Below are 57,064 nucleotides of genomic sequence, written 5' to 3' on the forward strand. Positions count from 1 at the left end.
CGCGCCGATGCTGGAACTGGTGCGGCAGACCGACCTCGCCGCCGTGATCGGCGAAAGCGCCGACTCCGGCAACGAGCGCCTGCGCTTCATCCCGCTGGAAAGCCCCACGCCGCACCGCACGCCGGGCCTGCTGTGGAAGCGCGGCGCGCAGCGCGCCACGCCGGTGCGGTTCTTCGCCACCGCGGTGCGGCGCGCGGTGGCGCGGCTGGAGGGCGAGCGGGGCTGACGGCGCAGCCCCGGCCCGCACCCGGTCTCAGTCGATCTTCGCCCCACTCTGCGCGATCAGCTCGACGTCGAGCTTGCCTTCGTGCGCGGCGAACGCCTTGAACTCGGCCGGGGAGCGCGAGGGCGCGGCTTCCTCGCCGCGGCCGGCCAGCTGCTTTTGCAGCGCGGGCTCGATCAGCACCCTGGCCGAGGCGGCGAACAGGCGGTCCACGACGGCCTGCGGCGTGCCGGCCGGCGCGAACAGGCCGTACCAGTTGGAGAGGCTGTAGCCGGGCACGCCGGCTTCGGCGATGGTCGGGTAGCTCGGCATCACGGCCGAGCGCTTCGCCGAGGTGACGGCGAGCGGCACCACCTTGCCGGCATCGATCATCGGCTGCACCGAGGCCGGCGTGGCGAAGCTGACCTGCGCGTCGCCGGCGGCCACCGCCTGCGCGGACTGCGCGCCGCCCTTGTACGGGACGTGGGTCATGGTGACGCCGGCGAGCCGGGTGAAGTGCACGCCGGCGAGGTGCGTGATGACGCCGTTGCCGGACGACGAGTAGTTCAGCGAGCCCGGCTGCTGCTTCGCCTTCTGCACGAGCTCGGCGACGTTGCGGATGCCCGCGGTCTTGCCCGCCACCAGCAGCAGCGGCGCGGTGGTCAGCTGCGTGACCGGGATGAAGTCCGCCGGCGTGTAGCGCAGCTTCTTGTACAGCGCGTTGTCGCCGCCCATCAGGCTGGCGCCGCCGATGTACAGCGTGTAGCCGTCGGGCGGCGACTTGGCGGCGAAGTCGGCGGCGATGGTGGTGCCGGCGCCCGGGCGGTTGTCGATCAGCACGGGCTGCTTCAGCTCCTTGGCGAGCGCGTCGCCGTAGATGCGCGCGATGGTGTCGGCCGCGCCGCCGGGCGGAAAGCCGATGACGATGCGCAGCGGCCGGGACGGATAGGCGTCCTGGGCCGCCGCGGTGCCGGCGACGCCGGCGATGCTGAATGCGGCGGCGGCAAGCAGCCGGCTTGTGTGGCAAAGCATGATGTCTCCTCTTGGTTTTTTATGTCTTGCGATGCGCCGCCTCGGGCAGCGCGTACCGCGAACGCGCGGGCGGCTCGTGCCCGCGCGCGTCACCGCATGTCACCGCGCGCCGCCACGCGGGCGAACGCGCGGGCGGCACGTCTAGCGCCCGCGGAACGCGGGCCGCCGCTTCTCGGCAAAGGCCTGCCGCCCTTGCGCGTAGTCCTCGCTCGCCGCGGCGCCGTCGACCAGCGCCTGCACGGCGGCGTCCGTCATCGGGCCGTCGCCCGAGGCCAGGCTGTTGAGGATCGCCTTGGCGCCGCTGATCGACAGCGGCGCGTTGTCGGCCAGCACCGCGGCGGCCTGCCGGGTGCTGGCGAGGGCGTCTCCGGCGATGGCGTCGACGAGGCCGATGCGGTAGGCGTCGGCGGCGTCGAGCCGCTCGCCCGAGAACAGGATGTGCTTGGCGTTGGCCAGCCCGACCAGATGGAACAGGCGGCGCGTGCCCTTGATGCCGTAGACGATGGACAGGCGCGCCGCGGGAATCGCGAACTGCGCGGCGGGCACCGCGTGGCGGAAATCGCACGCCATCGCCACGTTGACCGCGCCGCCCATGCAGAAGCCGTTGATGGCGGCGATGGTCGGCTTCGATACCGCCTCGATGGCGTCGCAGCAGCCGTCCACGGCCTGCTCGTAGTCGGCCACCTGATGCTCGTTGGCGCGCACGGTGGCGAACTCGGCGATGTCGGCGCCGGCGCAGAAGCTGGCGCCGGTGCCGGTCAGCGCGATCACGCGCACGTCGTCGCGCGCGTCGAGTCCGGTCATGGCGCGGCCGAGCGCGCGCCACATCGCCAGCGTGAGCGAGTTGCGCTTCTCGGCGCGGTCGATGGCGACGATGGCGAGGCCGTCCTCGATCGTCAGCCGGAGGTGCGGATGGGGCCGCGGCAGCTCGGCGGCGCGCGGCGCGGCAGTTGCGGTTGCGGTTGCGGTGTGCATGCTGGTCTCCGTCGTCGTCAAAGGGCTGCCGCCTCGGCCGGCGAGGGCGCGCCGGCGGGAGCGGGCTCGCTTGCCTGGAACACCGCGCCGCTGGCCACCAGCCGCGCGATCTCCGCGTCGGAGAAATGGAAGTCGCGCAGCACCGCCGCGGTGTCCTGGCCCACGCGCGGCGGCGCGCCGGCGGCGATGTTCGTAGTGCCGTTGAACAGGATCGGCAGGCCGAGCGCGCGCGTGGTGCCGCCATCGGGCGCGTCCACGTCCACCACCATGCGCACCGCGCGCGACTGCTCGTGCTCGAGCGCCTGCCCGACGTCCTGCACCGGGCCGGCGGGAATGGCGGCGGCGTCGAAGCGCTCGAGCCAGGTGGCGAGCGTCCCGGTGGCGAGCACGGCCTCGATCAGCGTGGCGAGCGTCTTGCGGTTGGCCAGGCGCAGGTCGGGCGTGTCGAAGCGCGCGTCGTCCTTCCATTCGGGGTGGCCGAGGATGTCGGCGATGCGCTCCCAGTTGGCCTGGTTGGCGCCGCCGATGGCCACGCGCCCGTCCTGGCAGCGGTAGACCTGGTACGGCGCGATCAGCGGATGCGCGGTGCCCGACGGCTTGGGGACGATGCCGCGCGAGAAATAGCCGGCGGCGTACCAGTAGAGCTGCTGCATCGACGCCTGCAGCAGCGAGGTGTCCACGCGCTGGCCCTTGCCGGTGCGCAGGCGGTGGATGTAGGCGGCGAGGATGCCGACCGCCGCCAGCACGCCGGCGTTGACGTCGGCGATGGAGACGCCGGGCTTGACCGGCTCGCCGCCGTCCTCGCCGGTGACGCTGATGAGGCCGCTGAACGCCTGCAGGATCAGGTCGAAGCCGCCCTTCTTGGCGAGCGGGCCCTCGCGGCCGTATCCGGTGATGGAGCAGTAGATCAGCGCCGGATTCACTTCGCGCAGCACCTCGTAGCCGAGCCCGAGGCGCTCCATCACGCCCAGCCGGAAGTTCTCGGTGAGCACGTCGGCCTGCGCCACCATGCGCAGCAGCGCGGCCTTGCCTTGCTCGGACTTGACGTTGATGCCGATCGAGCGCTTGCCGCGGTTGAGCATCATGAACGAGGGCGGCAGGCCGCTGTCGCCTTCGCGGCGGTAGTTGCGCGCGTCGTCGCCGCCCGGGAATTTCTCGACCTTGTAGACCTCGGCGCCCATGTCCGCCAGCATCAGCCCGCAGGTCGGCCCCGCCATGATCTGGGACAGCTCAAGGACCTTGACGCCCCGCAGCGGCTGCTCGAATGCCTCGCCGGCGTGGTCCGCCGCGTGCGCGTGGTTCGCTTCGTTCATCTCCACCTTCCTCGTTCATTTGCGATGGCCGGCTCGGGCACGGATGCCGGCGGCCTCTGGTACGCACCAGTATAAGAACGCCGTCGCTCGCAAAAAAATATGGAATGTGGATGGGTCAATAGGAAATTACGATGGATGCGCCGACGGCGAATCCGCTGCCGGCGCATCCGCCGCCGATGAGCGCGGTGCCGGCGGACGCGCCGTCAGCGGCGAGCCCGGCAGCGCCTGCGTGCCCTTCCACGCGCCCGAGGCCAGCAGCCGGCCCACGATGGCGATCACGGTGGCGCGCACCACCTCGGCCGCGCGGCTCAGCGGCAGCACGTCCGACACGCACAGCGAGATCTCGCGGTCCAGCCGGTAGCCGGAGATCGGCAGCGTGGCGATGCGCGTCTGGCGCGACACCTCGTCCGACAGCGCCGACCACGGCAGCACGGTCCAGCCCAGGTCCGCCGCGACCAGGCGGATCAGCATGTCGGTGGCGCTGATCTCGCTGACCAGGCGGTACTTCAGGCGCTTCTGCAGCAGCGCGGCGTCCACGCGCTGGCGGATCGTGCTCGGCGCGCTCGGCAGGATCAGCGGGCTGTCGGCGAGCTCCCGGAGCTTGAGCGCCTGCCGCTCGCCGGCGGCGGCCTGCGGCAGCACGGCGTAGAGCGCCTCGGTGAACAGCGGCGTGATCTGCGCGCCGCGCCGGGGCTGGGCGTCCACGGTGACGGCGATGTCCAGCTTGCCGGCGGCGACGAGGTCGACCAGCTCCGCGCTGGGCCGCTCCACGATCTCCAGCAGGATCGCGCCGTTGGCGAGGATCTCGCGCAGCAGCGGCTCGGCCAGCATCTTGCCGGTGCTGCCGGGAATGCCGATGGCGGTGCGGCCGGTCGGATGCAGCGCCTCCTGCGACACCGCCTGGCGCACGTCTTCCTGCTGCCGCAGCAGCGACTTGGCGTAGCCGTACAGCACTTCGCCGGGGCTGGTCAGGCGCGCGCCGTAGACGCCGCGGTCGAGCAGCCGCGTGCCGAACTCCGCCTCCAGGTTGGCGATCTGCTGGCTCAGCGCGGGCTGGGCGATGCACAGCACCTCGGAGGCGCGCGTCATGTTGCCCAGCTCGGCGATCTTGACGAAGTATTTCAACTGCTTGAATTCCATCCCGCGCTTGCCCTCCCGATCCGCCGCCGCGCCCGCCGGCGGCGGGGCATTCGATAAGAATAAGCGATGGAGCAATACCGATTCAATATTTTTACTCGATTGAAGTCCTCCCTATACTTGATGCCACAAAAAGGGAGCCTTGCCAAAGAGGCGACGCCCGGCGCGAGCGCGCGGCCGGCCGATATTCGACGGAGACAAACGATGACTGCAAGACTGGATAGCGCCCTCGCCGCGGCGCCGCCCCTGCTCGCCCCGGGAGGCTCGCAGCGGCGCGTGATCCTGGCCTCGTCCCTCGGGACCATGTTCGAGTGGTACGACTTCTTCCTGGCCGGCTCCCTCGCGGTGCAGATCTCTGCCAACATCTTTTCCGGCGTCAACCCGACCGCGGCGTTCATCTTCACGCTGCTGAGCTTCGCCGCGGGCTTCGCGGTGCGCCCGTTCGGCGCGCTGGTGTTCGGGCGCGTCGGCGACCTCGTCGGGCGCAAGTACACCTTCATGATGACCATCGCGCTGATGGGCGTGGCCACCTTCGCCATCGGGCTGCTGCCGGGCTACGGCAGCATCGGCATCGCCGCGCCGATCCTGTTCGTCGCCATGCGCATGCTGCAGGGCCTGGCGCTCGGCGGCGAGTACGGCGGCGCCGTGGTGTACGTGGCCGAGCACGCGGGCAACCACGAGCGCGGCGGCAAGACCGCGTGGATCCAGGCCACCGCCGCGCTGGGCCTGCTGCTGTCGCTGGCCGTCATCCTGCCCACGCGCTATTTCCTCGGCGAGGAAAGCTTCACGGCGTGGGGCTGGCGCGTGCCGTTCCTGGTCTCGCTGCTGCTGTTGCTGGTGTCGCTGCGCATCCGCATGAAGCTGCACGAGTCGCCGGAGTTCGAGCACATGAAGCGCGAAGGCACCACCTCCAAGGCGCCGATCTCCGAGGCGTTCGGGCAGTGGCGCAACCTGCGACTGGTGCTGCTGGCGCTGTTCGGCATCGTCATGGGGCAGGCGGTGGTCTGGTACGCCAGCCAGTTCTACACCATGTTCTTCCTCACCCAGACGCTGAAGGTGGACGGCGGCACCGCCAACCTGCTCATCATCGTCGCCACCATCGTGACCACGCCGTTCTACGTGATCTTCGGCAAGCTGTCGGACCACATCGGGCGCAAGCCGGTGTTCCTGGCCGGCTGCCTGCTGGCGGCGCTGTTCTTCTTCCCGCTGTTCAAGGCGCTGACCCACTACGCCAACCCGGCGCTGGAGCGCTCGCAGCAGTCGGCGCCGATCGCGGTGCAGGCCGACCCGGCGCAATGCAGCTTCCAGTTCAACCCGGCCGGCACCTCGGAGTTCAAGAGCTCGTGCGACATCGCCCGCGCCGCCATCGCCAAGGCCGGGCTCAACTACATGTCCGAGACGCTGCCGGCCGGGCAGCCCGCGCGCATCGTGGTGGGCCGCACCACCATCGAGAGCTTCGAGGGCGGCGGCCCGGACGCCGCGGCCCGCACCAAGGCGCTCAACGCCGCGGTCGGCGCGGCGCTCAGCGCGAACGGCTACCACGTCGGCCCGGCCGACCCGGCCCAGATCAACAAGCCGATGACGGTGCTGGTGCTGATCACGCTGATGCTGTTCGGCACCATGACCTACGGGCCGATCGCGGCGATGCTGGTGGAGCTGTTCCCGTCGCGCATCCGCTACACCGCGATGTCGCTGCCGTACCACATCGGCATCGGCTGGTTCGGCGGCTTCCTGCCGGCCACCACCTTCGCGATTTCCGCCGCGGTCGGCGACATCTACGCGGGCCTCTGGTACCCGGTTGCGCTGGCCGTGGCATGCTTCGTCATCTGCGCGGTGTTCGTGCGGGAAAGCAAGGGTGTCAACATCTATTCGGCGGGCGAGCAGCGCGCGGCGCGCTGACGCCGGCCCTTACATCGAGGCCATCATGCAGTTTGCACAATCCAGCGGCGCCAGGCTCTACGTCGAGTCCACCGGCACCGGCACGCCGATCGTGTTCGTCCACGAATTCGCCGGCGACTACCGCAACTGGGACGACCAGGTCCGCTTCTTCGGCCGGCACTTCCGCTGCGTCACGTTCAACGCGCGCGGCTATCCGCCGTCCGAGGTGCCCGGTGACGTGGCGCAATACAGCCAGGCGCTCGCGGTCGAGGACATCGCCAGCGTGCTGCGCTGGGCCGGCGTGGAGAACGCGCACATCGTCGGCGTGTCGATGGGCGGCTACGCGACGCTCAATTTCGGCCTGACCCATCCCGGCATGGCGCGCTCGCTCACCATCGTCGGCGCCGGCCACGGCTCCGATCCCGAGCGCCACGCGCAGTTCCTGCGCGACAGCGGCGAGCTGGCCGAGCGGCTGGTCGGCCTGGGCATGGAAGAAGGCATCGTGCACTACGCCAACAGCACCATCCGGCGCCGCTTCAAGGAGAAGGACCCGCGCGGCTTCGCCAGCTTCAACCGCCAGTTCGCCGAGCATTCGGCGCTGGGCTCGTCGCTGACCACGCGCGGCTGCCAGATGCGCCGGCCCACCATCTACGAGCTCGGCGAGCGCATGGCGCAGCTCGACGTCCCCACGCTGATCGTCACCGGCGACGACGACGAGCCGTGCATCGCGCCGTCCCTGTTCATGAAGCGCACGATTCCCGACGCGCGCCTGTGGATCGTGCCGCGCACCACGCACGCGGTCAATCTCGAGGAGCCCGAGGCCTTCAACCGGGTGGTGTTCGACTTCATCGCGGCGGTCGACCGCGAGCGCCAGGAGTAACGGAAATGGACCTGCATCTCAACGGAAAATCGGTGCTCGTCACCGGCGGCACGCGCGGCATCGGGCTGGCCTGCGCCAGGGCCTTCGCCGGCGAAGGCGCGCACGTCACCATCGCGGGCAGCACGCAGGCCTCCGCCGACAAGGCGCAGCGCTTGCTGCGCGGCGAGGGCATCGAAGTGCAGGCGGTGTGCGCCGACCTGTCGCGCGCGCACGAGCGCCAGGCGCTGGCCGAACGGCTGCGCGGCCTGGACATCCTCGTCAACAACGCCGGCGCCATTCCCGGCGGCGGGCTGACCGCGCTGAGCGACGAGCAGTGGCGCAGCGCGTGGGACCTCAAGGTGCACGGCTACATCGACACCACGCGCCTGGCGCTGCCGGAAATGATGGCGCGCGGCGCGGGCGTCATCGTCAACGTGATCGGCATCGCGGCGGAAATGCCGCGCTACGACTACCTGTGCGGCGCGGCCGGCAATGCCGCGCTGTCCACCTTCACGCGCGCGGTCGGCGCGCACGCCACCACGCGCGGCGTGCGCGTGCTCGGCGTCAACCCGGGGCCCACCGAGACCGACCGGCTGGTCAAGCTCTACAAGGCGCGCGCGCTGCAGAAGTTCGGCGACGAATCGCGCTGGGAGGAAATGCTGGGGCACCTGCCGTTCGGGCGCGCCGCGCGGCCCGAGGAGATCGCCGACCTGGTGATCTACCTGGCCTCGGACCGCGCCTCCTACCTGAGCGGCGTCGTCATCGATGCCGACGGCGGCGCGCAGTACATGAGCGCCTGAACGGGCAGCCGAGCCGCCACGCCACGCAATCCCGCATCCGGAGTCGACCCATGAGCAGTTTTGTCTTCCAGACCGCGCCGCAGATCGTCTGCGCGCAGGGCGCGGCCCTGCGCCTGCACGAGCTCGCGCAATCGTTCGGCGCGCAGCACGTCTTCTTCGTCACCGACCGCGGCGTGCTCGACGCCGGCATCGCAACCGGGCCGCTCGCCGCGTTGCGGCGCGCCGACATCCAGGCCACGGTCTTCTCCGACGTGCAGGCCGACCCGCCCGAGGCCGTCGTGCTGCAGGCGGCCGAGGCCGCGCGCGCCGCCGGCGCCGACATGGTGATCGGCTTCGGCGGCGGCAGCTCGATGGACACCGCCAAGCTGGTGGCGCTGCTGGCGCGCACGCCGCAGCAGCTCGGCGCGATCTACGGCATCGGCCTCGCCGCCGGGCCGCGCCTGCCGCTGATCCAGGTGCCGACCACGGCCGGCACCGGCTCCGAAGTCACGCCGATCTCGATCGTCACCACGCCCACCTCGGAAAAGAAAGGCGTGGTCACGCCGCTGCTGCTGCCCGACGCCGCGGTGCTCGACAGCCTGCTCACGCTCGGCGTGCCGCCTGCGGTCACGGCCATGACCGGCGTCGACGCGATGGTGCACGCGATCGAAGCGTTCACCAGCCGCCACAAGAAGAACGCCATCTCCGACGCGCTCGCGGTCAAGGCGCTGCAGCTGCTGTACGGCAACCTGCGCGAGGTGGCAGGCGAGGCCGCCGGCGCGGACGCGCGCGAACGCATGCTGCTGGGCTCCATGCTCGCCGGCATGGCCTTCGCCAACGCGCCGGTGGCCGCCGTGCACGCGCTGGCCTATCCGCTCGGCGGCCACTATCACCTGCCGCACGGCCTGAGCAATTCGCTGATGCTCACCGCCGTCCTGCGCTTCAACCTCTCCCACGCCACCGCCGAGTACGCCGCGCTGGGCCGCGCCATCCTGCCGGCGCTGGCCACCGCGCCCGACGCCGAAGCCGCCGAACGCTTCGTGCAGGCCATCACCGACATCACCGCCGGGATGCCCTACGCGCAGTCGCTGCGCGCCGCCGGCATCCCCCGGGACGCCCTGCCCCGACTCGCCGGCGACGCGATGAAGCAGCAGCGCCTGCTGGTCAACAACCCGCGCGACGTCACGCACGACGACGCGCTGCGCCTGTACGAAGCCGCCTTCTGAAGAGACCGCCATGCGCGACGAAGTCCGGGAGAATTTCCCGCGCCTCACCCCCGTCACCACCCGCTGGATGGACAACGACGCCTACGGCCACGTCAACAACGTGACCTACTACAGCTACTTCGACACGGCGGTCAACAAGTACCTGATCGACGGCGGCGCGCTCGACATCCACGCGGACAAGATCGTCGGCCTGGTGGCCGAGACCGGCTGCGCGTACTTCCGCTCGATCGCGTTTCCGGACGCGCTGGAAGTGGGGATCCGGGTCAGCCGCATCGGCACGTCGAGCGTGCGCTACGAGGTCGCCATCTTCCGCGAGGGGGACGAGCGCGTCTGCGCGGCGGGGCATTTCGTCCACGTCTACGTGGATCGCGCAACGGGCCGGCCGGTGGCGGTGCCCGAGCAAACGCGGGCGCTGCTCGACGCGCTGCGGTGGCCGCGCTGAAAGCGGGGAAAGCGGAAAGCGCGCCCGGCCGCGCCGGCCGCCGGTGTCATTCCCGCCGCGGGCTCAACGATTGAACCGCGCGAGGAATTTCTGCGCGCGCTCGGTTTTCGGATGCCCGAAGAAATCCTCGGGGCGCCCGGTCTCCACCAGCTTGCCGCCGTCGAGAAAGATCACCTCGTTGGCCACGTCGCGCGCGAATCCCATTTCGTGCGTGACCACCAGCATGGTCAGCCCCCGGGCGGCGAGGTCGCGCATGACGCCGAGCACCTCGCCGACCATTTCGGGATCGAGCGCGCTGGTGGGCTCGTCGAACAGCAGCACCTCGGGGCGGATGGCCAGCGCGCGGGCAATCGCGACGCGCTGCTTCTGCCCGCCCGACAGTTGATGCGGATAAGCCTCCGCCTTGCTGGCCAGGCCGACCGTCTCCAGCAGGGCCAGCGCCTCGGCCCGCACCTCGGCGCGCGGCCGGCCGTGCACGTGGACCGGGGCCTCCATCACGTTGCCGAGCACGGTCATGTGCGGCCACAGCGCGAAGTTCTGGAACACGGTGCCGATGCGGCCGCGGGCGGCAGCCAGTTCCTTGCGGGACAGCGGCCGCGACGCCGCCCCCTCGCCGGTGCGCCCCATCGGCGCGCCGCCCACGCGGATCGTGCCGCGCCCCGGCACTTCGAGCCAGTTGACGCAACGCAGCAGCGTGGACTTGCCCGAGCCGCTCGGGCCCAGCAGGCAGGTCGTCGTGCCCTTGGGCACATCGAAACTGATGTCGCGCAGGATCTCGACCCCGTCGTAGTCCTTGCACAATCCTCGCACCGCGATGGCCGCGGGTACGCTGTCTTCCATGAATCACCTCATACGGAGTTTGCCCAGCCGGCCCACCAGCCGGTCGGTCAGCAGCGACATCAGCCAGTACAGCAGCATCGCGAACAGGAACGGGGCGAAGGGCGAGAAATAGTTGGCGCTGACGAAGTTGGCCGCGAAGGTGATTTCCTGCACCGTGATGATCATCAGCAGCGCGCTGTCCTTGATGACCATCACCGACTGGTTGACCAGGACCGGCGCGGCGATCGCGAACAGTTGCGGAAAGACGATGCGCGTGTAGCGCTTGTAGCGCGGGAAGCCGAACGCGTCCGCCGCGACCAGCGTGTCCTGTGGAACGCAGAGCGCGGCCGAGCGCAGGATCTCGATGAAGTAGGCGGTGTGGTAGACCACCAGCGAAGACAGCCCCGCCCAGAATGCTTCCGGGCGGATTCCGACCGCGGGCAGCCCGTAATAGACCACGTAGGCAAGCAGCAGGAACGGCACGCACCGCATGATGTCGAGCAGCAGCCGCGCGGCGCGCGCGAAGCCGGCCGCGCTCTCCTGCAGCGCGACGTGCGCCAGCGTGGCCAGCGGCAGGCTGATGGCCAGGCACAGCCCCACGAGCAGCAGCGATACGCCGGCTCCCGACAGGAAGACGTCGCGCGTCTCCCAGATGGCGTTCAGGCTATTCATGAGCCGGCATATCCGTAACGTTGGTCCACGCGGCGCTCCAGCACGCGCTGCAGTTGCACCAGGAGCGCGATGATCACGGTGTAGAGCACGGTGGCCGCCAGGAACGGCGGCAGCGGATCGTAGGTCTGGGCGCCGATGCGGCTGGCCGCGCGCGTGATGTCCACGATGCCGATGACGGACACGGCCGGCGTGATCTTCAGCAGCAGGGTCATCTCGCTCACCAGCGGCCCCAGGCTCACGCGCCACAGCTGCGGCAGCACGATGCGCCTGAAGCTCTGCCCGCGCGAGAAGCCGAAGGCCGCCGCCGCCTCGAGCTGGTCACGGGGAATCGTGGCCAGCGCCGCGCGCCAGATCTCGCAGTTGAACGCGGTGGTGTTCAGGCCCAATGTCAGCGCCGCCGCGGCCATCGGCGGCAGCTCCAGCCCGACCGCGGGAAGCAGGAAGAACACCAGCAGGCAGAGCGTCACCACCGGCGTGGGACGCATCAGGCTGACGTAGCCGGCAATCAGCCCGTCGATGACGGGCAGCCGGCGCCACCGCAGCAGCGCCAGCATCAGTCCCAGCGGGATGCCGGCGGCGATTGCGATGAGCGCCAGCAGCAGCGTGGTGCCGGCGCCCTGCAGCAAGGTGAGTAGGGATGTCGTCGTCATGGCGTCCTCGGCATGCCCGGGCGGCGCGGCCGGCGGCCGCGCGAGTCACCGGCATGCCATTCGCATGCCGCCCGCACGTCGCCCGCATGTCGCGTTATTGCCCGGCCAGCGGCGAGACCGGCAGCGACTCGAAGGTCATGCCGAGCCATTTGCGCTGCAGCGCGTACAGGGAGCCGTCCGCGCGCGCCTTGGCGAGGAACTGGTTGAGATAGTTCAGCAGCGTGGTGTTGCCCTTGGTGACCGCCCATGCGGCGTAGGTGGGCGTGCCCACCGCGGAGCCCAGCTTGAAGCGGTCCGGATGCTCCTTGATCAGGCTGGCCAGGTTCGGCGCGCCGTTGATGACGTAGTCGACCCGGCCATTGGCCAGGTCCTGGTAGGCCTCGGGGAACGAGGCGTACTGCACGACCTTGCCGAGGCTGCCGCCGCTGGCCGCCAGCAGCTTGCGCAGATTGTCGAGCGCGGCGAACGAGCCGCCGCCGGCCTGCACGCCCACGGTCTTGCCGGCCAGGTCGGCCACGGACTTGATGCGGGTTTCCTGCGCGCGCACCACGTAGTACTGCGTCGCCTCGGCGATCGGCATGGCGAAGTCGAGGCTCTTGGCGCGCTCCGGGGTGACGACGACCGCGGTCAGCGCGACGTCGTACTTGCCGGTCGTCACGCCGGGGAGCAGACCCGACCACGGCATGATGTTCTGCTCGATCTTGAATCCCGCGGACTTGCGCAGTTGTTCGAGCAGCGCGTGATCGAGCCCGAGCGGCTTGCCGTCCTCCACGTACTCGAAAGGCCGGTAGTCGTCTTCGGTGGCGACGGTCATCACGCCCTTCGCCTGGATCTGCTCCAGCGTGGCCGCGTGCGCGGCGCCGGTTCCGACAGTCAGTGCGGCGCACGCCGTGGCAGCCGCTGCGAGCCAATGTTTGAACGTCATGGTCTTTCCTTGCAATCAGAGTTGAACAGCCATCAGGGATCAGGGATCGGGGATCGGGGATCGGGGTCAAAGCGCCGCCGCCGGGCGGCGGCAGACGAAATCGATTTCCACCAGGGCGTCGTATGCGAGCCCGGTCACGCCGACACAGGTGCGCGCGGGCAGGCGCCCCGGTTCGAAGAAGGTCCGGTAGGTCTCGTTGAAGGCCGCGTAGTCCTCCTTGAAGCGCGTCAGGTAGGCGCGCGCCACGAGCACGTCCGCGAAGGTCAGCCCCAGCCCGGCCAGCACCACGCGCAGGTTGGCCATGACGTTGCGCGTCTGCGCCTCGATGCCTTCGGGCAGGACGCCCGGCGCGCCCGGCCGGTCGGGCATCTGGCCCGTCACGAAGACCAGGCCGTCGCTCTCGGTGGCGTGGCTGAAGGGGGCGACCGGCGTCGGCCCGCCGGCGATCATGTGACAGGTAATTCGGCTATCGGACATCGGCATGCTTCGTGATTGGAAACGACAGCCTGTATCGCAACGCGTGTGCCAGCCGAGGATCAGTACAATTTGTATTAAAATCGCAGCTTGATGCCGTACAAATTGTGTGTGACACAAAAAATGTGCGCACATTATCAGTGCGATTTGTGCTGATTTTTTGGGAGAATTAGCATGGATCAGAACAATGATTGGTACAATTCGAAGCCGGCTCCCGGACACCGGCCGCCGTGGATGGTGGCCATCGGCATCGCGCGCGGCCCGCGCTACCTCGCGATCGCGCAAGGCGTGCGCAATGCCCTGACGACGGGCGCCCTCAAGGCCGGCGACCGCCTGCCGCCGCAGCGCGAATTCGCGCGGCTGCTCGGACTGAACCTCGGCACCGTGACGCGCGCCTTCGACGAGCTGCGCAGCATGGGATTCATCAAGGGCGAAGTCGGGCGCGGCACCTATCTCACGCTGCCCTCCTCCACCGACGCGCCCGCGTCGCTGTGGGATCATTCACAGCCGCACGGCTTCATCGATCTCTCGCACAACTTCCCCGAGCACGCGCCCGGCATGGCCGGCGCGCATGCGGTGCTGTCGACGCTGCTGCCGCACGATGCGCAGCGCATGCTGGCCACGCAGGTCGACGCGGGTTACGCGCAGCATCGGACGGCCGCCGCCGCGTGGCTCGACAGGCGCGGCGTCTTCGCGACCGCGGACAACGTCATCGTCACGTGCGGCGCGCAGCACGGACTGCTGCTCTCGCTGGGCGCGCTCACGCGCCCCGGCGACATCGTGCTCACCGAGGAACTGACCTACTACGGGCTGAAGTCCGCGGCGACGATGCTGGGGCGCTCGCTCGTCGGCGTGCGCATGGATGCCGAAGGGCTGCTGCCCGACGCGCTCGACACCGCCATCCAGCGCTCCGGCGCCAGGGTCCTGTTCTGCTGCCCGACGCTGCACAACCCCACCACCGCCACCATGAGCGCGGCGCGCCGCCGGGACATCGCCGAGGTCTGCCGCCGGCGCGATATCGTCATCGTCGAGGACGACGTCTATGGCTGGATGCCCAACGACCCCGAGCTGCCGCTGGCCAGCTACGCGCCCGAGCGCACGGTGTACGTCACCGGCCTGTCCAAGCTGGTCGGCCCCGGCCTGCGCATCGGCTTCGTGGCGGCGCCCGCCGAGCACGTGCGGGCGCTTGGCGTCGCGCTGCGCGCCACGACGCTCATGGCATCGCCGCTGAACGCCGCCGTGGCGATGAACGTCCTTGCCACCGACAACATGGATCGCATCGTCGACGAGATCCGGCGCGAAACCCACGCCCGGCAGGCCATCGTCGCGTCATGCCTACCCGCCTCCGCGGTAGTGACCCGGCCGGGCGCGTTCTACTTCGGGCTGCGCGTCGGCACGCACTGGACCGGCCAGACCTTCGCGCGGGCGGCCGAAAGCGCGGGCATCGGCGTGACCCCGTATGACGTCTTCGAAGGCACACCGATGACGGGCGGCGCGCTGGTGCGGGTGTGCCACAACGCGGCGCCGGATCAGGAAACGCTGCGGCGGGCGCTGATGGGGTTGTCTGGGTTGTTGTAGCGCGGGGGGGCGCCGGGAACCTCGTCGAAAGGCGGAGTCTTGACCTCACGCCGGGGGAAGCCCAGTCCGGGCACGGTACGGTTCGCCCCCCGGGTGCCCGGGAAGGCATGCAGCCGGCCCGGGGCGCCGCTACGGGAATCGGCCGGCAGGAACGCGGCCAGTCAGCCTCGCGGCAGCATCCGATGGGACTTCGCGTAGGCGCGCAGCGCATCGTTGATGCGCGTCTGCCAGCCGTCGCCGGTCGCCTTGAAGGCTTCCACCACATCGCGGTCGGCCCGCATGTTGAGCGTCACTTTGCGCTGGTCCGCAGGCAATGCCGGCCGGCCGCGTGGCTTGAGCAGCGCCTTGGCCGCCGTCTCGCCGACCAGCTCGGGCAGCGCCTCGCGCGCCGGGCGCATCCGCGCCAGTTGCGCATCCGTGAGCGGCGGGTTGTCCCGGTCCGACTCCGCGGCCCGGGTCAGGGCGCGGTCTTCGTCATCGGCGGGGATGTGGATCTTACGCTTCGTCGACATATTTCAGTACCTCGCGGCGGTTGGCTTTGCGCAGGCTGATGACGCGCATCGCCTCGCCCCGCATCGTGAACACCAGCACATGAACACGTTCGCCAATCAGGCCGGTGGCGATAAAGCGCGCCTCGCCGTAGGGGAAGCGATCATCGTCCTGCACCGTGGCCGTGTCCATCTCGAATGATTCGGCCTCCGCCAGCGACATGCCGTGCTTGGCCCGGTTGATCTCGTCTTTGGCGGAGTCGAATTCAATTCGCATGCAATTATTGTAGTGGCATCAAATCCAGCACGCGAGGATTTTTTGCCTATGCAAAATATCGCTGATGCCGGGCATGTCGGCCGGTCCTGCGGCGGTTTCACCCCGCTGCGCGCGAAGACCTCCACCGCCTTCGCCGCATCGCCGAAGTTGCGCTGGCATGACCTGCGGCATATCTGCGCAAACTCGCATGTGTGGTGCGGCACGTCGCCGCAGGTACCCCGGGAATCAGGAGGCTGAAAAACGATGGAGATGGCGCAACGCCATGCGCAGCTGTCACTTGGCGCAGTGAATAAGCAGCGCTGAAGCTGGCCGAAATTCAGCCGCAGCCGAGCGCCAGGGCAGAACGGGAAAATGCGGGAAACCGTTGTGATAATTGGTGCGCCCGGCTGGGATCGAACCAGCAACCCCTGCCTTCGGAGGGCAGTACTCTATCCATTGAGCTACGGGCGCGGAGGGTATGACGCTGGCAGCGCGCGAATGGCGCCGCCGGAAAGTCGCATAGCATACAGCGTTTGCCTCGCAGCGTCCATTGCCGGCGCCTTTTCGGTGGCGCGGCTACGTTTCTCTCAAGCCGCTTTTGCCTCGATTCTGCAGGTCTTTGCGGATATAATCGCTAGTTATTTGTGTAAAAACGGGGCTACGCGGCGTCCACATGGAGTCAGGGACGGCGCAGGCTGGCTCCGCCTGCCGGCGCGCTTCAGGGCTGACAGGGAATGGATAACGGTCCGATGCGCGCCACTGGCCGGGAGGTTCGGTCACCGGGCAAGCGGCCTGACAAGGCAGCCGATCGCGAGCTGCTACGGGTTTCCTGCAAAATCGAGAGTTCAGCATGAGCGACGTCCAAAACGAGCACGAAGAACACGAGTCTCCCATCAAGACCCCCAAGCAGTTGATCGCAGTGGTGATCGCGGCCTTTCTGGTGCCGATCATCGTGATCATCCTGCTGGTCAATTTCGTCGGACATGGCTCCAAGGAAGGCGCGGGCGCTTCCACCACCGTCGAAGCCGTCAATGACCGCATCAAGCCGGTCGCTTCTCTCGAACTGAAGGATCCCAACGCGCCGCGCGTCTTCAAGACGGGCGAGCAGGTCTACAAGGAAGTGTGCGCCGCGTGCCACGCCACCGGGGCCGCGGGCGCGCCGAAGTACAGCAACGCGGGCGACTGGGCGCCGCGCATCGGCCAGGGCTTCGAGGGCCTGCTGAATTCGGTGCTGCACGGCAAGGGCGCCATGCAGCCGCGCGCCGGCACCACGCCGGACGATTATTCCGACTACGAGCTCGGCCGCGCGGTGGTCTACATGGCCGACGCCGGCGGCGCCAAGTTCCCCGAGCCGGCGGCACCGGCCGGCGGCGCCACGGCGGCCGCGTCCGATGCGGGCGCAGCGCCGGCGGCGGCGGCCGCACCCGCGGCGCCTGCGGCGGCCGCGCCTGCCGCTGCGGCTCCGGCGGCAGCCGCCGCCGCGCCGGCTTCGGCCGACGTGGGCAAGAAGGTCTACGAGCAGGTCTGCGCCGCCTGCCACGCCGCCGGTGTCGCCGGCGCGCCGAAGTTCGGCGACAAGGCGGCCTGGGCGCCGCGCCTGAAGGAAGGCATGGACGCGGTCCACGCGTTCGCGCTCAAGGGCAAGGGCGTGATGCCGCCGAAGGGCGGCTACGCCGGCCCGGATGCCGACGTGCTCGCCGCGGTGGACTACATGGCGAACGCCGCGAAGTAATGCTCCCGGCGCCCGTTGCGGCGCCGGCGGTCCCAAGCAAAAGCCCGGCGCGTGCGCCGGGCTTTTTCATTGGTGCCGCGTTGGTACCGCGTTGGTACCGCGTCGATGCCGACGCGGCGAACTTGCCAGTTTCAGACCACGCGCGAGTAGCGCAGCGGCGCCTCCGCGGGCGTCTTCGCCGGCGTACCCACATCAGCATCGCGCGCCGGCGCGGCGGCCTGGGCCGCCTGGGCAGCCCGGCCGGCATCGGCGCGCAGGTAGCTGTCGAACACCATCGCCACGCGGCGCACGAGCAGGCGGCCCAGCGGCGTGACCTCGATGCGCGCGGGTTCGATGCGCACGAGGCCGTCGCCGGCCAGCGTGGCGAGCTCGTCGAGCTCGGCCGCGAAATGCGTGGCGAAGTCGATGCCCGCGCGGGCCTCGAGCGCGGCGATGTCGAGCACGCCATTGCACATGAGCGCGCCGATCACTTCGCGGCGCAGGCGGTCTTCCGCGTCCGTGGCGAAGCCGCGCATCACCGGCAGCGTGCCGTGGTCGAGCGCGCCGTAGTATTCGTCGAGCGTGCGCGCGTTCTGCACGTAGCGCCCGGCGACCGCGCCGATCGAGGACACGCCGAAGCCGAGCTGGTCGTGGCCGGCGTGGGTCGAGTAGCCCTGGAAGTTGCGTTGCAGCCGGCCTTCGCGCTGGGCCACGGCGAGCGCGTCGTCGGGCAGCGCGAAGTGGTCCATGCCGATGTAGACGTAGCCGGCTGCGGTCAGCTGCGCGATGGTGCCGACCAGGATGTCGAGCTTCTCCGCGGCCGCGGGCAGCGCGCGCTCGTCGATGCGGCGCTGCGGCTTGAACACGTGCGGCAGGTGCGCGTAGCTGTACACCGAGAGCCGGTCCGGGCGCATTGCCAGCACCTGTTCCACGGTGGCGGCGAAGCGCGCCGCGGTCTGGTGCGGCAGGCCGTAGATCAGGTCCATGCTGACCGAGCGGAAGCCGAGCCGGCGCGCGGCGTCGACCACGGCGCGGGTCTCGGCCTGCGACTGCACGCGGTGGATGGCCTGCTGGACCTCGGCGTCGAAATCCTGCACGCCGAGGCTGACGCGGTTGAAGCCGAGCTCGGCCAGCAGCGCCATCTGCGCGTCGCCGACGCGGCGCGGATCAATCTCGATGGAGTGCTCGCCTTCGGGCAGCAGGTCGAAGTGCGCGTGCATGGCGTCCATCACGCGGCGCATCTCGGCCGCGTCGAGGAAGGTCGGCGTGCCGCCGCCCCAGTGCGACTGCACCACCTCGCGCCGCGCGCCGAGCCGCGCGGCGGCCAGCGCCATCTCGCGCACGAGATAGTGCACGTAGCGGCCGCTGCGGCCGTGGTCGCGCGTGATGATCTTGTTGCAGCCGCAGTAGTAGCAGATGTTCTCGCAGAACGGGATGTGCACGTAGAGCGAGAGCGGCGCCGGCTGCGCGGCGCAGTCGGCCAGCGCCTGCAGGTAGTCGGCCTCGCCGAAGCCGCCGTGGAAGCGGTCCGCGGTGGGGTAGGAGGTGTAGCGCGGCCCGTTGATGTCCATGCGCCCGGCCAGCGCGCGGAAATCCGCCAGCGCGTGGCCGCCGGGCTGCTTGCCGGTGCAGGCCGCGCCGCAGTTGCCGGAGCAGGCGCGCGGCTGGCCGGCGGCGGACAGCGCGATGGATCGGGTGGACGGACTGCTGGCGGGGTGCGGGGCGGGGGCTGGCGCGGACATGGGGCGGCCTTCGTGTCGGATGTCGATCGCCCATCCTAGAGGCGGGCGGCCCGGCGGGCGTTGATCGACATCAAGCGGCGTCGCGCCGCGCCGGGCGGGCGTGGTCGGACACCACCCGGACGCCACCTTGGCGTCACCCCGGCGGCTTCCCGGCATCTTCCCCGCGTGCGCCGGCGTCACCCCGCATCGCCGGCGCGCTCAGGCGCGCGGCAGCGTGATGCGCACGCGCAGGCCGCCTTCGGGGCGGTTGGCGAGGTTGAGCTCGCCGCCGTGGCGCGCGACGATGTCCGAGGCGATCGACAAACCCATGCCGACGCCGCCGGTGGCGCGGCTGCGCGAGGTCTCCAGCCGGTAGAACGGCTCCAGCACGCGCGCCATGTCTTCGGGCGGAATGCCGGGCCCGCTGTCGCACACGTCGATCACCACGCGCTCCGCGCTGTCGGCCAGCTCGATGCGCGCGCTGCCGCCATAGCGGTGCGCGTTCTCCACCAGGTTGACCACCGCGCGGCGCAGCTCGGCCGGGTAGGCCAGCAGCGGCGCGGCGGCGCCGGCCAGGGTGACGTCCTGGCCGATCTCGGTGGCGTCGTCCACCACGGCCTGCAGCAGCGCGTGCACGTCCACGCGCTGGCGCGGCCCGGCGTTGCCGTCGCGCTCGCGCAGGTAGTAGAGCGTGGCGTCGATCAGCCCGTTCATCTCGGCCAGGTCCTGGCGCAGGCGGTAGCGCACGCGGTTGTCGTCCACGCCTTCGATGCGCAGGCTCATGCGCGTGAGCGGCGTGCGCAGGTCGTGCGACACCGCAGCCAGGAAGCGCGACTGCTGCGCGAGCTGCGTGCGGATGCGCCGCTGCATGTGGTTGAAGGCGCGGGCCGCGGCGCGCGCCTCGGCCGGGCCGCTGTCCTCGTCGAGCGGCGCCGCGTGCACGTCCTGCGCCAGCCGGCCGGCGCCGCTGGCCAGGCTCTGCACCGGGCGCGCCAGCAGCCGCGCGCCAGCCCACGAGGCGGCGATGATGGCGGCGAACTGGAACAGCAGACCCAGGCGCGGCGGGCCCAGGCCGCGCGGCGGATGCAGGTGGTGATGCCTGGGCATGGCGCCGCCCGCGTCCGCGCGCGGCGCGCCGCCAGCGGCGGCGGAGCCGGTGGTGGAGCCGACAGCGGGGCCGGTATCGGAACCAGCAGCAGGACCGGCGCCGGGGCCGCCGGCGCGGGGCGGGCCCGCGTCGTCGGGCGGCGGTTCGTCGCCGGGCACCAGCGCGATGCCGATCTCGCCCGGACGCGGGAAGATGCTCTCGATCACGGTGACGCCCAGCACGTGCACGGCCAGCATGATGGCCATCATCACCAGGAACAGCCGCACGAACATCGTGTCATGGCGGGCCACCCAGCCCGCGCGCTCAGCCTTCGACGGTGCCGGTGAAGACATAGCCCTCGCCTCGCACGGTGCGGATCAGCGCCGGGTCGCGCGGGTCGTCGCGCAGCTTCTGGCGCAGGCGCGAGACCAGCAGGTCGATGCTGCGGTCGAATACGTCCAGGTCGCGGCCGCGCGCCTGGTTGATCAGCAGCTCGCGGTCCAGCACGCGGTTGGGATGCTCGATGAAGGCCAGCAGCAGGCGGAATTCGGCGTTGGACAGCGGCACCACGGTTTCCTCGCCGTCGACGAGCTGGCGCAGCGTGGTGTTGAGCCGCCAGCTGCCGAAGCGCAGTTCGTGGCCGGCCACCGTCGCCGGGCGCTTCAGGCCCGCGCCGGCGCCGGCGCGCGCGCGGCGCAGCACGGTGTGGATGCGCGCCACCAGCTCGCGCATCTCGAACGGCTTGGTGACGTAGTCGTCGGCGCCCACTTCGAGGCCGACCACGCGGTCGGCCAGCTCGGTGCGCGCGGTCAGCATGATGACCGGCAGGTCGCCGCGCTCGCGGATCTCGCGGCACAGCGCCAGGCCGTTCTCGCCGGGCAGCGAAAGGTCCAGCACCACGAGGTCGTAGTCGCGCGCGGCCAGCGCGGCGCGCATGGCGGCGCCGCCCTCGGCGCCGTCGGCCTCGATGCCGAAGGTGGCGAGATATTCGGCCAGCATGGCGCGGATCTGCGGATCGTCGTCGACGACCAGCAGGTGCAGGGGCGAAGCGGGGGACAGGTCCATCGGGGTATCGGTATGGCAGGTTGCGGCGGTAGGCGGCATGGCTGGCGGCGCGGCGGCGCCCGGGATCGGCGCGCGCGCGGCGCGGCGCGCCAAGGCAGGCTGGCGCATGGCCTGCGCCAGGCGATCACTCTACCAGCATGGCGGCGCGCGCTGATGGGCGCGGTGTGGCCTCTTTGTATCAGAATCGACACAAGGCCGCGCGTGCCGGCGGCGAGCGGCGAGCGGCATGCGCGGCGGCGCACGCAGGCGCCCGGCTTTCCGCTCTTGCCCCGCGCCGGGCGGCGCGCGCATCTCCTAAGATCAACATGTGCACGCCGCACCGCTTTGTTTCGGCCGCCCCCGGGCTATGCTGGAAGCGATCGGCATGCAGCCGGCGCCCCGCGCCCGCCACTGGAGACCACCATGAATCCCATGCAAGCCTCGCCGGAATCGACTGAACTGCCGGAATCGCCGGGCAGCGCGCCGGCAGGCGTACCCAGTGCTGCGCCGCGCCGCCGGGAGGACCGCCGAGATGCGCGATAGCCCCTTGCCGGACCAGGGCCGGCGCCGCTTCATCGGCGGACTCGGCGACGTGGGTGGCGCGCTGGGCGCGGGCCTGCTCGGGCTGGCGGGCGAGGCCGGCGCCGCGCCGCCGCTGTGCGCATTGACGCCGGAGCGGGCCGAAGGCCCGTTCTATATCGACGAATCCCTGATGCGCAGCGACATCCGCGACCGCCGCCCCGGCCAGCCGCTGCGGCTGCGCGTGATCGTGCTGGATACGGCGCGCAACTGCGCGCGCGTGGCCGGCGCCGTGGCCAGCATCTGGCATTGCGATGCCGGCGGGCACTACAGCGGCTTCGAGCGGGCCGAGCCGCCGCCGGCCGCCGGCGAGGCTTCCGCGCCGGTGGCCGCCGCGCCCGCCGGCGCGCAGCGCTTCCTGCGCGGCGCGCAGGCCACCCGGCGCGACGGCAGCGCGCAGTTCCTGACCATCTACCCGGGCTGGTACGCGCCGCGCGCGGTGCACATCCACCTGAAGATCCATCTCGGCGAGCACGGCGTGCTGACCACCCAGATGTTCTTCGACGACCGGCTCAGCCAGCTCGTGCATACCAGCCATCCCGCCTACCGCGCGCGCGGCCCGTCGCCGGTGACGGTGCGGCAGGACCCGCTCGCCGGCGCGCATCCGGGCTTCGTGATGGTCCACCGCCCCAACGAAAGCGGCTTGCTGGAGGGCGAATTCCTGGTGGGGGTGGCACGCCCGTGAGCCGCGCGGGCGCATAAAAAAACGCCCCCGGACGCAGGGTGCGGGGGCGTCGAAACAGGGAAGAAGTCGGGCATGTCGCCCGGCCACGCCGACTCCGAAGGGACGGAACGGCGCGGCGCCCGGACCTGTGCAGCAGTCCGGGCACCCGCGATGTTAGGAGGCCGGCGGGCGCCGATCTTGTCCCGCTTGTAGGCCAATGTATCGACTTTGTACGCCGCGCCGCCGGCGCGGGCGTCAGGACGCGGTGGTCTTGCCGGGCGTGCCGAGCAGCGCCTTGAGCCCGGCGAGGCGGTCCTTGGGGCTCATGGCGGGGGTGGCGTCGGCCGGCGCGGGCGCTTCCTCGAGCTTCATCTCGCCGATGAAGCGCGAGGGCTCGCACGAGTAGGTGTCGCGCGCGCGCTTGCGCTTCTTGCACCAGCTGATCTGCAGGCTGCGCTGCGCGCGCGTGATGCCCACGTACATCAGGCGGCGCTCTTCCTCGATCTTCTCGTCGCCGAGGTCTTCGTCCTCGCGGCAATGCGGCAGGATGCCCTCTTCCACGCCGACCAGGAACACGTGCGGGTATTCCAGCCCCTTGGAGGCGTGCAGCGTGGACAGGCGCACCGCGTCGGGATCTTCCTCGCGGCCTTCGAGCATGCTCATCAGCGCCACGGTCTGGGTCAGCTCGAGCAGGTTCTTGCCTTCGTCGCCGAAGCCGTCGGCGGTGTCGAAGCCGGTGGCCTCGCCCTCGGCGCCCTCGGGCCGGGTGCCCTTGCGCTTGAGCCAGTCGAGGAACTCCAGCGTGTTGGTCCAGCGCGACTGGGCCTGGCGCTCGTCGAAGGTGTCGTACAGGTAGGCTTCGTAGTGGATGCCTTCCATCAGGTCGTCGAGCACCTGGCTGGCCGGATCGCTGGCCGCGCGGCCGGCCAGGCGCACCATCGACTCGCAGAACACGCGCAGCGGCTCGAGCTGGCGCGGCTGCAGCTTGCCTTCGATGCCGCCCATCATGGCCGCCTCGAACAGCGACACCTTGGCCTGCCCGGCGAAGGTGCCGAGCACTTCCAGCGTGGCGTTGCCGACGCCGCGGCGCGGCGTGGTGATGGCGCGGATGAAGGCGGGATCGTCGTCGGCGTTGGCGATCAGGCGCAGGTAGGCGCAGATGTCCTTGATCTCGGCGCGGTCGAAGAAGCTCTGGCCGCCCGACAGCACGTAGGGAATGCGCTCGCGCCGCAGGATCTGCTCGAACAGCCGCGCCTGGTGGTTGCCGCGGTAGAGGATGGCGTAGTCGCGGAACTGCGCGCGCCGCTCGAACTTGTGCGCGGACAGGCGGAACACCACGGACTCGGCCTCGTGCTCCTCGTCGTTCATCGGATTGACGGCGATCGGATCGCCCATGCCGTGCTCGCTCCACAGCTTCTTGTCGAACAGCTTGGGATTGTTGGCGATGACCGCGTTGGCCGCTTCCAGGATGCGCACCGTGGAGCGGTAGTTCTGCTCGAGCTTGACCACCTTGAGGCCGGGGAAATCGGTCTGCAGCAGGCGCAGGTTGTCGAGCGTGGCGCCGCGCCAGCCGTAGATGGCCTGGTCGTCGTCGCCGACCGCGGTGAAGGCCGGCGCGCGCAGGTGCGAGCCGCCGGCGAGCTGCTTGAGCAGCGCGTACTGGCAGGCGTTGGTGTCCTGGTATTCGTCCACCAGGAAGTAGCGCAGGCGGTTCTGCCATTTCATGCGCACCGCCTCGTCGCGCGCGAACAGCTCGGCCGGCAGGCGGATCAGGTCGTCGAAGTCCACCGCCTGGTAGGCGTGCAGCGTGGCCACGTAGTTGCGGTAGACCAGCGCGGCCTGGTGATCGTCGGCGCTCTCGGCGGTGGCGATGGCGGTCTCGGGATCGACCATGCCGTTCTTCCACAGCGAGATCGTGCTCTGCACGCTGCGGATCAGCTTCTTGTCGGTGGTGGCGAGCTGCTCCTGCACCAGGCCGAAGCAGTCGTCCGAGTCCATGATGGAAAAGCGCGGCTTGAGTCCCACGTGCTCGGCCTCGGCGCGCAGGATCTGCACGCCGAGCGAGTGGAAGGTGCTCACCGTCATCTGCTTGAGCGGAATGCGGCGGCCCTCGCGCGTGGTCTTGCCTTCCATCAGCTTGGCGATGCGCTCCTGCATCTCCTTGGCGGCCTTGTTGGTGAAGGTCACGGCGGCGATGTGCTTCGGCTCGAAGCCCTTGTCCTCGATCAGGTGCGCGATCTTCTGCGTGATCACCCGCGTCTTGCCGGAGCCGGCACCGGCCAGCACCAGGCAGGGTCCATCGAGATAACGGACGGCTTCGGATTGGGCGGGATTGAGTCCGTGGGTCATGCGTCGGGGCGTCGGGGCGTGGTGGCGGAAGCGGATGGCGAAATGGCGGGCGCGGGCCCGGCAAGGACCGGCAAGGACCGGCAAGGACAAGGCGGCCAGGGCTGCCTGTGAAGACCGCGGCACCGGGACGGCGATCCCGCGGGCGGCCGCAGCGGCAGATGTTAACACGGCGGCGGGTCCGCCCCCGCCGGCCCGGCGCCGCGCGTTGACAAGCCACCGGGGCTGCCTGTAGAGTCGCGCCATCCGACCGGGAGAGCGCGCAGAGCCTGCGCCGCCGAAGGGGTATCACCCGAAAACTCTCAGGCACCAAGGACTGGTCGGATCGGCCCGCAACATGCACACGATGCAGGCCGTACTCTGGAGAGCGGCACCCGCCGCCTGCGCGCAGCGCAAGGCATGGCGAGCGTGCCCACCGAAGGGGCGCGCAAGGCACTGGTCCGCGGGACCGCCTTGTAATCTCTCAGGTATCGAGGACAGAGGGGTCATCCGCCGCAGCGGATCCGGCAGCGCCATGCGCGCCGGCCATGCGGCGGATGACCCTTTTTTCGTTTCCGAACCGAGATTTCCGCTTCCCCCGAGGACTACATGACGCTCCAGGCCACGCCCCTCAATGCCATCCACCGCGCGCTCGGCGCCCGCATGGTCGACTTCGGCGGCTGGGACATGCCGGTCAACTACGGCTCCCAGATCGAAGAACACAACGCCGTGCGCACCGACGCCGGCATGTTCGACGTGTCCCACATGTGCGTGGTCGACCTGGCCGGCGCCAACGTGCGCGCGTTCCTGCGCGGCCTGCTGGCCAACAATGTCGACAAGCTGCAGACGCCGGGCAAGGCGCTCTACTCGTGCATGCTCGACGAGCGCGGCGGCGTCATCGACGACCTGATCGTCTACTTCTTCGCCGAGGACCGCTTCCGCCTGGTGGTCAACGCCGGCACCGCCAACGGCGACATCGAATGGATCCGCGCGCGCAATGCCGCCACCGGCAGCGGCGTGGCCATCACCCCGCGCCGCGGCGACAACGCGCCGGCCGGCGCCGCGCCGCTGGCCATCGTCGCGGTGCAGGGCCCGAACGCGCGCGCCAAGGTGTGGAGCGCCTTCCCGGCCACCCAGCCGAGCGAGGCGCTCAAGCCGTTCAACGCCATCGTGGTGCAGGACCCCGCGCTGGGCGAGGTCATGGTGGCGCGCACCGGCTATACCGGCGAGGACGGCTTCGAGCTGGTGGTGCCGGCCGAGAACGTCGCCGGCCTGTGGGAAAAACTGAACGCCGCCGGCGTGCGCCCGGCCGGCCTGGGCGCGCGCGACACGCTGCGCCTGGAAGCCGGCATGAACCTGTACGGCCAGGACATGGACATCCACACCTCGCCGCTCGACGCCGGCCTGGCCTGGACCGTGGACCTGCAGAGCGAGCGCGACTTCACCGGCAAGGCGGCGCTCGCCGCCACCGGCCAGACCCGCCAGTTCACCGGCCTGATCCTGCGCGAGAAGGGCGGCGTGCTGCGCGCGCACCAGAAAGTGATCACCGCGGCCGGCGAGGGCGAGATCACCAGCGGCACCTTCAGCCCCTCGCTGTCCCTGTCCATCGCTTTTGCCCGCCTGCCGCTCGGCGTTGCCGCCGGCGCCGAGGTGCAGGTCGAGATCCGCGACCGCAAACTCGCCGCGACTGTGGTTAAACTGCCGTTTGTGCGCAATGGCAAGGCACTCGTGAGCTGAACGCTCGCACCCGGTCACAGCGCGCCCGCCGGCGGCCACCCCCGCTCCACGCGATCCCCCGCCCGGCTGGCGCTGAACAACAAACCGCATCTGGAGAATTCCATGACTTTCCCCGCCGACCTGAAGTACACCGAGTCCCATGAATGGGTGCGCGTCGAAGCCGACGGCACGCTGACCATCGGCATCACCGACCACGCGCAGGACGCGCTGGGCGACATCGTGTTCCTGGAACTGCCCGAAGTGGGCAAGTCGGTGGGCGCGGGCGACGCGCTGGCCGTGGTGGAATCGGTCAAGGCCGCGTCCGACATCTACGCGCCGGTGGCCGGCGAAGTGATCGCCATCAACGACGCCGCCGTGGCCGCGCCGGAAAGCGTCAATGCCGACGCCTTCGACGCCTGGCTGTTCAAGCTCAAGCCGGCCAATAGCGACGACGTCAACGGCCTGATGTCGGCCGACGCCTACAAGGCCAGCGTCGGCGCCTGACGCCCCGCCACACTCCCGCCGTTCCCGCGCGGCCGCCATGCCGCGGGAACGGCGACTGAATACCGATGCGCGGCGGCCAGGCCGACCACCTGCCGCCGCGCGCCCAACGAGGTTCTTGCCATGAACGCCCCGCTTCCCACCACCGCCGCCCAAGGTGCCCGGCCCACGCTGGCCGAACTGGAGGCGCGCGACGCCTTCGCTTCCCGTCATATCGGCCCCGACGCCGCCGAGCAGCAGCACATGCTCGAGGTGCTCGGCTACGGCAGCCGCGCCGCGCTGATCGACGCCGTCATCCCCGCCGCCATCCGCCGCCGCGACGGCATGCCGCTGGGCGAGTTCACCGAGCCGCTGACCGAGGAAGCCGCGCTGGCGAAACTGCGCGGGCTGGCCGGCAAGAACCAGGTGCTCAGGAGCTTCATCGGCCAGGGCTACTACAACACGCTCACGCCGGGCGTCATCCTGCGCAACATCTTCGAGAACCCGGCCTGGTACACCGCCTACACGCCGTACCAGCCGGAGATCTCGCAGGGCCGCCTGGAAGCCATGCTGAACTTCCAGCAGATGGTGACCGACCTGACCGGCCTGGACATCGCCAACGCCTCCATGCTCGACGAAGGCACCGCCGCGGCCGAGGCCATGACGCTGCTGCAGCGGGTCAACAAGCACGCCAGCAATACCTTCTACGTCGCCGACGACGTGCTGCCGCAGACGCTGGAAGTGGTGCGCACGCGCGCGCTGCCGCTGGGCATCGAGGTCAAGGTCGGGCCCGCGGCCGACGCCGCCGGCGCGCATGCGTTCGGCGTGCTGCTGCAATACCCGGGCGTAAACGGCGACGTGGCCGACTACCGCGCCATCGCCGAGGCCGTGCACGCCGCCGGCGGCCTGGTGGTGGCCGCCGCCGACCTGCTGGCGCTGACCCTGATCGCCGCGCCCGGCGAATGGGGCGCCGACGTGGCCATCGGCAACTCGCAGCGCTTCGGCGTGCCGCTGGGCTTCGGCGGCCCGCACGCCGGCTACATGGCGGTCAAGGATGCGTTCAAGCGCTCGATGCCGGGCCGCCTGGTCGGCGTGACCATCGACGCGCAGGGCAACCAGGCCTACCGCCTGGCCCTGCAGACGCGCGAGCAGCACATCCGCCGCGAGAAGGCCACCTCCAACATCTGCACCGCGCAGGTGCTGCTGGCGGTGATGGCATCGATGTACGCGGTGTACCACGGCCCGCACGGCCTCAAGCGCATCGCGCAGCGCGTGCACCGCCTGACCGCCACGCTGGCCGCCGGCCTGGAGGCGCTCGGCTACACCCGCGCCAACGCGGCCTTCTTCGACACCCTCACGCTGGTGAGCGGCTTCCACACCGAGGCCATCCACGCGGCCGCCACCGCGCGCGGCATCAACCTGCGCCATGCTGGCGCCAACCGCATCGGCATCTCGCTGGACGAGACCGCCTCGCGCGCGGACGTGGTCGCGCTGTGGGAGATCTTCGCCCAGGGCAAGCCGGTGCCCGCGTTCGACGCGCTCGAAGCCGCCGTGCAGGACGCCTTCCCGGCCGCGCTGGCGCGCCAGAGCGCCTACCTGACGCACCCGGTGTTCAACACGCACCACGCCGAGCACGAGATGCTGCGCTACCTGCGCGCGCTGGCCGACAAGGACCTCGCGCTGGACCGCACCATGATCCCGCTCGGCTCGTGCACCATGAAGCTCAACGCCACCAGCGAGATGATCCCGGTGACGTGGCCCGAGTTCAGCAACATCCACCCGTTCGCGCCGCTCGACCAGACCGTGGGCTACCGCGAGATGATCGACCAGCTCGAAGCCATGCTGTGCGCGGCCACCGGCTACGCCGCCGTGAGCCTGCAGCCCAACGCCGGCTCGCAGGGCGAGTACTCGGGCCTGCTCATCATCCACGCCTACCACGCCAGCCGCGGCGAAAGCCACCGCGACATCTGCCTGATCCCGTCGTCCGCGCACGGCACCAACCCGGCCTCGGCGCAGATGGCCGGCATGAAGGTGGTGGTGGTGGCCTGCGACGAGCACGGCAACGTCGACCTCGCCGACCTGGCGAAGAAGGCCGAGCAGCACAGCCAGAACCTCGCCGCCGTGATGATCACCTACCCGTCCACGCACGGCGTGTTCGAGCAGGGCGTGCAGCAGATCTGCGAGATCGTGCACAGGCACGGCGGCCAGGTCTACGTCGACGGCGCCAACATGAACGCGATGGTCGGCACCGCCGCGCCGGGCCAGTTCGGCGGCGACGTCTCGCACCTGAACCTGCACAAGACCTTCTGCATCCCGCACGGCGGCGGCGGACCGGGCGTGGGCCCGGTGGCGGTCGGCGCGCACCTGGCGGACTTCCTGCCCAACCAGGACAGCGTGGGCTACCGCCGCGACGACAACGGCATCGGCGGCGTCGCGGCCGCGCCGTTCGGCTCGGCCAGCATCCTGCCGATCTCGTGGATGTACATCGCCATGATGGGCTCGGCCGGCCTCACCGCCGCCACCGAGAACGCCATCCTGGCCGCCAACTACGTCGCGCGCCGCCTGTCGCCGCACTTCCCGGTGCTGTACACGGGCCAGCACGGCCTGGTCGCGCACGAGTGCATCCTGGACCTGCGCCCGCTGCAGAAGGCCACCGGCATCTCCAACGAGGACGTGGCCAAGCGCCTGATGGACTACGGCTTCCACGCGCCGACCATGAGCTTCCCGGTGCCGGGCACGCTGATGATCGAGCCGACCGAGAGCGAGTCGCTGCACGAGCTGGACCGCTTCATCGACGCCATGATCGCCATCCGCGGCGAGATCGCGCGCGTGGAGGACGGCAGCTTCGACCGCGAGGACAACCCGCTGAAGCACGCGCCGCACACCGCCGCGGTCATCACCGCCGATGCCTGGGAGCACAAGTACACGCGCCAGGAAGCCGCCTACCCGGTGGCCTCGCTGCGCACGCAGAAGTACTGGCCGCCGGTGGGCCGCGCCGACAACGTGTACGGCGACCGCAACCTGTTCTGCTCGTGCGTGCCGATGAGCGAATACGCGCAGCAGGACTGAACGCGGGCTGGTCGGGCGGCGTCCGACAGACGCGGACGCCGCCGCCGCGCTATGCTGCGGCAGGCAGGCGCCGGCACGTGCCGGCGCGCCTGAGCGGAGGTCTGGCCGATGTGGAATCTCAGCGCCCCCTGGTGGGAATTCGTCCTGCGCGGACTGATCGTCTACGGCAGCCTGCTGGTGCTGCTGCGGCTCTCGGGCAAGCGCCAGATCGGGCAGCTGACCTCGCTCGACCTGGTGCTGCTGCTGGTGCTGTCCAACGCGGTGCAGAATTCGATGAACGCCGGCGACAACTCCGTCACCGCCGGCCTGATCCTGGCGGTGACGCTGATCGGCGCCAACCTCCTGCTGGCCTGGCTGAGCTGGCGCAGCCGGCGCTTCGAGAACGTGGTGGAGGGCCGCCCGCAGGTGCTGATCCACGAAGGGCAGATCTATCCCGACGTGATGAAGAACGCCCTCATCAGCCGCGACGACCTGCACAAGGCGCTGCGCCATGCCGGCTGCGAGCGCGTGGCGGATGTGCATTTCGCCATTCTCGAGAACGACGGCACCATCAGCGTGATGGTGAGGAAGGACGCGCCCGCCACGCCGCGCGACGCGGCCACCTCGCTGTGGCGCGCCCCCATCAACAACGATAGCGACGCGCCGATCTGAAGCCGGCGCCAGCAGTCCCGCCCCCAGGAGCCATGCCGTGGCAGTCAGCGTCTTCGATCTGTTCAAGGTGGGCATCGGCCCGTCCAGTTCGCACACCGTCGGCCCGATGCGCGCGGCGCTGATGTTCGCCCAGGGGCTGGCGCGCGACGGCCTGCTGCCGCGCGTGGCCAGCGTGCGCGTCGAGCTGTACGGCTCGCTCGGCGCCACCGGGCGCGGCCACGGCACCGACCGCGGCGTCATCCTCGGCCTGCTGGGCGAGACGCCCGACGGGGTCGATCCCGACACCATCGAGCAGCGCCTGGCCGCGCTGCGCGCGGCGCGCACGCTGGCGCTGCTGGGCACGCACCCGGTGCCGTTCGTGGAGAAGGAGCACATCGTCTTCTACCGGCGCGAGGCGCTGGCCGAGCATCCCAACGGCATGAAGTTCCATGCCTTCGACGCGGCCGGGCAGCCGCTGCGCGAGGGGCGCTACCTGTCGGTGGGCGGCGGCTTCGTGGTCACGGCCGGCGCCGCCAACACGCACATCCTCGACGCCGACCAGCAGTTGCCGCACCCGTTTCGCAGCGGGCGCGCCATGCTGGAGATGGCCGCCGCCAGCGGCAAGAGCATCGCGCGTCTGATGATGGAGAACGAATGCGCGTGGCGCAGCGAAGCCGAGGTCAACGCCGGGCTGCTGCGCATCTGGGCGGTGATGCAGGCGTGCGTGGCGCGCGGCTGCCGCACCGACGGCGAGCTGCCCGGCCCGTTCAGGGTCAGGCGGCGCGCGCCCGAGCTGTTCCGCAACCTGACCGAGCACGCCGAGCGCGCGCTGGCCGATCCGCTCTCGGTGATGGACTGGGTCAACCTGTACGCGATCGCCGTCAACGAGGAAAACGCCGCCGGCGGGCGCGTGGTGACGGCGCCCACCAACGGCGCGGCCGGCATCATCCCGGCGGTGCTGCACTACTACGACCGCTTCGTGCCGGGCGCCAGCCCGCAGGGCGTGATCGACTTCCTGCTGACCGCCGGCGCGATCGGCATGCTGTACAAGCTCAACGCCTCCATCTCCGGCGCCGAGGTCGGCTGCCAGGGCGAGGTCGGCGTGGCCTGCTCGATGGCCGCCGGGGCGCTGGCCGCGGTGATGGGCGGCACGCCCGGGCAGGTGGAGAACGCCGCCGAGATCGGCATGGAGCACAACCTCGGGCTGACCTGCGACCCGGTCGGCGGGCTGGTGCAGATCCCGTGCATCGAGCGCAACGCGATGGCCTCGGTCAAGGCCGTCAACGCCGCGCGCATGGCGCTGCGCGGCGACGGCGAGCACTACGTGTCGCTCGACTCGGTCATCAAGACCATGCGCGAGACCGGCGCCGACATGAAGACCAAGTACAAGGAAACGGCGCGCGGCGGGCTGGCGGTGAACATCGTGGAGTGCTGAGGCGCGCGCGTCGCCCGTGGCAAGCCGAACCGGCGCTTTCTGCTACGCTAGCCCGGCTACGCCATCACGACGCGCCACGCGCGCCACAACGGAGACCCGGCATGATCAAGATCAGCATCCTCTATCCGTACCGCAAGGACGGCAGGTTCGATTTCGACTACTACCGCGCGCGCCACATGCCGCGCGTGGCCGAGCTGTACGGCGCCCAGCCCGGCTACCGCGGCGTGGCGGTGGAGCGCGGCCTGGGCGGCGGCGCGCCGGGCTCCGACCCGGCCTACACGGCGATGTGCCACATCCTGTTCGATTCGCTGCCCGAGTTCGCGGCGGCCTCCAGGGCGGCGGGCAAGGAACTGCAGCAGGACATCCCCAACTACACCGACGCGGTGCCGGTGGTGCAGGTCAGCGAAGTGGTGGAGATCGGCTGACGACCGGCAAGAATGGCGCCGCGCGCGCGTGCCGCGGCGCTATCATGCGAGCAAACCACCGACCGGGCGGGCCGCCATGCAGACTTTCCACCAGTTGTTCGACGAGACCTCGTCGACCTACACCTACCTGCTGATCGACGCCGCCACGCGCGAGGCGCTGCTGATCGACCCGGTCGACCGCCAGCTCGCGCGCGACCTGGCCTGCCTGCAGGCCAGCGGCGCCAGGCTGGAATGGGTGGTGGAAACCCATGCCCATGCCGACCACATCACCTCGGCCGGCCACCTCGCGCAGCAGACCGGCGCGCGCACCGCGGCGCCCTCGGGCTGCGACATCCGCCCCGCGCAGATGCAGCTGATCGACGGCGACACGCTGCGGTTCGGCACCCAGGTGCTGCGCGCGATCCACACGCCCGGGCACACCGCCGGCAGCATGAGCTACCTGTGGGAAGAGCCCACGCCGGCGGGCACGGTGCGCCGCGTCTTCACCGGCGACGCGCTGCTGATCGACGGCTGCGGCCGCACCGACTTCCAGTCCGGCGACGCCGGCACGCTGTACGACAGCCTCACGCGCAAGCTCTTCACGCTGCCGGACGACACCCTGGTCTATCCCGCCCACGACTACAAGGGCCGCACCGAATCCACCATCGGCCACGAGCGTGCGCACAACAGCCGCGTGGCCGGTCGCACGCGCGCCCAGTTCGTCGAGATCATGGGCCAGCTCATGCTGCCCAGGCCCAGGCTGATGGACGTGGCCGTGCCCGCCAACCAGCGGCTCGGGCTGCGCGACGGCGAGCAGGTGCCGCACGGGGCCTAGCGGCAGGCGGCGCGGGCCAGGCCCGGGAGGCGGAAGGAGGAAGGCGGAGGGCAGAAAGCGCGGCGGCTCAGCCCGCCCAGCTGTCGCAGGTCTGGCGCACGGTCTCGCGCAGGCTGCGCGTGTCGGCGTCGATCTGGCGCACGCGCTCGGCGTCGCCGTCGCGGCTGCGCGCCAGCGCGCGGATATTGGCCAGCGCGTCGAGCGAGCCGAGCGCCTCGGCGTGCGGCACCAGCGCGTCGCAAATCGACACGATGTGATCGGCGATGGGCATGCGCGTGAGCTCGTTGGGATGCACGTACTCGCCTTCGAGGCCGAAGCGGCACGCCTGGAAGCGGTTGAAGGTGTAGACCAGGTAATCGTCTTCCTGCGGCATGAACGGGCGCGACAGCAGCAGGTAGCGCGCCAGCGCCTGGATGTAGGCGGCCACGTCGCAGGCGCGCTGCACGGTCAGCGGCGTGTCCATCACGCGGACCTCGATGGTGCCGAATTCCGGCTTGGGGCGGATGTCCCAGTAGAAGTCCTTCATGCTTTCGATCACGCCGGTCTTGCGCATCTTCTCGAAGTAGGCGGTGAACGCGTCCCAGGTCAGCAGGTGCGGCGCGCGCCCGCTCATGGGGAAGGCCGCGACCGAGTTCAGCCGCGCCGAGGCGAAGCCGGTGTCCACGCCCTGCACGAACGGCGACGACGCGGCCAGCGCGATGAAGTGCGGCACGTAGCGGCCGATGGCGTGCAGCAGGAACAGCGACTCGTCGGCGCTCGGGCAGCCGATGTGCACGTGCTGGCCGAACACGGTGAACTGCTTGGCGAGGTAGCCGTACAGCTCGGAGATGTACTGGTAGCGCGGCGAGTCGGAGATGGTGCGGTCGGCCCACTGCTGGAACGGGTGCGTGCCGCCGCCGCAGATGCCGAGGTTGAGCGAGCGCGAGGCGTCCACCATCAGGTCGCGCATGGTGCCGAGCTCGTCCAGCGCCTGGGCGTAGCTGTGGCAGATGCCGGTGCTGATCTCGATCATCGACGGGCTGATCTCGGGCTTGATGTCGCCGGCGTGCTGGGCGCCCTTGAGCGCGCGCAGCAGGTCCGGCGCGAACGGCGCCAGGTCATAGTCGTGGCGGTTGACCAGTTGCAGCTCCAGCTCCACGCCGAAGGTCAGCGCCTCGGAGTGCTTGAACGGTTCGAGTGACATCAGCGCCCTCCTCCATTGCCTCTGACCTCGCCCGCATAGCGAAGTGCCCAGGCGGCCACGGCGGGCCCCAGCAGCTGCTCGATCGCCAGCGTGCACAGGATGATGGCGGCCAGCGGCTCGCCGGTGGCGGGATAGAGCCGCGCCACGTCGCTCATCAGCAGGTAGGCCAGGCCCGACATCGGCGCCAGCGCCAGGCCCAGCGCCACGCACTGGCGCAGGCTCAGGCCCGAGAACGACCCCAGCGAGGCCACGCCGGCCAGCTTGGCGAGGTGGCGCAGCAGAACCAGCGCCACCGCGGCGGCGCCGCCGATGGCCCAGTCGTGCGCGGTCAGCGGCAGGCCCAGCGACACCACCATGACGATGATGAGCAGGCTGCCGGCGCTGCCGAAGTGCGCCGGCCACACGCGCGGCTGGCTGTCCTGGTGCTTGAACACCACGCCGGCCAGCATCAGCGTGAGCGGCATCGACAACTTGAGCACGCGCGTGAGCGCCAGCGTGAACAGCACCAGCCCCACCAGCACCAGGAAGCTGTAGTGGTCGTCCGAGGCCATGCGCGCGTAGATGGCGTGGCCGAGCTTGCCTACCGCCCAGGCCAGCAGGCACGAACCCACCAGCAGGTAGAGCGGATGCAGCAGCGCGGCCCCCAGGTTGCCGTACTCCGAATGCAGCCAGCCGGTGGCGACCTGCACGATGGCCGCGGCATAGATGCTGTTGAGCGCGGCCATCGCCAGCAGCCGCTCGGTCACTTGCCCGTCGGCGCGCAGTTCGTTCTTCAGCTGCAGCACGATGGTCGGCGAGGTGCTGACCGCGATGCCGCCGGCCAGGATGGCCACCGCCGGCGTCACGCCCATCCATTGCAGCACGGCCGCCACCAGCCCCCAGGTCAGCAGGCTCTCGAAGGCGCTGGTAAACAGCAGCCAGCGGTTGGCGCGCAGCCACGTCAGCGACAGGCGGTGGCCCAGCTCGAACAGCGCCAGCGCGAGCGCCATGTCGATCAGGATGCGCGTCTGGGCGATCATGTCGTCGGTGACGATGCCGCGCCCGAGCATGCCCGCGAGCAGCCCGGTGGCGGCATAACCGACGATGCGCGGCAGCCGCAGGTAGCCGCGGCACACCTCGCCCGCCAGGCCCGCCCCGACCAGCGCCAGCCCGACCCAGAACAGTCCGCCCGGTGCCAGCGGCAGGCTTGGAAACAATTGGCTCAGTCCATTCATGGGTGACATGGTAACGGAGCGCCATGACATTCCGTGTCAGAGTTTGTCCGACAGGGCACGTAAGTTGCAGGGAACGTGATGCGTTCATGCATAAAAAAACGCCATCTGGCGGGATGGCGTTTTTTGGAGCGTCCTGCGGGCAGCCCGCTACACCCCCCAGAACTTCCACGCCGGCCGCGTGGCGCGCAGGCCGGTTTCCATGCGCGCGTACTGCGCGCGCGTGCGGCCCTGCGCCGCGCCGGCCGCGCGGGCCTTGTCGAAATAGGCCAGCGCGGTCTCGCGCTGCGCCAGCCCGAGCGCGGCCTCGACCGCGCCGAGCCAGGCCTCGCCGTCCCAGCGGTCGCGCGCGGCGAAGGCCGCCTCGAAGTCCGCCAGCGCCTCGGCATGCAGCTTGTCGCCGTTGCGGATCAGCGCGCGCTGCACGCGCGGCAGGGCCTGGTCCCACGGATCGCCCTCGGTCAGCACGATGGCCTGCTCGAACAGCGGCAGCGCGCGCTCGGGCGTGCCGAGGTCGCGCCACACCAGGCCGAACGCGTTGTACAGCCAGGCGTCCTCGATCAGCAGCGCGCGCCGCTGCAGGGCTTCGATCTCGGCCAGCGCGTCGGTGCGGTCGTGCTGGTCCATGCTGGCGGTGCCGTTGCGCAGCAGGCCGGCGAAATGCGCGCGCGCGTGGGCCAGCGCGTGGGCGGCCTGGCTGCGCTCTTCCACCGGCAGCGCGTCGGCGCGGGCGTCCATGTGGGCCAGCGCGTCGCGCGCCGCCGACGTCACCTCGATGCCGCCGATGCCCTTCCAGGCATCCATCAGGCGGCTGAACACCCAGCCCACGTTGGCCGGGTCGCGCTCGAGCGGGTAGCGGTTGAGCACGTCGCCGGCCACTTCCACCGCCTTGGCGTGCTGGCCGCCGGCCACCAGGCCGTCGAGCAGGTCGATCCAGTGCTCGATGAACTCGCTCGCCGCGATGCCTTTCTCGTGCAGCGCGATGCGCTCGGCGCGCTGGTCGGCGCCGTCGAGCCGCTGCGCGAGGTTGTGGCACAGCATCGAGTACAGGTGCGGGTCGGCGTCGTCGTAGCCGCCCTCGCCGCTGGCGAAATACCGCTCGAAGCGCGCCAGGCCGAGCCGGTAGGCATTGACCACGTGCGGCGCCAGCGCCGCCTCGGCGGCCGGCACGGCGTCGATGAACTCGGTCAGCGCCACGCCGGCGTGGTAATAGCCGGCCGCGTCGGTGGCGTTCTGCGCGAAGGCGAAGCGCGTCCACGGCTGGTCCTCGCCGGCCTGGTGGCGCCATTCCAGCTCGCGCACCTGGGCTTTGGGGTCCGGCGCCTGGCGCTGGTAGGTGGCGAGGTCATCCCATGCGCCGTCGAGCTCGCCGGCGCGATAGCGCAGCGGCGCGCGGATGCGGCGCGCGTGCGGGTGGTCCGGGCGGGCGGCCAGCACGATGCCGGCCTGCTCGGCGGCGAACGCGTCGCCGGCGGCTTCGTCGAGCTCGAGCAGGTCGGGGTTGTCCAGCCCGATGCGCGCCAGGCACAGGCGCAGCATCGGCTCGGCCCGCTCGCCGGCGGCGTTCACGTGCGCCGCGGCCTGCGCCAGGATTTCCTCGGCGCCGAGGTCCGGCGCGCGGTACAGCAGGTCGTACCAGTAGGCGCCGGCGCCGGCGAAGTCGCCGAGCCGGTAATGCGCCAGCCCCGCATGCAGCCGCGCGCTCCACTCGCCCGAGGACAGGCCGTTGCGCAGCGCGGCCTCGTCCAGCCACGGCTGCGCTTCCTGGAAGCGCTCCATGCTCATCAGCAGCATGCCGTAGCGGTGCGCGATCATGCCGCGCGAGGACCAGCGGTGCGCGGGATGCAGGTCCAGCCCGGGCAGCCTGGCCAGCGCCGCGTCGAGCACGGCGAAGGCCTGCGGGGCGTCGCCGCGGTCGAAGTGCAGGCGCGCCCGCAGGCAGTCGAAATCCACCACCTGCGGCTGCGCCTGCGAGAGCTGGTCGAGAATGACCAGCGCCTCGTCGTAGCGCTCGGCATTGGCTAGCTCGATGGCGTGGTCGTAACTGACTTCCTGCACGGACACGGACAGCTCCTTCTGGGGTGGCATGGGCGAGTGCGGGATTATGCGCCATGCGCGGGTTTCCCGGTCCGCAGTGGAAGGGGGCCTTCCCGGCCTGTTTTCGCGGCGGCCAGGCCGGCGCGGGAAGCCCGGCGCGGCCGCCTGCCCCATTCAGGTGCGCCGGGCCGGCTTGGCCGACTTGACCGACTTGATGGGCCGGCCAGCGCCGCGCAGGTCCGACCATTCGAACAGGCAGGCCAGCAGCAGGTAGACGCAGGCCACCGCCTCGGCGCGGAACAGCGGCGTGGTTTCCGCGTGCACCGGCAGCGCGCCGGCCACGCTGCACAGGACCAGCAGCAGCGCCAGCCACCAGCCCTTGAGGCGGCCGTCGAGAATGGGATCGGCGCCGAACACGGCGGCGTTGAACCACAGCCAGGCGACCGCCGCCAGCCACGGCTCGGCCGACAGGTCCCACCGCATCTGCGCGGCCAGCAGCGCGGCGCCCGCGGCCAGCGCGGCGCACTGGCCCTGCAGCAGGCGCGCGCGGTGGCGCTGGCGCAGCCACGCGCGCGTGGGCAGCACCAGCGACAGGTTGGCGCAGGCCAGCAGCAGGCCGAGCGGGAACGCCAGCGCATGCGCGAACGGCGCGAACAGCGGCACCGCCAGCACCACGTACATGCCGCCGATGGTCAGCGCGCCGCCCACGCCGATGCGCTGCAGCGCCGGCAGGTAGAGCAGCGCGAAGGCCAGCAGCAGCGCATACAGCTCGGCGCCGACGAACCAGCCGTAGAGCCGCGGCAGCGTGCCCGCGAACATGGCGAACGCGCCGATCACGGCATGGAGGCCGAACCAGCTCCACTGCACGCCGGGCCGCGCGCGCCAGCGCGCCAGCCGCTGCGTGACGGCCTGCTGCCAGCACCGCACGTACCAGATCCACAGCAGCATCGGCGCCGCCAGCACGGCGCCGCAGGTGCCCAGCGCCAGCCACGGCGATACCGCGCCGCGCCCGGCGCGCTCCTCGTGCATGACCAGGATCATCAGCGCCACGCTGGCCGCGATGGCGCCGATCCACAGCGCGTGGAACAACTGGCCCCACGACAGCAGCGGGCGCGACACCGCCGCCTCCCACGCCGCCAGCACCGCGCCGTCGAAGTGGAAATGGCGCGTCTCGGGCGTCTTCCAGCGCAACTGCTCCAGCAGCGCGCGCATGTCCCTGACGAAGGCGCCGCTCATCAGCATGCGCCAGCCGGCGCGGGCCGGCGGCGGCGCCAGCAGCGCCCGCGCCGCCGCCGAGCCCCTGGCGTAGGTGCGGAAGAAGCTGAACTGCCGGTCGGCCAGCGCGCGGGCGATGACGTGCCGGGTCAGCGCGCCGTCGCGCCGCGCCAGATGGGCCGACTCCGCTTCCCAGCCGAAACCCTCGAACAGCGCCGCGCGCGCCGCCGGGCTGGCGTCGTCGCGCGCGCAGTAGCGCAGCGCCAGCCACTCGAAGCGGTCGCGCGCCTCGATGCTGACGAAGGCGTCGTCCCGCAGGCAGCGTTGCAGCGCCTCGGCCACCGGCAGCGACTGCGCGGCCAGCTCGCCGCGGTCGGGGCCGGCGTGGCTGCCGGCGGGCGCGTCCGGCGGCGGCGGGAAGCTGGCGGCCAGGCGCGCCCACATCGCCTGCGCGAGTTCGGCGGGGTCGGGCAGCGCGGACTGCGGCGGCACGGCCGGCGGCGCCGGCAGCGGCAGCGCACCGATGGCCGGCAGGCTGCCGCGCACCGGCGAGGCGGCCTTGACCAGCGGCGACGGTGGCGATGATGGCGATGATGGCGACGACGGCGGCGCGGCCCCGGCCTGCGGCGGGCGCGACTCCGGCGTGCCGTCCAGCGCCGGACCGGCGGCATCGGGCATGCCGGCGGCGTCCGCGGCTGCTTCGTCCTGCGCGTGATGGCGCGCCCATTCCAGCGCGAACTCGTAGGCGGCGCGCAGCGCCTGGAAGGCCTCGGCGTCGTCGTCGGGGCGCGTGACCTTGAGGCGGGCGGCGTAGGCGGAGCGGATGCGGCGCGCATCGGTGGTCGGCGCCAGTTGCAGGACTTGCCAGTGCATGGAGCGGAGAGCGGAGAAGGTACGCGGGTAAGCGAATGTGCGGACGGATATGCGGACGGATGTGCGGGCCGGTCAGTCCCAGAGCTGGGTGTCGAGCGAGTCGAGCAGGCGCCGGATGGGCGCGCGCAGCGCGCGGATGCGCTCGCCGTCCTGCGCTTCCAGCGCGGCCTGGAACTGCGCCAGCGCGCCGCTGATCTGCTCGCGCTCGTGGCCCAGGCACTGCTGGTAGAGGCGGTCGGCGCGCGCCACCAGCTGCGCGTTCTCGGCCTGGTCGCGCGGGTGGATCTTGATCTCGGCGAGCGCGGCCAGGCGCTCGGCCACTTCCTCGTCGCTCAGCACGCCGGGGTTTTCCTGGATCACGATGCGGTGCGCGGTGTTGGTGGCCACCACGGTGGCCTGCACTTCGAGGATGCCGTTGACGTCGTAGGTGAAGCGCACGTCCACGCCGGACTCGGCCGCGCTCAGGCGCGGCAGCGGCACGGCGATCTCGCCGAGGAAGACGTTCTCGGCCACCATCCGCCCCTCGCCCTGGAACACGCGCAGGGCCAGCACTTCCTGCTTGTCGGCGAGCGGGTGGATGCGCTCGACGCGGCTCACCGGCACCACCGAGTTGCGGTCGATCACGGGCTGGTAATGGCCGTGCGTGAACCCCTCCGGGCCGACCCGCCGGCTGGTCTCGATGCCCAGCGAGTACGGCGCGACGTCGGTCATGACGACTTCGTCGAGCGCCGCGTCGCGCGCCTTCAGGCCGGCCTGCACGGCCGCGCCGAGCGCCACCACTTCGTCGGGATGCAGCTCGGTGACGGGAAAGCGGCCGAACATGCGGCTCACCAGCCGGCGCACCAGCGGCATGCGGGTGGCGCCGCCGGCCAGCACCACGCTGTCGAGCTCGGCCGGGCGGATGCGCGCGTCGCGCATGGCCTGCTCGATGGGCTTGCGCAGGCGCTCGAGCAGCGGCGCGCTGAGCTCGGCGAAGCCTTCCTGGGTCACGGCGGCGGCGAACGCGCGCTCGTCCCACTCCACCGACATGGCCACGCTGGCGGCCTCGCCGAGCGCCCGCTTGGCGCTCTCGGCGGCGTTGCGCACGCGCTCGCGCAGTGCCGCGGGCCAGCGCTCGGGCTGCTCGTCGCCGGCGAAGGCGCCGCGCGCCGCGAGGTGGGCGTCGAGGCCGCTGTCGCGGCTGAACGCGCGCATCAGCGCGCCGACGAAGTCCTCGCCGCCGAGGAAGTTGTCGCCGGCCGAGGCGCGCACCTCCATCACGTTGTCGAACAATTCCAGCACCGAGACGTCGAAGGTGCCGCCGCCCAGGTCGAACACCAGGAAGCGGCTTTCCTGCTTCTGCTGCAGGCCGTAGGCCAGCGCCGCGGCGGTCGGCTCGTTGAGCAGGCGCTCCACGCGCAGGCCGGCCAGCTCGCCGGCCACGCGCGTGGCGCGGCGCTGGGCGTCGCTGAAATAGGCCGGCACGGTGATCACCGCCTCGTCCACCGGCGTGCCGAGCCAGGCCTCGGCGTCGGCCTTGAGCGCGCGCAGCAGGAACGACGACAGTTCCTCCGGCCGGTAGCGCCGCTCGCCCAGCGCGGTGGCGCGCGCGGTGCCCATGTGGCGCTTGAACAGCGCGGCGCTGTGCGCGGGATGGGTCAGCAGGCGGTCGCGCGCGGGCTCGCCGACCACGATGGCGCCGTCCTCGAGCACGCTCACGCAGGACGGCGTGAGGCGCTTGCCGAGCGAATTGGGAATGATCTGCGCGTGTCCGTCGCGCCAGACCGCGGCCAGGCTGTTGGTGGTGCCGAGGTCGATGCCGATGATGGTGTGCTTGGGTTCCATGTTCCGGTCTTGCTGGTGGCGGCGCTCCTGTGCGCAGCAAACGCAACATTAAGCGGCAATCCGGCAGGATGGAAATGGTGGCGGCACGCCATGTTGTGCCTGCGAGACATTGTGGCGGGCGCGCAAGAGCCGCGCGCGCAAGAAAAAGCGCCACCCGAAGGTGGCGCCTTGCGTGCCTGGCGGGGCAGGCTGGCTTACTTGCCGCCGACCGTCTCCAGCACGGTCCACTTGCCGCCGACCACCTTGTAGACGGTGATGCCGCCGTCCTTGAGGTCGCCGCGCGCGTCGTAGGCCAGGGTCTTGGTGGTGACGCCCTGCATGCTGGTGGCGGCCAGCACCGGCAGGTAGCGCGCCGGGTCGGCCGAGCCGGCCTTGATCATGGCGGTCATCATCGCGGTGGCGCCGTCGTAGGCGTAGGGCGAGTAGGTCTGCACCTTGCCGCCGAAGCGCTTCTCGTACTTCTGCTCGTAGGCGGTGCCGCCGGGCATCTGCTCCAGCGGCAGGCCGGCCAGCGACACCACGGTGCCTTCGGCAGCCGGGCCGGCCAGCTTGAGGAAGTTGTCGGTCTTCGACATTTCGCCCGACACCAGCGGCGACTTCATGCCGAGTTCCTTGACCTGCTTGGCCATCGGCGCGGACTGGGTCTCGGCGCCGCCGTAGAAGATCACGTCCGGGCTGCTGCGCTTGATGTTGGTCAGCACGGCCTTGAAGTCCACCGCCTTGTCGTTGGTGTACTCGCGGCGCACGATCTTGCCGCCGGCGGCGCGCGCGGCCTTCTCGAACTCGTCGGCCAGGCCCTGGCCGTAGGCGGTGCGGTCGTCGACGATGGCGATGTTCTTGGCGCCGAGCTTCTTCACCACGAAGGCGCCGATCACCGAACCCTGCTGGGTGTCGGAGGTCATCATGCGGAAGGTGGTCTTGAAGCCCTGGCGGGTGTATTCGGGCGCCGTCGCCATCGCGATCTGCGGAATGCCGGCGCGGTTGTAGACCGTCGACGCCGGGATGCTGGTGCCGGAGTTGAAGTGGCCGAGCATGCCCTGGATGCCGCCGTCGACCAGCTTCTGCGCCACCACCGAGCCGGTCTTGGGATCGGCCTGGTCGTCCTCGGAAAGCAGTACGAACTTGACCTCCTTGCCGCCGATCTTCGGCTTGGTGGCGTTCATTTCCTCGATCGCGAGGACCACGCCGTTCTGCATGTCCTTGCCGTATTGCGCCTGCCCGCCGGTCATCGGCGCGGCGAAGCCGAGCTTGATTTCCTGGGCCTGGGCGAAGGCGGCCGAGCTGGCGCAGACGCCGGCGATGGACAGGGCAACGGTCAGGGCCGTCTTGTGGAAAGTCGAGTTCATCAGTTCTCCTTGGTGGCTTCAGCCTTTTGCAGCGTTTCTGGATGCGTCCGGGTGCGGCGCGAAACGCTCCCCTATTGTCATACGCGAGACCTGCGGGATCACCGCTGCCTCGCGTCCCTTCGAACGACGCCCGGCCGGTCAGCCGATCGTCATCAAACTGGCATTGCCGCCCGCCGCCGCCGTATTGACGGACAGCGAACGCTCGATCAGCAAACGCTCGATGGCCACATTCGGTTCACCGTGCGCCAGGCCCTGGACCGAGACGATCGGGCCGGGGCACGAGGCCAGCTGCTCGCTGACCGCGCGCAGCTGATCGGAATCGCCGTGGTGCAGCACGGCATCGAACGCGGTGTCGCCGGCGGCCCAGTCGGGCACCAGGCGGACGCGCGATTGTACTGCCTTCGGCAGCCGCGCCGACAGCGCGCGCGCGTGCGGCTCGTCCGGCCACACCGCCTGGCTGCCGGCGGCCAGCACGGCCGCCAGCTGCACCGCCAGGTCGGCCTCGTGCCGGGCCAGGCACAGCACTGCGGCGCGCGGCAGCAGCGTGTAGGTGTTGCGCTCGCCGGTGGGACCCGGCAGCGTCACCGACAGGCCCGCCGGCGACGCCGCGGCGAAGCGCTCGCACACGGCGGCCAGGCCGGGCAGCGCGGCGCTTTCGCGCCCGGCCCATTCGCCCAGCGCCGCCAGCGCGTCGCTCACCGCGGCGCGCGTCGGGCCGGCCTCGCCCGTGCCGCCCGCCACGTCGGCGGCGCGCACCACGCGCGTGACCGCGTCCTGCGGGCAGACCGACAGCAGGCGGTGCAGGTAGAGCGGGCCGCCGGCCTTGGGGCCGGTGCCGGACAGGCCCTCGCCGCCGAACGGCTGCACGCCGACCACCGCGCCGACGATGTTGCGGTTGACGTACAGGTTGCCCACGTGGGCGCGCTCGACGATGGCCGCGATGGTCTCGTCGATGCGCGTGTGGATGCCCATCGTGAGGCCGTAGCCGGTGGCGTTGATCTGGTCCAGCAGCGCGCCCAGGGCGGTGCGCTGGTAGCGCACCACGTGCAGCACCGGGCCGAACACCTCGCGCTGCAGCTCCTCGATGCTGTCGAGCTCGATCAGCGTGGGCGGCACGAAGGTGCCGTGGCGCGTGGCGGCGTCCCCGGCCTCGCCGCGCGCGGCCTGGTGGATGCGGCGGCCCTTGGCGCGCATGGCTTCGATGTGGCGCACGATGTTGCCGCGCGCTTCCTCGTCGATGACCGGGCCGACATCGGTGGACAGGCGGTCCGGGTTGCCCATGCCGAGCTCGTTCATGGCGCCCTTGAGCATGGCCAGCACGCGGTCGGCCACGTCTTCCTGCAGGCACAGCACGCGCAGCGCGGAGCAGCGCTGGCCGGCCGAGTCGAAGGCCGAGCCGACCACGTCGCCGACCACCTGCTCGGCCAGCGCCGAGGAGTCGACGATCATGGCGTTCTGGCCGCCGGTCTCGGCGATCAGCGGCACCAGCCGGCCGGCGGCGTCGAGGCGCCCGGCCACGCTGCGTTGCAGCAGGCGCGCCACCTCGGTGGAACCGGTGAACATCACGCCCTTGACGCGGGCGTCGCCGACCAGCGCCGCGCCCACGGTCTCGCCGCGGCCCGGCAGCAGTTGCAGCGCGCCGGCCGGCACGCCGGCCTCGCGCAGCAGGCGCACGGCCTGCGCGGCGATCAGCGGGGTCTGCTCGGCGGGCTTGGCCAGCACGGTGTTGCCGGCGGCCAGCGCGGCCGCGACCTGGCCGGTGAAGATGGCCAGCGGGAAATTCCACGGGCTGATGCAGACCACCGGCCCGAGCGGGCGGTGGGTGTCGCCGGAGAAGGTCGCGCGCACCTGGGCGGCGTAGTAGCGCAGGAAGTCCACCGCCTCGCGCACCTCGGCGATGGCGTTGGCGAAGGTCTTGCCGGCTTCGCGCACGATGATGCCCATCAGCGACTGCATCTGCGCTTCCATCAGCTCGGCGGCGCGCTCGAGCGCGGCGGCGCGCACGTCGGCCGGCGTGGCCTGCCAGATCGGCGCGGCGTTGACGGCGGCCTGCAGCGCGGCTTCCACCTCGGCCATGCCGGCCTCGGTGACATAGCCGACGATGTCGCGCAGGTCGGCCGGGTTGCGCACCGGCGCGGGCGGGGTCGCCGGCGCGCCCGGCGCCACCTCGGCGCCGAGCAGCGGCACGGCGGCGACGCTCTCGCTGGTGCCGGCCAGCAGCGCCGACGACAGCGAGGCCAGGCGATGCTCGTTGGACAGGTCGATGCCGGCGGAATTGGCGCGCGACTCGCCGTACAGCGTGCGCGGCTGCGGGATGCGCGGGTGCGGCAGGCCGAGCGCGCCTTCCTCGGCGTTCATGCGCTCGACCACGGCGACCGGGTCGGCCACCAGTTCGTCGAGCGAGATGGTGTCGTCGGCGATGCGGTTGACGAACGAGGTGTTGGCGCCGTTTTCCAGCAGGCGGCGCACCAGATAGGCCAGCAGCGTCTCGTGCGTGCCGACCGGCGCGTAGATGCGGCACGGGCGGTTGTACTTGCCGTCGGCCAGCGGCCCGACCACCTGGTCGTAGAGCGGCTCGCCCATGCCGTGCAGGCACTGGAACTCGTACTGGCCGGGATAGTAGTTGTGGCCGGCGATCTGGTAGATGGCCGCCAGCGTGTGCGCGTTGTGGGTGGCGAACTGCGGGTAGATCGCGTCCGGCACCGACAGCAGCTTGCGCGCGCAGGCCACGTAGGACACGTCGGTGTAGACCTTGCGCGTGTAGACCGGATAGCCCTCCAGGCCGTCGACCTGGGCGCGCTTGATCTCGCTGTCCCAGTAGGCGCCCTTGACCAGGCGGATCATCAGGCGGTGGCGGCTGCGGCGGGCCAGGTCGATCAGGTAGTCGATCACGAACGGGCAGCGCTTCTGGTAGCCCTGCACCACGAAGCCGACGCCGTTCCAGCCGGCCAGCTCGGGCTCGAAGCACAGGCGCTCGAGCAGGTCCAGCGAGATCTCGAGGCGGTCGGCTTCCTCGGCGTCGATGTTGATGCCGATGTCGTAGCGGCGCGCCAGCAGCGTGAGCGACTTGAGGCGGCCGTACAGCTCGCCGACCACGCGCTCGTGCTGGGCGCGGCTGTAGCGCGGGTGCAGCGCCGAGAGCTTGATCGAGATGCCGGGGCCTTCGTAGATGCCGCGCCCGCGCGAGGCCTGGCCGATGGCGTGGATGGCCTGCTCGTAGGAGGCCAGGTAACGCACGGCGTCTTCCTCGGTCATGGCGGCTTCGCCGAGCATGTCGTAGGAGTAGCGGAAGCCTTCGGCCTCGTACTTGCGCGCGTTGGCGAGCGCCTCGGAGATGGTCTCGCCGGTGACGAACTGCTCGCCCATCAGGCGCATGGCCATGTCCACGCCCTTGCGGATGAGCGGCTCGCCGCCCTTGCCGATGATGCGGGTCAGGGCCTTGGAGAGGCCCGCCTCGGTGTGGGTGGCGACCAGCCGGCCGGTCAGCAGCAGGCCCCAGGTGGCGGCGTTGACGAACAGCGACGGGCTCTGGCCCAGGTGCGACTGCCAGTTGGCGCCGCTGATCTTGTCGCGGATCAGCGCGTCGCGCGTGGCCTTGTCGGGGATGCGCAGCAGCGCCTCGGCCAGGCACATCAGCGCCACGCCTTCCTGCGACGACAGCGAGAACTCCTGGATCAGGCCCTGCACCAGCCCTTCGCGGCCGGTGCCGACCTTGCGCTCGCGCAGCCGGGTGGCCAGCGTGCGGGCCATGTCCAGCGCGGCCCCGGCCTGCGCCTGCGGCAGCCGGGCCTGCTCCAGCAGCACCGGCACGCACTCGGTCTCGGGGCGGCGGTAGGCGGCGGTGATGGCCGCGCGCAGCACGGACTGCGGCTGCACGCTCTGGGCGAACTCGAGGAAGGGCTGCGGCGCGCCTTCGGTGGTGGCGGCGTCGAAGCCGTCCGCGCCGTCGGCCGCGCCCTCGGCGGGGCTGCCGGCGGCGCCGGCTTCGGCGGGCTGCTGGCCACGCTCGACCTGCTCCAGGTAGGTGAAGATGGCTTGCTTGATGAGCCAGTGCGGCGTGCGGTCGATCGACTGGGCGACGCGCTTGAGGCGCTCGCGGGCGGCGTCGTCGAGCTTGACGCCGAGGGTGGTGGTGGCCATGCGCTTGATTCTCCGAAGGATGCGGATGCAAGGCGCCGAAACTCCCGGAACGCCCGCGGGTTGGCGCGATCATACTCCCGGGGAAAGCAAAGGTGCAACTAGGTACAACCACCAGCCATAAACCGGGTCATGGGTTGCACCAACCCCGTGCCGCAAGCGCCGCCGCGGTGCCGTTCAGATCCGCAGCGGGTCGATCTCCAGTTGCCACCTCACGCCCTTGGCGTCGGCCAGCGCGTCGCCGAAAGTCCGTACCCACTCGCTGACAAACCGTTGCAGCGCCGCGCGCGAGGTGCTTTCCACCAGCATCTGCGCGCGCTCGCGGTTGGCCACGCGCACCATCGACATCGGCACCGGGTCGTGGAGTTGCACCTCGGGCGCCATGCGGCCGGCGTCGGCGCGGTCGCGCGCGCTCTGCAGGAAGGCCAGCGCGCGCTCCAGCTGGGCGTGTTCCGCTGTGACCAGCACCTGGTAGGCGAACGGGGGCAACCCGGCCTGGCGCCGCTCGCGCAGCTGCGCGGCCGCGAATCCATCATAGTCATGGCGCACCAGCGCCTGCAATGCCGAAGCGTCCGGGTAGCGGGTCTGGATCAGCACCTCGCCGGCCAGCCCGGCGCGCCCGGCGCGCCCGGCGACCTGCATCAGCGAGGCGAACAGGTGCTCGGCGGCGCGGAAGTCGTGGCTGAACATGGCGGCGTCCGGGTGGACGATGCCGACCAGCGTGACGCGCTGGAAGTCGTGGCCCTTGGCCACCATCTGCGTGCCGACCAGGATGTCGACCTCGCCGGCGTGGACCTCGTCGAACATGGCCTGCGCGCTGCCCTTGCGGCGCGTGGAGTCGGCGTCGATGCGGGCGATGCGGGCCTGCGGGAAGCGCGCCGCCAGCGCTTCCTCGATGCGCTGCGTGCCGCGTCCGAGCGGCGCGATGTCCACGTCGCCGCAGTCCGGGCAGTGATGGGGCACCGGCGCCTCCAGCCCGCAGTGGTGGCAGCGCAGCCGGCGCTCGGGCCGGTGCAGCACCAGGTAGGCCGAGCAGCGCGGGCAGCCCGACAGCCAGCCGCAGCTGCCGCACGCCAGCACCGGGGCGTAGCCGCGCCGGTTGAGGAACAGCAGGCTCTGCTCGCCGCGCGCCAGGCGCGCCTCGATGGCGCTCAGCAGCGGCACCGAGAGCCCTTCGTAGAGCGCGCGCTGGCGCTGGCGCTCCTGGTTCAGGTCGACCAGGCGCACGGTGGGCAGCGCCGCGTCGGCCTGGGCGCGCTCGCGCAGCACCAGCTTGCGGTAGGCGCCCTGCTCGGCGCGCCACCACGATTCCATCGACGGCGTGGCCGAGCCCAGCACCACCGGGATGCCGAGCTGCTTGGCGCGCCACACCGACAGGTCGCGCGCGGAGTAGCGCAGGCCTTCCTGCTGCTTGTAGGAGGTGTCGTGCTCCTCGTCGACCACCACCAGCGCGAGGTGCGGCAGCGAGGCCATCACCGCCATGCGCGTGCCGAGCACGATGCGCGCCTCGCCGCGGTGGGCGGCCAGCCATTGCAGCGTGCGCTCCTGGTCGGCCAGGCCGCTGTGCAGCACCGCCAGCGGCAGGTGCGGGAAGCGCGCGGCGATGCGGCCCTGCAGCTGCGGCGTGAGGTTGATTTCGGGCACCAGCATCAGCACCTGGGCGCGCGGGTCGCGCGCCAGCACCTCGGCCATCGCGTGCAGGTAGACCTCGGTCTTGCCGCTGCCGGTCACGCCGTGCAGCAGGAACGGGGCAAAACCCCGCGCCTGGCCGATCGCCTCCACGGCGGCGCGCTGCTCCTCGTGCAGCGGCGGCGCGGCCGAGGGCGCGGCATCCGGCGCGACCGCCAGCAGCGGCTGGTCGGCAGCCTCCGCGCCGATCCAGCCGGCCGCCAGCCACTCGGCCAGGCGGGCCGGCGCGGCGCTGCAAAGGGTACGCGCCGCGGCGGCGGAGACCGCCGCGCCCTGCTCACCGGCCGCCGCCAGCGCCTGGGCCAGCGCCAGCACCGTGCGCGCGCGCGCCGGCACCGCGGCCAGCAGCGCCGCCGCCTGGCCCGGCACCACGCGGTAATGCTCGCTGCGCGCGCGCAGCGCCAGGCGCGGCCAGCTCTCGGCCTCGCGCAGGCCCGGCGGCAGCGCCGGCAGCATGACTTCGCCGAGGCAGCGGTGGTAGTAGAGCGCGGCGAAGCGGGCCAGCGCGATCCAGTGCGCGCCCAGCGGCGGCAGCCAGTCCAGCCGCTGCGCGACCGGGCGCAGGCGCTCCGGCGGCACGTCCGACCGGGTGGCGCGCATGACGGCCACGCCGACCAGCAGGCGGCGGCCGAACGGCACGGTGACGAGGTCGCCCGGCTGCACCTCGGGCGGGGCGAGATAGTCGAAGACGTCGTCGGCGGGTGTATCTAGCGCCACTCGCACGACGGCCAGCGGCGCGGCGTCCGCGTCCTCCGGCATCGGCGTCGGCGTCGGCGTCGGCGCGGCGGCGCCGGGATGCGCGGGCGCGTTCACGATGCCGCTCCGGCGCGCAGCACTGGGTACGGCCCAGAATGGGGCAGCGGCGCGGACGAGCCGGCCCAATGCAAGTGCAGGACGGGGCCGGGCCGCATGCCGGACAAATTAAGTGTGCGGCGCAACATCAACTTAAAGTAACGCTTCAAATGTGCCCCTAAGTCGATGATAGATGGCCGCTTTTCCCGCTTGCGCACAGTGCCTGTGGATAACTTTGTTGAAAACTCGTCCGGCGTTCCCGCCAAGCCCCGTAAATCAAGGCTCCCACGGGCATTCGGCCGCGCACTTGACCAGATGCAAAGCCTTGTAAATCAAGGACTTGCGGACCTCCCTCAGATGAGTTAGGGACTAACCCCCTCTTGCACTGCGGAAAACCCATTGATGTGCATAAGTCAAGCCTTGACAAGCGCGAAGCGGCACCGAAAGGGCGAAATATTGCAAAATAGTTTACTTGACAGCGCTTCGTGCCAGCCTCCCGCGCCACCCGGATTCACCAGCGCGGCGCAGCCGCCACGCTCGCTGCGCCGCACAGCCCGCGCGCGCCGGCCAGCGCGGGCGCATGCGCCGCGTGCCACCTGGCCCGTCACTTGGCGGCGCTGCGCAGGTGGCGGCTGTAGCGATGCACCTCGTCCACCAGCACCGTCACGTTCTCCGGCGGCGTGAACTGCGAAATGCCGTGGCCCAGGTTGAACACGTGGCCGTCGCTGCCGCCGCCGGCGGCGTAGCTGTCGAGCACGCCGCGCACCTGCGCGCGGATGGCCGCTTCCGGCGCGAACAGCACATTGGGATCGATATTGCCCTGCAGGGCGACCTGCCCGCCGGTGCGGCGGCGCGCCTGCTGCAGGTTGACGGTCCAGTCCAGCCCGAGCGCGTCGGCGCCGATGCCGGCCAGCTCTTCCAGCCACAGGCCGCCGCCCTTGGTGAACACGATCACCGGCACCTGCTGCCCGTCGTGCTCGCGCTTCAGGCCGGCCACCACCTGGCGCATGTAGGCCAGCGAGAAGGCCTGGTACATGCCGTCGGCGAGCGTGCCGCCCCAGGTGTCGAACAGCATCACGGCCTGCGCGCCGGCCTCGATCTGCGCGTTCAGGTAGGCGGACACCGCCTGCGCGTTGATGCCGAGGATGCGGTGCATCAGGTCCGGGCGTCCGTACATCATGCTCTTGACGGTGCGGAAATCCGCCGAGCCGGCGCCTTCGACCATGTAGCAGGCCAGCGTCCAGGGGCTGCCCGAGAAGCCGATCAGCGGCACCCGCTGGCGGCCGTCCTGCACCAGCGCGCGGCGGATCTCGCCGACCGCGTCGAACACGTAGCGCAGCGAGGCCATGTCGGGCACCGCCAGCTTCATCACGTCGCCCTCGGTGCGCAGCGGATGGGCGAAGCGCGGGCCTTCGCCCTGCGCGAACGACAGGCCCAGGCCCATCGCGTCGGGCACGGTGAGGATGTCGGAGAAGAGGATGGCCGCGTCGAGCGGGTAGCGCTCGAGTGGCTGCAGAGTGACCTCGGTGGCGTAGGCCGGGTTCTTGGCCAGGCCCAGGAAGCTGCCGGCGCGCGCGCGCGTGGCGTTGTACTCGGGCAGGTAGCGGCCGGCCTGGCGCATCAGCCACAGCGGGGTGTACTCGGTAGGCTGCCGGCGCAGTGCGCGCAGGAAGGTGTCGTTCTGCAGTGCGGTCATGGTCATCCTCGTAAGACCGCCATTCTAAGGGATGGCCGGGTGCCGCCGGCGCTGTCGGTGGTGGCGTCGGCGCGGTGCCGTCAAATGTCGTCGGCCAGTTCCCTGAACGCCTGCGCGGCGCGGCGCATCCATTCGCGCGCGCGCGGCGCCTCGGGCTGCAGCCGCGCGAAACCGTGCGTCATGCCGCTGGCTTCGAGCGTGATGACCGGCGCGCCGTAGCGCACCAGATAGTCGGCGTAGGCCAGGCCGTCGTCGCGCAGCACGTCGTGGGCGGCCACCAGGACCACGCTGGCCGGCGGCAGGTGGCGCGGCGCGGCGCCCATCAGGTGGATGCGCGTGTCCTCGATGGCCGCGCCGGCGGCGAGCTGCTGCTCGCCGATGAACTGGGTCCAGAACCACGCCATCTCGTCGCGCGTGAGGCCCGGGCCGTCGGCGAACGCGCGATAGCTTTCGGTGGTGAGCGCGGGCGCGGTGACGGGGTAGATCAGCAGTTGCGCGTTGACCAGCCCGGGATGGCCGTGCGCGTTGGCCCAGCGCGCGGCCTGCGCCGCGAGGTGGCCGCCGGCGCTGTCGCCGGCCACGGCCAGGAAGCGGGTGTCGAGGCGCAGGCGGGCGCGCTGCTCGGCGAACCACAGCACGGAATGCAGCGCGTCGTCGCACGGCGCGGGGAACGGATGCTCGGGCGCGAGGCGGTAGTCGACGCTGGCCACGGCGCAGCCGGTGTCGGCGGCCAGCAGCGCGGCCACGCTGTGATGAGTGTCGTGCGAGCCGACCACCCAGCCGCCGCCGTGGAAGTAGACGATCAGGCGCGGCTCGGCCACGCCCTCGGGCCGGAACAGGCGGGCCGCCAGCGTGCGCCCGTCCAGCGGGATGGCGAGGTCGGTGGCGGCGATGCCCTCGGGCTCCGGCGCGAGCGAGAGCGCCGCGATCTCGGCGAAGCGCGCGCGGCGCGCGGCGGCGTCGGCCGGCGCGGGCTGCCCGGCATAGCGTTCGGCGAGGCGGCGGTAGTAGTCGAGGATCTGGGGGTCGATGGCCATGTCGGGATGAGACGGGTTCGGTCGGGTCGGAACTGCGCATGCCGCGGCGGCGCTGCGCAATCCCGCAGTGTAGCGGCGTTCGCGGGTTCGGGTGTCCGGGGCGCTCGGGGTGTCCGGGGTGTTCAGGCGGGCGCGCGCGTCAGCTCGATCGCATCAGCTCGATCTTGACGCAGCGGTCCTGCACCGCCAGCAGGCCGGCGGCGCGGGCGCGGTCGAACGCTTCGTCGTTGACGATGCCGAGCTGCAGCCAGACGCCGCGCGCGCCGATGGCGATGGCGTCCGCGACCACCGGCGGCACGTCCTCGGCGCGGCGGAAGATGTCGACCCAGTCGATGCGCTGCCCTTCGGCGGCCAGCGCGCGCGCCGCGTCGGCCAGGCTGGCGTGGCAGGGCTGGCCCAGGATCAGCGTGCCGGCGTGGCGCGGGTTGACCGGCACGATGCGGTAGCCGCGCGCCTGCATGAAAGCCGCCACCTCGTGGCTGGCGCGGCCGGGATTGTCGGACAGGCCTGCCACGGCGACGGTCTTCATCGCCAGCATGCCCTGGATGGCGGTCTGCATCTCGCTCACGTGCGTGCTTCCTTCTGTTCGGGTTCGGGGATTCTGCCGCGGCTCTCGCCGGACGGGCGGGCGCAGGCGCCCAGCCGCGCGAACGGCACCGCGGCCCGGTAGGCGCCCTTGGCGAACGGGCCCACGGCATAGGGCGCATAGTGCAGCACCACGCCGCCGCGGTACAGGGTGAAGGGCGTGCGCGCGTCGTGCAGGGCCGCCTCGTCGAGCAGGCCGCGCTCCGGGTCGGCGGCGCCCTGCTGCCGCAGCGACGCCTCCAGTTCCGCGTTGAGCTTCTGCAGGCAGGCCTTGCCGGGCGCCAGCAGGTCGGCGAGCCGCACCGGCACGTAGGCGGCCTCGGCGCCGGCGGCGGAGGCCGCCGCGGCGTCGTCGCGGCGCCACGTGCCGCCGGCGTAGTCCAGGCTGCCGTGGGCGCCGCCGCTGTAGCGCCAGGTGGTGCGCAGCAGGCTGACCACACCGGCGTCCAGCGTCGCCAGCTCGACGGCGCTGCGGCATTCGAGCCCGCCCTCGCCGCAGCCGCCGGCGCGCAGCGAGGCGATCAGCGCGTCGACGGCCGCGCTGCCGGTTTCCGGGTAGCGCTCGGCGAAGCGCGCGCCGCCCACCTCCGCCACGCGCTCGCGATAGACCGCCGTGCGCGTGAGCATCAACTGCCTGGCGCTGCCGTCCGCGCCGGTCCACACGCCGGTGGCGGTGCGCCCGTCGGCGGCGACAGCCCCCTCGAAGCGGACGTTGCCGGATGCCTGCGCATCGCTGGCGGCGGTCGGCGGCGCGTCGCGCTCGCGCAGGCTCAGGCTCAGGCGGCCGTCGGCTGTCAATTGGCCATCCAGTTGACGCGGGGTGGCCGCGAGCCTTGAATCGTAACGAAGGGTTCCTTCGACCATCTCGGTGCCGGGACGCGGAAATAGCGTCAGCGAAACCTGCCCGGACTCGCCGGGCTCGCCCTGCCAGAAGGTGCCGGCGATGGCCGGCGGCCCGTCCGCAAGCGCCAGCGCGCAGGCCGGCGGCGCGGCGCCGAGAACGGCGGCGAGGCCAAGCTGGACAAGGCCATTTCGGACTTGTACGCATTCACGGCGAAGCGGGGGAATGGCGGAAGGAAGCGGCATGGCGGTCGGCGGCCAGACCGCGGCGCGGATGGCTGGCAAGCGAAAGCTATGGGACCGGCGGCGCCCGGTGGTGTTCCCGCCGCCTTGCGGCAAAGGCGGAAATATGCGGACGATGAAGCCTATTTGAACGACGTTTCGGTTACGGCGCTTTCAACTTATTGCAAACCGATACATTTTGTTACTGCCATTGCCAAAAGTTTCCCCCACAATGCTTTAACACAATCAGTTTTTGTGAAAGGCGTTCCCTCCCCCAAACCGAAAGGGAGGGCGTCGTGAAGAAAGCCTTTGGAAGCAATTCCCACCCAGTTTGACCGGATCGCGAGCCATGCCCGCGGTCGGTGTACCAGGTTGTGAAGATTGTTGGCGCGTTTCGGTTCCGGCTGGCTGGATCGTCTGATTGCGATCGGTGCCGCCTGACCGGATGCTGAACCACCTTGCCGGATGCGATGATCCGACTGGAAAGTGGCCGGCGCCTGTTGAATGACCTGGACCTTACCCGTTCCTTCGAATTGACCCCTCGAAGGGATTTTCCCGTCCGCGCGGTGCCTCCCCGGCCCGCGCGCTTTTTTTTTTGTGCTGAGCCGTCAGAATAGTCGCAGCATCGTGAAAAAGGCAGCCTCGCGGCTGCCTTTTTTTGTCGCCACAGCCAAAAAACAACAGCCGTCGCGGACTGCGCCCGGTGCCGCGTTGCTCAGCGCTTGCGGCGCAGGCGCGCGATGGCCGCCAGTTGCGCAGCCGCAACAGCCAGCTCGCTCTGGGCACGTGCCAGGTCGAGGTCGCTGCTCTGGTTCTGCATCAGTTCCTCGGCCGCGCGCTTGGCTTCCTGCGCCTTGGCTTCGTCGAGATCGCTGCCGCGAATGGCGGTGTCCGCCAGCACGGTCACGTGCTTGGGCTGCACTTCGAGAATGCCGCCGGCCACGAACACGAACTCTTCGCTACCGTCTTCCTTCTCGATGCGCACCGCGCCCGGCTGGATACGCGTGATCAGCGGCGTATGGCCCGGCAGGATACCCAGCTCGCCCGACTCGCCCGGCAGCGCCACGAACTTCGCCTGGCCGGAGAAGATCGACGCTTCGGCGCTGACGACGTCTACAAGAATGGTTGCCATGTGAATTCCTTTGTTCCAGAAAGCGTTGGCTTCCCGTTGCCAGGAAGCAGGTTTCCCACCTTCCGGCCGGCGCGCGCGCCGCGGACAATCCCTGTCCACGGCATGCGCGCGGGCCCGCGCGAAGGCGAAAGACCCCGCTTACTGGAGCTTCTTGGCCTTCTCGAAGGCTTCGTCGATCGAACCGACCATGTAGAACGCCTGCTCGGGCAGGTGATCGCACTCGCCGTCCACCAGCATCTTGAAACCACGGATGGTTTCCTTGAGCGGCACGTACTTGCCCGGCGAACCCGTGAACACTTCCGCGACGTGGAAGGGCTGCGACAGGAAACGCTGGATCTTCCGCGCGCGCGACACCGATTGCTTGTCTTCCGGCGACAGTTCGTCCATGCCCAGAATCGCGATGATGTCGCGCAGTTCCTTGTAGCGCTGCAGCGTCTGCTGCACGCGGCGGGCCACGTCGTAGTGTTCCTGGCCGACGACCTGCGGGTCGAGCTGGCGCGAGGTCGAGTCGAGCGGGTCGACGGCGGGGTAGATACCCAGCGCGGCGATGTCACGCGACAGCACGACGGTCGAGTCCAGGTGCAGGAAGGTGGTGGCAGGCGACGGGTCGGTCAAGTCGTCCGCAGGGACGTACACGGCCTGGATCGAGGTGATCGAGCCGGTCTTGGTCGAGGTGATGCGCTCCTGCAGCTTGCCCATTTCCTCGGCCAGCGTCGGCTGGTAGCCCACGGCGGAAGGCATGCGGCCCAGCAGTGCCGACACTTCGGTACCGGCCAGCGTGTAGCGGTAGATGTTGTCGACGAAGAACAGGATGTCGCGGCCTTCGTCGCGGAACTTCTCGGCCATGGTCAGGCCGGAGAGCGCCACGCGCAGACGGTTGCCCGGCGGCTCGTTCATCTGGCCGAACACCATGGCCACCTTGTCGAGCACGTTCGAGTCCTTCATTTCGTGGTAGAAGTCGTTCCCTTCACGGGTACGCTCGCCCACGCCGGCGAACACCGACAGACCGCTGTGCTGCTTGGCGATGTTGTTGATGAGCTCCATCATGTTCACGGTCTTGCCGACGCCGGCGCCACCGAACAGGCCCACCTTGCCGCCCTTGGCGAACGGGCACACCAGGTCGATCACCTTGATGCCGGTTTCGAGCAGGTCCACGGAAGGCGACAGCTCGTCGAACTTCGGCGCCTTCTGGTGGATCGAGCGCTTCTCGTCCGAAGCGATCGGGCCGGCTTCGTCGATGGGGCGGCCGAGCACGTCCATGATGCGGCCCAGCGTGCCGTGGCCGACCGGCACCGAGATCGGGGCGCCAGTGCTCTTGACCGACATGCCGCGGCGCAGGCCGTCCGACGAACCCAGGGCGATGGTACGGACCACGCCGTCACCGAGCTGTTGCTGCACTTCGAAGGTCAGGCCCTTCTCGGCGAACGAGGCTTCGTTGCTGTCTTCCAGCACGAGCGCCTCGTACACCTTCGGCAGCGCGTCGCGGGGGAACTCGATGTCCACCACGGCGCCAATGCACTGCACAATATTTCCGATACTCATTTCGTATCTCCGATAGCTTGAATACTTGACGCCTTAGACGGCAGCGGCACCGCTGACGATTTCCGACAGTTCCTTGGTGATCGCTGCCTGACGGGTCTTGTTGTAGACCAGTTGCAGTTCGCCGATCACGTTCTTGGCGTTGTCGGATGCCGCCTTCATGGCCACCATGCGCGCCGACTGCTCGGACGCCATGTTCTCGGCCACGGCCTGGTACACCAGCGCCTCGACGTAGCGGACCAGCAATTCTTCCACCACGGTCTGGGCGTCGGGCTCGTAGATGTAATCCCACGAGTAGGCG

Annotated in this window: 47 protein-coding genes, 1 tRNA gene and 2 riboswitches (2 of these 50 only partly in view); of the genes, 17 read left to right on the forward strand and 31 right to left on the reverse strand. The window is 70.7% G+C overall.

The genetic code is table 11. The features are described 5' to 3' along the window. Positions 1–226, forward strand: partial view of a LysR substrate-binding domain-containing protein gene (locus KF708C_RS04585; RefSeq protein ID WP_020200409.1) — the 3' portion only. The gene continues 671 nt to the left of window position 1, outside the view; only the last 226 of its 897 coding nucleotides appear in the window; its start codon lies off the left edge, out of view; it ends in the stop codon at positions 224–226. 27 nt (positions 227–253) lie between these two features. On the opposite strand, the gene KF708C_RS04590 is transcribed toward KF708C_RS04585, so the two are convergent. The 4 genes from KF708C_RS04590 to KF708C_RS04605 form a co-directional block, all read right to left on the reverse strand. Beyond that, positions 254–1,234 carry a Bug family tripartite tricarboxylate transporter substrate binding protein gene (locus KF708C_RS04590; RefSeq protein WP_020200410.1) on the reverse strand — a complete coding sequence of 327 codons (981 nt, stop codon included), beginning with the start codon at positions 1,232–1,234 and terminating at the stop codon, positions 254–256. Positions 1,235–1,375: 141 nt separating this feature from the next. Beyond that, positions 1,376–2,209, reverse strand: coding sequence for an enoyl-CoA hydratase-related protein (locus KF708C_RS04595; RefSeq protein ID WP_020200411.1), 834 nt, complete (start codon positions 2,207–2,209; stop codon positions 1,376–1,378). Positions 2,210–2,226: 17 nt separating this feature from the next. Next, a complete protein-coding gene (locus KF708C_RS04600; RefSeq protein ID WP_059410893.1) occupies positions 2,227–3,522 on the reverse strand; it encodes a CaiB/BaiF CoA transferase family protein in 1,296 nt (431 codons plus the stop codon). 126 nt (positions 3,523–3,648) lie between these two features. Next, the gene (locus KF708C_RS04605; protein WP_059410894.1) at positions 3,649–4,662 is read right to left on the reverse strand and encodes a LysR substrate-binding domain-containing protein; all 1,014 of its coding nucleotides are present in this window, start codon (positions 4,660–4,662) and stop codon (positions 3,649–3,651) included. Between the two features lie 201 nt (positions 4,663–4,863). Between KF708C_RS04605 and KF708C_RS04610 the strand changes: the two genes are divergently transcribed. Genes KF708C_RS04610 through KF708C_RS04630 form a run of 5 tightly spaced genes read left to right on the forward strand, consistent with a single transcriptional unit; the run spans position 4,864 to position 9,843 of the window. After that, complete coding sequence (locus tag KF708C_RS04610) at positions 4,864–6,558, forward strand: MFS transporter (protein ID WP_052165761.1); 1,695 nt, start codon at positions 4,864–4,866, stop codon at positions 6,556–6,558. 25 nt (positions 6,559–6,583) lie between these two features. Continuing rightward, on the forward strand, positions 6,584–7,417 hold the full coding sequence (locus KF708C_RS04615; RefSeq protein WP_020200415.1) for an alpha/beta fold hydrolase: 834 nt from the start codon (positions 6,584–6,586) through the stop codon (positions 7,415–7,417). 5 nt (positions 7,418–7,422) lie between these two features. Beyond that, entirely contained in the window at positions 7,423–8,196 is a 774-nt protein-coding gene (locus KF708C_RS04620) for a short-chain dehydrogenase/reductase (protein WP_059410895.1), read from the forward strand. Positions 8,197–8,246: 50 nt separating this feature from the next. Then, positions 8,247–9,401 (forward strand): iron-containing alcohol dehydrogenase, encoded by a 1,155-nt coding sequence (locus KF708C_RS04625; protein ID WP_059410896.1) that lies wholly within the window; start codon positions 8,247–8,249, stop codon positions 9,399–9,401. A 10-nt stretch (positions 9,402–9,411) separates the two neighbouring features. Beyond that, a complete protein-coding gene (locus tag KF708C_RS04630; RefSeq protein WP_059410897.1) occupies positions 9,412–9,843 on the forward strand; it encodes an acyl-CoA thioesterase in 432 nt (143 codons plus the stop codon). A 63-nt stretch (positions 9,844–9,906) separates the two neighbouring features. Here the strand turns inward: KF708C_RS04630 and KF708C_RS04635 are convergent, their stop codons facing one another. From KF708C_RS04635 to KF708C_RS04655, 5 genes are all read right to left on the reverse strand, one after another. Continuing rightward, the gene (locus KF708C_RS04635) at positions 9,907–10,683 is read right to left on the reverse strand and encodes an amino acid ABC transporter ATP-binding protein (RefSeq protein ID WP_059410898.1); all 777 of its coding nucleotides are present in this window, start codon (positions 10,681–10,683) and stop codon (positions 9,907–9,909) included. A 3-nt stretch (positions 10,684–10,686) separates the two neighbouring features. Beyond that, positions 10,687–11,334: an amino acid ABC transporter permease gene (locus KF708C_RS04640; RefSeq protein WP_059410899.1), complete on the reverse strand. Its 648-nt coding sequence runs from the start codon at positions 11,332–11,334 to the stop codon at positions 10,687–10,689. Continuing rightward, positions 11,331–11,984, reverse strand: a complete 654-nt coding sequence (locus KF708C_RS04645) for an amino acid ABC transporter permease (RefSeq protein ID WP_059410900.1) — start codon at positions 11,982–11,984, stop codon at positions 11,331–11,333. Before KF708C_RS04645 ends, KF708C_RS04640 begins: the two co-directional genes overlap by 4 nt. A 94-nt stretch (positions 11,985–12,078) precedes the next feature. After that, a complete protein-coding gene (locus KF708C_RS04650; RefSeq protein ID WP_020200422.1) occupies positions 12,079–12,909 on the reverse strand; it encodes a transporter substrate-binding domain-containing protein in 831 nt (276 codons plus the stop codon). 66 nt (positions 12,910–12,975) lie between these two features. Continuing rightward, complete coding sequence (locus KF708C_RS04655) at positions 12,976–13,386, reverse strand: RidA family protein (RefSeq protein WP_059410956.1); 411 nt, start codon at positions 13,384–13,386, stop codon at positions 12,976–12,978. Positions 13,387–13,557: 171 nt separating this feature from the next. On the opposite strand from KF708C_RS04655, the gene KF708C_RS04660 reads away from it, so the two are divergent. Continuing rightward, positions 13,558–14,961 (forward strand): aminotransferase-like domain-containing protein, encoded by a 1,404-nt coding sequence (locus KF708C_RS04660; protein WP_231586385.1) that lies wholly within the window; start codon positions 13,558–13,560, stop codon positions 14,959–14,961. A gap of 161 nt (positions 14,962–15,122) precedes the next feature. Here KF708C_RS04660 and KF708C_RS04665 read toward each other — a convergent pair whose 3' ends face one another. Continuing rightward, the gene (locus KF708C_RS04665; protein WP_020200424.1) at positions 15,123–15,473 is read right to left on the reverse strand and encodes a BrnA antitoxin family protein; all 351 of its coding nucleotides are present in this window, start codon (positions 15,471–15,473) and stop codon (positions 15,123–15,125) included. Beyond that, positions 15,457–15,726: a BrnT family toxin gene (locus KF708C_RS04670; RefSeq protein WP_020200425.1), complete on the reverse strand. Its 270-nt coding sequence runs from the start codon at positions 15,724–15,726 to the stop codon at positions 15,457–15,459. The genes KF708C_RS04665 and KF708C_RS04670 overlap by 17 nt, the downstream gene beginning before the upstream one ends. 48 nt (positions 15,727–15,774) lie before the next feature. Between KF708C_RS04670 and KF708C_RS35445 the strand changes: the two genes are divergently transcribed. Then, complete coding sequence (locus tag KF708C_RS35445; RefSeq protein WP_156173730.1) at positions 15,775–15,963, forward strand: hypothetical protein; 189 nt, start codon at positions 15,775–15,777, stop codon at positions 15,961–15,963. Between the two features lie 137 nt (positions 15,964–16,100). Here KF708C_RS35445 and KF708C_RS04675 read toward each other — a convergent pair. Continuing rightward, positions 16,101–16,176: transfer RNA gene (locus KF708C_RS04675), tRNA-Arg, on the reverse strand. 379 nt (positions 16,177–16,555) lie between these two features. On the opposite strand from KF708C_RS04675, the gene KF708C_RS04680 reads away from it, so the two are divergent. Then, positions 16,556–17,437, forward strand: coding sequence for a c-type cytochrome (locus KF708C_RS04680; RefSeq protein WP_059410901.1), 882 nt, complete (start codon positions 16,556–16,558; stop codon positions 17,435–17,437). A gap of 131 nt (positions 17,438–17,568) precedes the next feature. Here the strand turns inward: KF708C_RS04680 and hemN are convergent, their stop codons facing one another. The 3 genes from hemN to KF708C_RS04695 form a co-directional block, all read right to left on the reverse strand. Further along, positions 17,569–18,987, reverse strand: a complete 1,419-nt coding sequence (gene hemN / locus KF708C_RS04685; RefSeq protein ID WP_231586389.1) for an oxygen-independent coproporphyrinogen III oxidase — start codon at positions 18,985–18,987, stop codon at positions 17,569–17,571. A 369-nt stretch (positions 18,988–19,356) separates the two neighbouring features. Continuing rightward, on the reverse strand, positions 19,357–20,577 hold the full coding sequence (locus KF708C_RS04690; protein WP_082079432.1) for an ATP-binding protein: 1,221 nt from the start codon (positions 20,575–20,577) through the stop codon (positions 19,357–19,359). Next, a complete protein-coding gene (locus tag KF708C_RS04695) occupies positions 20,549–21,289 on the reverse strand; it encodes a response regulator (RefSeq protein WP_029043056.1) in 741 nt (246 codons plus the stop codon). Before KF708C_RS04695 ends, KF708C_RS04690 begins: the two co-directional genes overlap by 29 nt. A gap of 511 nt (positions 21,290–21,800) precedes the next feature. Here KF708C_RS04695 and KF708C_RS04700 point away from each other — a divergent pair. Continuing rightward, positions 21,801–22,532 (forward strand): dioxygenase family protein, encoded by a 732-nt coding sequence (locus KF708C_RS04700; RefSeq protein ID WP_063922970.1) that lies wholly within the window; start codon positions 21,801–21,803, stop codon positions 22,530–22,532. Between the two features lie 234 nt (positions 22,533–22,766). Here KF708C_RS04700 and KF708C_RS04705 read toward each other — a convergent pair whose 3' ends face one another. Next, positions 22,767–24,860 carry a UvrD-helicase domain-containing protein gene (locus KF708C_RS04705; RefSeq protein ID WP_029043057.1) on the reverse strand — a complete coding sequence of 698 codons (2,094 nt, stop codon included), beginning with the start codon at positions 24,858–24,860 and terminating at the stop codon, positions 22,767–22,769. Between the two features lie 238 nt (positions 24,861–25,098). Beyond that, positions 25,099–25,186, forward strand: a riboswitch (glycine riboswitch). A gap of 21 nt (positions 25,187–25,207) precedes the next feature. Further along, positions 25,208–25,347: riboswitch (glycine riboswitch) on the forward strand. 98 nt (positions 25,348–25,445) lie between these two features. Between KF708C_RS04705 and gcvT the strand changes: the two genes are divergently transcribed. From gcvT to KF708C_RS04740, 7 genes are all read left to right on the forward strand, one after another. After that, entirely contained in the window at positions 25,446–26,573 is a 1,128-nt protein-coding gene (gene gcvT, locus KF708C_RS04710; protein WP_059410905.1) for a glycine cleavage system aminomethyltransferase GcvT, read from the forward strand. 102 nt (positions 26,574–26,675) lie between these two features. Beyond that, positions 26,676–27,056: a glycine cleavage system protein GcvH gene (gene gcvH, locus KF708C_RS04715; RefSeq protein ID WP_020200434.1), complete on the forward strand. Its 381-nt coding sequence runs from the start codon at positions 26,676–26,678 to the stop codon at positions 27,054–27,056. 120 nt (positions 27,057–27,176) lie between these two features. Further along, complete coding sequence (gene gcvP, locus KF708C_RS04720) at positions 27,177–30,101, forward strand: aminomethyl-transferring glycine dehydrogenase (protein ID WP_059410906.1); 2,925 nt, start codon at positions 27,177–27,179, stop codon at positions 30,099–30,101. A 108-nt stretch (positions 30,102–30,209) separates the two neighbouring features. Then, positions 30,210–30,752, forward strand: a complete 543-nt coding sequence (locus KF708C_RS04725) for a DUF421 domain-containing protein (protein WP_059410907.1) — start codon at positions 30,210–30,212, stop codon at positions 30,750–30,752. Between the two features lie 37 nt (positions 30,753–30,789). After that, positions 30,790–32,166: an L-serine ammonia-lyase gene (locus KF708C_RS04730; RefSeq protein WP_059410908.1), complete on the forward strand. Its 1,377-nt coding sequence runs from the start codon at positions 30,790–30,792 to the stop codon at positions 32,164–32,166. A gap of 101 nt (positions 32,167–32,267) precedes the next feature. Next, positions 32,268–32,591 carry an EthD family reductase gene (locus KF708C_RS04735; protein WP_020200438.1) on the forward strand — a complete coding sequence of 108 codons (324 nt, stop codon included), beginning with the start codon at positions 32,268–32,270 and terminating at the stop codon, positions 32,589–32,591. Positions 32,592–32,667: 76 nt separating this feature from the next. Then, the gene (locus tag KF708C_RS04740) at positions 32,668–33,405 is read left to right on the forward strand and encodes an MBL fold metallo-hydrolase (protein WP_059410909.1); all 738 of its coding nucleotides are present in this window, start codon (positions 32,668–32,670) and stop codon (positions 33,403–33,405) included. A gap of 67 nt (positions 33,406–33,472) precedes the next feature. On the opposite strand, the gene KF708C_RS04745 is transcribed toward KF708C_RS04740, so the two are convergent. The 15 genes from KF708C_RS04745 to atpG form a co-directional block, all read right to left on the reverse strand. Next, complete coding sequence (locus KF708C_RS04745; protein ID WP_020200440.1) at positions 33,473–34,588, reverse strand: YbdK family carboxylate-amine ligase; 1,116 nt, start codon at positions 34,586–34,588, stop codon at positions 33,473–33,475. After that, positions 34,588–35,811, reverse strand: a complete 1,224-nt coding sequence (locus KF708C_RS04750; protein WP_029043058.1) for a cation:proton antiporter — start codon at positions 35,809–35,811, stop codon at positions 34,588–34,590. Before KF708C_RS04750 ends, KF708C_RS04745 begins: the two co-directional genes overlap by 1 nt. Before the next feature lie 138 nt (positions 35,812–35,949). Continuing rightward, positions 35,950–37,863, reverse strand: a complete 1,914-nt coding sequence (locus KF708C_RS04755; RefSeq protein ID WP_059410910.1) for a tetratricopeptide repeat protein — start codon at positions 37,861–37,863, stop codon at positions 35,950–35,952. Positions 37,864–38,010: 147 nt separating this feature from the next. Then, complete coding sequence (locus KF708C_RS04760) at positions 38,011–39,924, reverse strand: J domain-containing protein (protein ID WP_059410911.1); 1,914 nt, start codon at positions 39,922–39,924, stop codon at positions 38,011–38,013. Positions 39,925–39,996: 72 nt separating this feature from the next. Then, positions 39,997–41,748 (reverse strand): Hsp70 family protein, encoded by a 1,752-nt coding sequence (locus tag KF708C_RS04765; protein ID WP_059410912.1) that lies wholly within the window; start codon positions 41,746–41,748, stop codon positions 39,997–39,999. 194 nt (positions 41,749–41,942) lie between these two features. After that, positions 41,943–43,094 carry a branched-chain amino acid ABC transporter substrate-binding protein gene (locus tag KF708C_RS04770; RefSeq protein ID WP_020200446.1) on the reverse strand — a complete coding sequence of 384 codons (1,152 nt, stop codon included), beginning with the start codon at positions 43,092–43,094 and terminating at the stop codon, positions 41,943–41,945. A gap of 138 nt (positions 43,095–43,232) precedes the next feature. Further along, positions 43,233–47,234 (reverse strand): trifunctional transcriptional regulator/proline dehydrogenase/L-glutamate gamma-semialdehyde dehydrogenase, encoded by a 4,002-nt coding sequence (putA, locus tag KF708C_RS04775; RefSeq protein WP_059410913.1) that lies wholly within the window; start codon positions 47,232–47,234, stop codon positions 43,233–43,235. A gap of 174 nt (positions 47,235–47,408) precedes the next feature. Next, positions 47,409–49,679, reverse strand: a complete 2,271-nt coding sequence (locus KF708C_RS04780) for a primosomal protein N' (RefSeq protein WP_059410958.1) — start codon at positions 49,677–49,679, stop codon at positions 47,409–47,411. A gap of 637 nt (positions 49,680–50,316) precedes the next feature. Further along, a complete protein-coding gene (hemE, locus tag KF708C_RS04785) occupies positions 50,317–51,414 on the reverse strand; it encodes a uroporphyrinogen decarboxylase (protein ID WP_059410914.1) in 1,098 nt (365 codons plus the stop codon). 74 nt (positions 51,415–51,488) lie between these two features. Beyond that, positions 51,489–52,445 carry an alpha/beta hydrolase gene (locus KF708C_RS04790; RefSeq protein ID WP_059410915.1) on the reverse strand — a complete coding sequence of 319 codons (957 nt, stop codon included), beginning with the start codon at positions 52,443–52,445 and terminating at the stop codon, positions 51,489–51,491. 139 nt (positions 52,446–52,584) lie between these two features. Continuing rightward, positions 52,585–53,004, reverse strand: coding sequence for a CoA-binding protein (locus KF708C_RS04795; protein ID WP_043364957.1), 420 nt, complete (start codon positions 53,002–53,004; stop codon positions 52,585–52,587). A 5-nt stretch (positions 53,005–53,009) separates the two neighbouring features. Continuing rightward, positions 53,010–54,116 (reverse strand): RsiV family protein, encoded by a 1,107-nt coding sequence (locus tag KF708C_RS04800; protein WP_231586386.1) that lies wholly within the window; start codon positions 54,114–54,116, stop codon positions 53,010–53,012. A 691-nt stretch (positions 54,117–54,807) separates the two neighbouring features. Next, on the reverse strand, positions 54,808–55,224 hold the full coding sequence (locus KF708C_RS04805) for a F0F1 ATP synthase subunit epsilon (RefSeq protein ID WP_020200453.1): 417 nt from the start codon (positions 55,222–55,224) through the stop codon (positions 54,808–54,810). A gap of 138 nt (positions 55,225–55,362) precedes the next feature. Next, positions 55,363–56,766, reverse strand: a complete 1,404-nt coding sequence (gene atpD / locus KF708C_RS04810; RefSeq protein ID WP_029043060.1) for a F0F1 ATP synthase subunit beta — start codon at positions 56,764–56,766, stop codon at positions 55,363–55,365. A gap of 33 nt (positions 56,767–56,799) precedes the next feature. Beyond that, positions 56,800–57,064: the 3' portion of a F0F1 ATP synthase subunit gamma gene (gene atpG / locus KF708C_RS04815; protein ID WP_020200455.1), read on the reverse strand. It continues 611 nt past the right edge of the window; only the last 265 of its 876 coding nucleotides appear in the window; the start codon falls outside the window, past its right edge; it ends in the stop codon at positions 56,800–56,802.

It is taken from the genome of Cupriavidus basilensis, from assembly GCF_000876015.1.
GTDB lineage: Bacteria > Pseudomonadota > Gammaproteobacteria > Burkholderiales > Burkholderiaceae > Cupriavidus > Cupriavidus basilensis_B.

Coding starts and splice junctions, on each gene's coding strand:
- KF708C_RS04590 (WP_020200410.1), bottom strand. CDS start 1,234: ATGCTTTGCCACACAAGCCGGCTGCTTGCCGCCGCCGCATTCAGCATC.
- KF708C_RS04595 (WP_020200411.1), bottom strand. CDS start 2,209: ATGCACACCGCAACCGCAACCGCAACTGCCGCGCCGCGCGCCGCCGAG.
- KF708C_RS04600 (WP_059410893.1), bottom strand. CDS start 3,522: ATGAACGAAGCGAACCACGCGCACGCGGCGGACCACGCCGGCGAGGCA.
- KF708C_RS04605 (WP_059410894.1), bottom strand. CDS start 4,662: ATGGAATTCAAGCAGTTGAAATACTTCGTCAAGATCGCCGAGCTGGGC.
- KF708C_RS04610 (WP_052165761.1), top strand. CDS start 4,864: ATGACTGCAAGACTGGATAGCGCCCTCGCCGCGGCGCCGCCCCTGCTC.
- KF708C_RS04615 (WP_020200415.1), top strand. CDS start 6,584: ATGCAGTTTGCACAATCCAGCGGCGCCAGGCTCTACGTCGAGTCCACC.
- KF708C_RS04620 (WP_059410895.1), top strand. CDS start 7,423: ATGGACCTGCATCTCAACGGAAAATCGGTGCTCGTCACCGGCGGCACG.
- KF708C_RS04625 (WP_059410896.1), top strand. CDS start 8,247: ATGAGCAGTTTTGTCTTCCAGACCGCGCCGCAGATCGTCTGCGCGCAG.
- KF708C_RS04630 (WP_059410897.1), top strand. CDS start 9,412: ATGCGCGACGAAGTCCGGGAGAATTTCCCGCGCCTCACCCCCGTCACC.
- KF708C_RS04635 (WP_059410898.1), bottom strand. CDS start 10,683: ATGGAAGACAGCGTACCCGCGGCCATCGCGGTGCGAGGATTGTGCAAG.
- KF708C_RS04640 (WP_059410899.1), bottom strand. CDS start 11,334: ATGAATAGCCTGAACGCCATCTGGGAGACGCGCGACGTCTTCCTGTCG.
- KF708C_RS04645 (WP_059410900.1), bottom strand. CDS start 11,984: ATGACGACGACATCCCTACTCACCTTGCTGCAGGGCGCCGGCACCACG.
- KF708C_RS04650 (WP_020200422.1), bottom strand. CDS start 12,909: ATGACGTTCAAACATTGGCTCGCAGCGGCTGCCACGGCGTGCGCCGCA.
- KF708C_RS04655 (WP_059410956.1), bottom strand. CDS start 13,386: ATGTCCGATAGCCGAATTACCTGTCACATGATCGCCGGCGGGCCGACG.
- KF708C_RS04660 (WP_231586385.1), top strand. CDS start 13,558: ATGGATCAGAACAATGATTGGTACAATTCGAAGCCGGCTCCCGGACAC.
- KF708C_RS04665 (WP_020200424.1), bottom strand. CDS start 15,473: ATGTCGACGAAGCGTAAGATCCACATCCCCGCCGATGACGAAGACCGC.
- KF708C_RS04670 (WP_020200425.1), bottom strand. CDS start 15,726: ATGCGAATTGAATTCGACTCCGCCAAAGACGAGATCAACCGGGCCAAG.
- KF708C_RS35445 (WP_156173730.1), top strand. CDS start 15,775: ATGCAAAATATCGCTGATGCCGGGCATGTCGGCCGGTCCTGCGGCGGT.
- KF708C_RS04680 (WP_059410901.1), top strand. CDS start 16,556: ATGAGCGACGTCCAAAACGAGCACGAAGAACACGAGTCTCCCATCAAG.
- hemN (WP_231586389.1), bottom strand. CDS start 18,987: ATGGACATCAACGGGCCGCGCTACACCTCCTACCCCACCGCGGACCGC.
- KF708C_RS04690 (WP_082079432.1), bottom strand. CDS start 20,577: ATGTCTTCACCGGCACCGTCGAAGGCTGAGCGCGCGGGCTGGGTGGCC.
- KF708C_RS04695 (WP_029043056.1), bottom strand. CDS start 21,289: ATGGACCTGTCCCCCGCTTCGCCCCTGCACCTGCTGGTCGTCGACGAC.
- KF708C_RS04700 (WP_063922970.1), top strand. CDS start 21,801: ATGCGCGATAGCCCCTTGCCGGACCAGGGCCGGCGCCGCTTCATCGGC.
- KF708C_RS04705 (WP_029043057.1), bottom strand. CDS start 24,860: ATGACCCACGGACTCAATCCCGCCCAATCCGAAGCCGTCCGTTATCTC.
- gcvT (WP_059410905.1), top strand. CDS start 25,446: ATGACGCTCCAGGCCACGCCCCTCAATGCCATCCACCGCGCGCTCGGC.
- gcvH (WP_020200434.1), top strand. CDS start 26,676: ATGACTTTCCCCGCCGACCTGAAGTACACCGAGTCCCATGAATGGGTG.
- gcvP (WP_059410906.1), top strand. CDS start 27,177: ATGAACGCCCCGCTTCCCACCACCGCCGCCCAAGGTGCCCGGCCCACG.
- KF708C_RS04725 (WP_059410907.1), top strand. CDS start 30,210: ATGTGGAATCTCAGCGCCCCCTGGTGGGAATTCGTCCTGCGCGGACTG.
- KF708C_RS04735 (WP_020200438.1), top strand. CDS start 32,268: ATGATCAAGATCAGCATCCTCTATCCGTACCGCAAGGACGGCAGGTTC.
- KF708C_RS04740 (WP_059410909.1), top strand. CDS start 32,668: ATGCAGACTTTCCACCAGTTGTTCGACGAGACCTCGTCGACCTACACC.
- KF708C_RS04745 (WP_020200440.1), bottom strand. CDS start 34,588: ATGTCACTCGAACCGTTCAAGCACTCCGAGGCGCTGACCTTCGGCGTG.
- KF708C_RS04750 (WP_029043058.1), bottom strand. CDS start 35,811: ATGTCACCCATGAATGGACTGAGCCAATTGTTTCCAAGCCTGCCGCTG.
- KF708C_RS04760 (WP_059410911.1), bottom strand. CDS start 39,924: ATGCACTGGCAAGTCCTGCAACTGGCGCCGACCACCGATGCGCGCCGC.
- KF708C_RS04765 (WP_059410912.1), bottom strand. CDS start 41,748: ATGGAACCCAAGCACACCATCATCGGCATCGACCTCGGCACCACCAAC.
- KF708C_RS04770 (WP_020200446.1), bottom strand. CDS start 43,094: ATGAACTCGACTTTCCACAAGACGGCCCTGACCGTTGCCCTGTCCATC.
- putA (WP_059410913.1), bottom strand. CDS start 47,234: ATGGCCACCACCACCCTCGGCGTCAAGCTCGACGACGCCGCCCGCGAG.
- KF708C_RS04780 (WP_059410958.1), bottom strand. CDS start 49,679: ATGCCGGAGGACGCGGACGCCGCGCCGCTGGCCGTCGTGCGAGTGGCG.
- hemE (WP_059410914.1), bottom strand. CDS start 51,414: ATGACCATGACCGCACTGCAGAACGACACCTTCCTGCGCGCACTGCGC.
- KF708C_RS04790 (WP_059410915.1), bottom strand. CDS start 52,445: ATGGCCATCGACCCCCAGATCCTCGACTACTACCGCCGCCTCGCCGAA.
- KF708C_RS04795 (WP_043364957.1), bottom strand. CDS start 53,004: ATGCAGACCGCCATCCAGGGCATGCTGGCGATGAAGACCGTCGCCGTG.
- KF708C_RS04800 (WP_231586386.1), bottom strand. CDS start 54,116: ATGCCGCTTCCTTCCGCCATTCCCCCGCTTCGCCGTGAATGCGTACAA.
- KF708C_RS04805 (WP_020200453.1), bottom strand. CDS start 55,224: ATGGCAACCATTCTTGTAGACGTCGTCAGCGCCGAAGCGTCGATCTTC.
- atpD (WP_029043060.1), bottom strand. CDS start 56,766: ATGAGTATCGGAAATATTGTGCAGTGCATTGGCGCCGTGGTGGACATC.